This window comes from Bradyrhizobium sp. JR4.1 (genome assembly GCF_040548605.1).
Taxonomy (GTDB): domain Bacteria; phylum Pseudomonadota; class Alphaproteobacteria; order Rhizobiales; family Xanthobacteraceae; genus Bradyrhizobium; species Bradyrhizobium canariense.
The window spans coordinates 1-56,815 of the sequence record NZ_JBEPRY010000032.1; the positions used below are offsets into that span (position 1 = coordinate 1).

A 56,815-nucleotide genomic window follows, 5' to 3' on the forward strand; every position below is an offset into this window, starting at 1 on the left:
CCGGACAGCAGGTCCAGCGCGTAGGACGGCGCACCTTCGGCCGCCGTCGAGGTCAGCGCCGCCGTAACCGTCGGCGCGTCATTGGTGCCGGTGATCGTGATCGTCTCGGTCTGCGCGACCGTCGCACCCTGCGCGTCCTTCACATTGTAGGACACGACGATCGTCGTGTGCTCGCCAACCGCCAGGCTGTTGAACGCAGCGTCCGTCGGATCAACCGTCAGCGTCGAGCCAGACAGGCTCACCCCGGCCGGCGCCGTCGAAGACGCAGTTCCGCCGTCAACCGCATAGCTCACGGCGGCAACGCTCAGCGTCGCTGTTTCGCCATGGTCCGCGTCACTGGCCCCGGACAGCAGGTCCAGCGCGTAGGACGGCGCACCTTCGGCCGCCGTCGAGGTCAGCGCCGCCGTAACCGTCGGCGCGTCATTGGTGCCGGTGATGGTGACGTCGATCTGCTTGGTGATCAGGCCGCCATTGCCGTCGTCGAGGGTGATGGTGAAGCTCTCGACCTTGGTCTGGTCCTTGGCCAGATACTCGACGGCGGAATCCGCCACGGTGTAGGTCCAGGTGAGCTGGCCGCCGGTGCCTGTGCCGGTGGTGTCGCTGTCCTTGACCGCGGTGAGCGAGCCGAGCACGGAGCCGATCGGGGTGCCGGTGGCCGAAACCAGATGCACGTCGGTGAGGTCGACGTCGCTGAAGGAGATGGTGCCGCTGTCGGACAGGTTGCCGGCTGGCGTGACCTGCTCGGTGACCGCGCCGGTCAGATCCTGGGCGGTGATCACGGGCGCATCATTGGTGCCGGTGATGGTGACGTCGATCTGCTTGGTGATCAGGCCGCCATTGCCGTCGTCGAGGGTGATGGTGAAGCTCTCGACCTTGGTCTGGTCCTTGGCCAGATACTCGACGGCGGAATCCGCCACGGTGTAGGTCCAGGTGAGCTGGCCGCCGGTGCCTGTGCCGGTGGTGTCGCTGTCCTTGACCGCGGTGAGCGAGCCGAGCACGGAGCCGATCGGGGTGCCGGTGGCCGAAACCAGATGCACGTCGGTGAGGTCGACGTCGCTGAAGGAGATGGTGCCGCTGTCGGACAGGTTGCCGGCTGGCGTGACCTGCTCGGTGACCGCGCCGGTCAGATCCTGGGCGGTGATCACGGGCGCATCATTGGTGCCGGTGATGGTGACCGTGACGATCTTGTCGACCGTCGAGGTGCCGTCAAACAGATGGACCGTGAAGGTCTCGGTCTTGGTCTGGCCCTGCGCCAGATATTGGATCGCGCTGTCGGCAACCGAGTAGTTCCAGGTGATCACCCCGCCGGTGCCGGTGGTGTGCGAGTCGTCGGTGGTGACCGACGCCGTCAGCATCCCGAGCGCCCCGGCCGACGGAGTCACACTGGTGACGCTGTGGGTGTCGGAAAGGTCGACGTCGCTGAACGACAGCATACCGCTCGCGGTCTCGCTGGTCGGGTGGGCGTCCTCAGTCACCGCGCCGCTGGCGCCAACCGTGATCACCGCATTGTCGTTGGTGCCGGTGATCGTCACCGTGACGATCTTGTCGACCGTCGAGGTGCCGTCAAACAGATGGACCGTGAAGGTCTCGGTCTTGGTCTGGCCCTGCGCCAGATATTGGATCGCGCTGTCGGCAACCGAGTAGTTCCAGGTGATCACCCCGCCGGTGCCGGTGGTGTGCGAGTCGTCGGTGGTGACCGACGCGGTCAGCATCCCGAGCGCCCCGGCCGACGGAGTCACACTGGTGACGCTGTGGGTGTCGGAAAGGTCGACGTCGCTGAACGACAGCATACCGCTCGCGGTCTCGCTGGTCGGGTGGGCGTCCTCAGTCACCGCGCCGCTGGCGCTATTGCCAGCGCCAACCGTGATCACCGCATTGTCGTTGGTGCCGGTGATGGTCACCGTCACCGTCTGGGTAGCCGTCGAGCCGTGGCCGTCGTTAACGGTCACCACAAAGCTCTCGGTGACGCTCTGACCTGCGGCTAGATACTGGGCGGCCGAATTGTTAAGCGCATAGTGCCACTGCACCGAGCCGTTGGCGGCATTGGGCGCCTCGCTGACCGGGTCGAGCGAGAAAGTGCCGAGCGCAGTGGTGTTGGAAGCGACCGCCGCGAACGTGGCCGAATGGGTGTCGCTGAGATCGGCGTCGTTGAAGCTGATGGTGCCGGCCGCGCTCTGCGAATCCGAGGGATCCGGCGTGGTGTTCGCGTCTTCTACCACCGAGCCGCTCTGCGGACTCGATGTGATAGAGACGGAGTCGTTTGCGCCATTGAACTGGAGCGTCACCGTCGCCCAACTGAGCGTGCCGTTGCCCAGCTGGATCGCGTAGGTGAACGTATCCGTCAGCGTTTGCCCGGCCGCCAGCGCCTGAAGCTGCGTGTTGATGTCGCCCTTATCGTAATGAACGGTGCCGTCCGACTCGATCCAGATGCGCGCACCGAGCGCGCTGCGGTCACCGGTACCGACCATTCCGGCAGCGTCACTGCTGTACGCCAGATCTTTGACCAGCAAATCCGCAGGGGCGTAGTTCTTGGTGGACGCAGAGGTGCTCGTTCCGTCGTCCAGGGAGAACAGCGTCTTGGCCGCGCCCCCAAGATCATTTGCCAGCACGTTCAAGATGAGAATGTTGCTGACGTCTTCCGTAAACGAGAAAATGTCCGTGTTGGCTTGCGGAGCATTGCCGAACGAAACCGTGCTCCCGCCGCCCGTTGTCTGCGTCGCCATAGCTTAAATCCTCTGGGTGATGCGCCGTCCGCATTCACGAACCGGCACAAATTGCACAATGGCGCGGGGATGATCGGCCGTTGCCTTGTCTACGCTGCTGAAGAAAAATGCCGAGCTGCTCAGCAGGCCTGCCGTCCTGCTCAGCGCTTCGAAAATGTGCAAAGAGAACACGTGCCGCTCAAGCCAGTTTGGGGCTGGAGCCGCTCCGAGCTCGTGAGCGGATGCCGTGACAGCCGCCATGTTTGCAAACCGTAAACCTGTCTGGATCGAACGATCGCAAGTTGACGAAGAAGAATTCGACATTGCGCGAGCCCGGCCGAACATTGCTACAAAATGCGTGCACGTCATTCGCAACCTCGCCTGCCAATGCAGAGCAGGGAGCGTCGCCGCAAAATCAATTCACGCAAATTGGTAGCGCTCGCTCGAACGGCGATAGGTCCGCCGACCGCAGCTCCATCAACTGCTGCCAAGTTACGCGAAAGATCTAGCGGTATCCCCCCTTGCCCATCGTGGCCGGTGCTTGGCCGCCCACGTTTGGCAATCATTGATTTTGCAATATTCGCCACTTCAGAAGCGACAACAGTGACCAAGAAGCGTCACGATCATCCACTCTCGATTAAACCAAACTTATTTTAAATTAAAATGGCAGTCCATTTATTAGTTTATACGCCGCATTTAATGATTAATGCATCAAAATCAAGAAGAAGGAGGCTCTTGCGCCACTCCTTGCGAGGCGACCCCGGAATTTTACGGCATTTACCCACATGCACTCGGTCCGCGAGATGGTCATTGCTACGCGTAGATCGACAGTCGCATGGAGCCAACTGGAGCAAAACTCAGCCCTATCTGCGAAGACGAGGCATGAAAGCAACAGCCTCGCAATGCGTTGCGCGTGATTATTAACTTGCGCACCCGACGCGATCCAGGCCCGCCCCGCGTGACGCGGCGAACTTGGCTTTCAATGCGATGCTGGTCATCCTCTCATGGGGTCAGTAGCCGTCCTGGTCGCCCGGCGCACGTTCCAGAGTGTGAGACCATTGCGGGACTCCATGGTGGTGCGCTCCAAGAGCGAAGCGGGTCGCCAGACCGCTGACGCAACCCAACTGCGGGTTATGGCTCGGTAGCCGGGGCACGTGCCCTGGAGGGCGGCGGCGAGAAGAGCCCTCGGTTGGGATTTCTGACGTTGCGATGCTCGCGCACGGAGCTTCGCTTCTCGTGTTGCTGCGCCGCACGTTTTCTCGTTCGCTTTACCGCGCAACAGGTCCCCGCGAGCAAGCATTCGAAATCGATGTGAAGCTTAAACCGAAAGCAGTTCCCCGTCGGCTTACAAATGGAACCCAAATTGACCGCCATTAAATGAGAAATTTGATTATCTCATATAATCATGATGACTCCATCGCAAAATTGAAAAATATGTTTGGGGAAAACATGGGAGGTTGAAATGGAAGCTGCCCGCCGCCTGCGTGCAATGGCGCTGCTGTGCCGACAGACCGCCGCACTCCAACCTGAGAGAAGCTGGAAACTGCTTGCAGAGGCAGAGTACTGGGAGCATCTGGCGGCTGCGGCTTCAGCTCATTGAGCTTCGGTCGAGTGTTCTTTCTTTCGCTTTCGTCGACTTCTTACTTCAAATCATTTCTGAGGCATGTGATGTCGAGTACGCGTCAGATTTTTTCTAGTGCTGTTCTGAACGAACGGCACCAGGCGCTTCTGGAGGAGCTTAGAGAGGTGGAGAAGCTTCGAAGTAAGCTCCGACATGTAGAAGCAAGAACAAGAAGACGGCGTACCAAAGCGAGCGGCAGAGCAAGAGCCGTTTAGAGACCGACGGGACCGCAGTAGCGAGCCTCGGTGACGACGTCGCTGCGACATGTCGGCAACCAGCCAGGCCGGGGTGCCTCACAATGCTCAAACTAACTCGGCGGCGAGACCGGCCGTCTATTCAGGATCGCGCGTTAGCTCCGACCTTCATTCGACGTTGCACTTCGGAACACAGCAACGAGTCGATCGCCTTGCCAAAGCTCAACGTCGTGCTCGTCATGCATTTGCTCGGCTCGGCGTCTCGCCGCCTGCTCATCAATGCAGTCGAGCTTTGCAGCGCAGATCACTTGCCGGCTGCCGTCCACCACGAACACCTTGTACCGCATAATGCAGTCCGATCCCAAAGGCGACCGTCATCGTACTCGAATGTCCGTCTAAGGCAGTGCCAAACTAGGTGTGGCGCACGGAATCTTTGTACGTGTGGCAGTTCGGCTATACCAGCTCGTGGAATCCATTGATTGCGCGGCGACTGTACCTCGCATCTAAGCTAACGTAATCTCCACGCATGCCGAAGCGTGCGGCTCGAGCTCAAGAGCGAGAGGCCACCAAGCGTCATCAGCAGCACACCGAACCAGGCCGTCCAGCTGCGCGCTTCGCCGTGCGCCTCTGCAGTGCGCGCGCCCAGCGGCATATCTTGAGGTGCGTCGGCGAGAAGCTGCCCAACGTCGACTTGGCCCGGCACGGAGTGTTCGGAGGTGAGCTGGTTGGGAAGATCGACAATGGGGGCCGCCGACCCCGTGCCGAGATTGGAAGCGGCATCAGCTACCTTCATTTCGGGTACAGGCGGCTGAGATTGCTCCGGCGGTGCGGCGCGTAGCAACTCCGCGCGCGCATCAACGACCGCGCTCCACCTCGTCCCGTTCTCGTCCAAACTGGCGCTGCGGTCTTTGGCCACGCGAGCCCGAATGGGCTTCTTCACCGTCGCGATGCCCTCGGTCAGGAACCAGCATTTGCGGCGACCGTCCATTCGGTAGACCCAATGCTGTCCACCAGTGGTCGAGGTACCGGGACGCGGCACGCATTCGGCTTGCGGCGGAGAGGTTACCGTGGGTTGGGGCGTAGCAGTATTGAAGAAGTCGGCAAGAGGGGTGGAAGACGCAGGCGCCGCCGATAAACCTCCGACAAGCACCAAACTGGCGAAGTACAATCGCAAATGACCGGACATCAAAAACTCCCGGGTGCGCCCCACCCCCGCTCGAACCTTAGCGGCGACAACGGCTCCCATGCGGCTTAAATCGGGCGGCGCAATGAATTAATTGTACTCTTGGCCACCTGATTAATATGCTGGTCCGGAACTCCAGGGGTGCAACACGAGGCAGCGCGATCGATTCATCGGGCCTCCTGAGTTGTGCCGGGCCTCGCTCCCCGCTATCCGCGCCGCCGCCGCACGGCCGATCGCCATCTCGCGCTCGTCCCCGAACACGAAAGCGCCTGGCCGAGGGGGAGTTTGTGGATGTCACGAGACGTGGCGACCCCTTCGCAGCGAATTAAATACTCCGCCACGATATTACCACTGTCGCGCCTTCCTGCTACCTCTCGCATTAAATATGGATTGGACGATCAATATTTAACTGAGGGCTTGTCTGCTCCCGGATTCCCGACTTGTCTGCCTGGGCCTTCTGCCCAAGATTAGGGATGGAGCCATGAACACCGCGCATTTCAATTCGCTCTCCGTTGACGAGCTCTGGATAGTTCACCAAGAGGTCGCCGCCAAACTCACTCAGAAAATGTTGGTGCAAAAAGCACATTTGGAGGAACGGCTCCACAGGATTGGACTAGCCAACGAGGCCACGCGGTTCAATCGCAAGCGCCGTCCATACCCGCCCGTTCGTCCCAAATATCGCAATCCGAAGAACCCAGCGGAGACGTGGTCGGGTCGCGGCAGGCTGCCTAGATGGCTGCGGCCGCAGCTTCGAGGCGGCCGAGATTTGGACGATTTCCTGATCGGCTTCAGCCCAAAGGCGGCAGAACAATTGAGCGCCGACTGAGGCATTTTGGGATGGGAATGCTGGCGCCGGCTGCTACCCTTGGGCTCTGAGCTTTTCACATCATCGTTCAAACGCGGGTCATGACCATGCTTGTAGGCATGGCCATAGCGAGCGCACTTGCAATCTGGCTGATGGTCTCGCTGAATCGCTCGGGGGGGCTCGCGGCGCAGTGAAGACATCGACGAGAATCTCAAGCGCGCGATGGCCCGCGTCTAGTCGTGGTGCCCTCTGAAGTGCCGCCTAACCGCATTCCACGCTCGAAGGACTGGACGGAGGAGGACGACGAATAGAACTCTGATTGCAACCGGCGTCATCCCGCGCTGCAGGAGAGGTGGGTCGTGATCGTCGGAGCGTAAGCGCTGTTTCGGTCCCACCTTCCATTGAAGGCGTCGAACGAGGAATGATCGATCTCTGATTGGAGATCGGCTTGTGTCTAAGCTTGACCATATGCTTGAGCCCAGGACCTCGGTTCGTCGGGTCGAGGTCATCACGGAGAGCGGCCGACGGCGGCAGTTCTCGGCCGACGACAAGGCGCGGTTCGTCGAGGAGACGCTGGCCCCGGGAACCGTGGTATCGGAGGTCGCGCGGCGGCACGGATTGTCGCCGCAACAGCTGTTTACGTGGCGCCGGCAAATGCGACAGCCGGTTGCGATCCCTGTGGGATCCGAGCCGCAGACGTTCGTGCCCGCTGTCGTTAGCCCATCGTGCACGCCGCCGGAGCGCTCACCGCGGCAGCGCCGACGACTTCGGAAGACGCCCGAGGGGGCGGAGAACAGCGGCATCATCGAGATCGAGATCAACGGCGTCGCCGTCCGGGTCGGCCGCGGCGCGGATGCCGCGACGGTTGCGGCCGTGATCCATGCGCTGAAGACCTGCACGTGATCGGTCCGACGGGCGCGGTGCGGGTGATGGTGGCGACCAGGCCGGTCGACTTCCGCAAGGGTGTCGAAGGGCTCGCGGCCCTGGTGCGTGAGAGCATCCAGGCCGATCCGTTCTCCGGCGCCGTGTATGTGTTCCGCGCCAAGCGCGCCGACCGGGTGAAGCTGATCTATTGGGACGGCACGGGTGTGTGCCTGTTCGCCAAGCGGCTTGAGACCGGTTCGTTCTGCTGGCCCAACGTGCAGGACGGCGTCATTCGCCTGACCGCGGCGCAGCTGTCAGCCTTGCTCGAAGGACTGGACTGGAAGCGCGTCCACGCCGCGCGCGAGACACCGTCGCCGATCCAGGCGAGTTGAACTGCGGCACAGTGAATCAGTATGCATGTCGCGCTCGCGGGATGCCGCGACGCATGGTGTAATCGCATCATGGCGACGACGGCCGACACGCTTCCGGACGATCCCGGCACGCTCAAGGCGATGCTGCTGGCCGAACGGGCGCGCGCCGCGCGGCTCGAGCAGATCATCAAGGAGTTGCAGCGTCATCGCTTCGGCCGCCGGGCCGAGACGCTGCCGGAGGACCAGTTGCTGCTCGGCCTGGAGGAGGTCGAGCAGGTCGAGGCGAGCAGTGATGCCGCAACCGATGCAGCCAATGCTGCCGAGCGATCGAGCCGAGCCGCACGGCGCCGCAGGAACAGAGGAGCGCTGCCGGCGCATCTGCCGCGGGTCGAGATGCTGATCGACCTCGACGATCACGCCTGCCCTTGCTGTCAGCAGGCGCTGCACCGGATCGGCGAGGATGTGAGCGAACGATTGGATATCGTCCCGGCCCAGTTCCGGGTCCTGGTCGTAAGGCGGCCGAAGTATGCCTGCCGGGCCTGCGAGACCATGGTGCAGGCACCGGCGCCAGCGCGGCTGATCGAGGGCGGGCTACCGACCGAAGCCACCGTAGCGCAGGTACTCGTCGCCAAATATGCCGACCATCTGCCGCTGTATCGGCAGGCTCAAATTTACGCCCGCCAGGGCCTCGAGCTGGATCGCTCGACCCTGGCCGATTGGGTCGGGCGGGCAGCCTTCCTGTTGCGGCCGGTGCATGAGCGACTGCTCGCGAGGCTGAAGCAGTCGACAAAACTGTTTGCCGACGAGACCACCGCCCCGGTGCTCGATCCCGGACGCGGCCGCACCAAGACCGGCCAGCTCTGGGCCTATCTATGGACGGTCCCCGCTTTGCAAGGCCATTTGCTTTGTTTTGGCTAACGATCGTTTGCAGCTATCTATCCGGCTTTATGGCATGCCACGAGCCTTGATGAGATCCGCGGATCGGCGCCCAATTACGTTGGCGAGCTCTGAAGCTCGATAGGTCCAACGGGCTTAGCCGACCCCGGTCCGACCGGTTGCCATCACTCTGCTTTGCCCTCGCAAACGGAACCTCGCCCGATTTATACTTGCGCGCGGTATTCTTCACCATTGGCCATGATCGCCCAAGCGATCCGTGCAGTTTTGTGAGCGAGCGCCACCGTCACGACATTGAAGGGACGCCTGCCGAGCAGCTCTGTTATCCAGGTATTGGTGACCTGATGGATACGGACGCGATGAACGGCCGCTCGGGCGCCATGTATTAGCAACTTACGAATGTAGCCGTCGCCGCGCTTGCTGATACCGCCCAAACGCTCCCTTCCCCCGGTCGAATGCTGCTTCGGTACTAATCCAAGCCAGGCGGCGAAATGCCTTGCCGAAGCGAACTGTTGTGGATGATCGACAGACGCCGCCAGGGCGGTGGCGGCAAATGGGCCGATGCCCGCCACCTTCATGAGACGCCGACAGACTTCATTGTCTTTGGCAGTTGCAAGGATCATTTTCTCATGGCTTTCAATGTGAAGCTCAAGGTCTTCGATCTGATCGACAAGGATTGAAAGAGCGCTACGCGCGCTCTGTGGGATGCGCTCGTCAACGTCCACGAGTGCCATGAGCTCTCTCGCGTTTGCTTTTCCCTTCCCGGTCACGATTCCCAACTCGCCCAAATGACCACGCAGAGCATTTATCGCGCCTGTGCGCTGTCGAATAAGTAAATCTCGCGTGCGATGTAGCATTAAAATTCCCTGCTGTTCGACGGTTTTTACAGGGACAAAGCGCATGCCAGGCCGTTGGACGGCTTCCCAGCACGCCTCCGCATCAGCAGCATCATGCTTGTTTGTCTTCACGTAGGCTCGGACGTAGCGAGCCGGCATAAGACGTGCTTTGTGTCCAAGCTTTATTAGTTCACGAGCCCAATGATGAGCGCTGCCGCAAGCCTCAAGACCAACGAGACAACTTGGAAGCCGTGAAAAGAAATCGAGAACCTTCCCGCGGGCGAGCTTCTTGCGGATAATTTCTCCATCCGCCGTAATCCAGTGGATTTGAAACCAGCTCTTCGAGATATCAAGCCCGATTGTCACCATAGCTTGTCCTCCTTCTTGGGGTGCCCTTTCGCAGCTTATCAGGGCGGGGACCGTCCATCTCATTATGCCCGCGACGACCGGCCCTGGGGCGGCACGGACCCGCCCGCCGTCGCCTATGTCTACGCTCCCGATCGCAAGGCCGAACGGCCGATCGTCCACCTCGCGGGTTTTGCCGGCATCCTCCAGGTCGACGGCTATGCCGGCTATCGGGTCCTGGCCGAGCGCGGTGACGTAGAACTGGCGTTCTGCTGGTCCCATGTGCGCCGGCGCTTCTACGAACTCGCCGCGGCCGGTCCCGCACCGATCGCCAGCGAGGCGCTCGAACGTATCGCCGGGCTCTACGTCATCGAAGCCCAGATCCGCGGCCGCACCGCCGATGAGCGTCGCGCCGTCCGCCAAGAGAAGAGCCGGCCGATCGCCGACGAGTTCGAACCCTGGCTGCGCGCCAAGCTCAGTCTGATTAGCCAGAAGACCAAACTCGCGGAGGCTATCCGATATGCGCTGTCGCGTTGGGACGGGCTGACGCGCTTCATTGCCGACGGCCGCATCGAGATCGATTCCAACGTCGTCGAGCGCGCTATCCGCCCAATCGCGCTCAACCGCAAGAACGCCCTGTTCGCTGGCTCGGACGGCGGCGGCGAACACTGGGCCGTCATCGCCTCACTGATCGAAACCTGCAAGCTCGTCGGCGTCGAACCCCACGCCTATCTCGCCGACGTCATCACCCGCATCGTCAACGATCACCCGAACAGCCAGATCGACGAATTGCTACCCTGGGCCTATCTCGCTACCCAAAAACGCTGGCGCGTGGCCTGAGAACATCGCTTACGTCGGAGCGACCGGCCGTTGTGTTGATCGTCACCGGAGATGGAGTTCCTGCTCGCCGAGTAGGTGCCGGTCTGCGCGAGGGCAGGACAACTACAACGAACAGAACGTTCACCAGTAGCCATATTCCCACAATGAGAAGGGCAGTACGCACGAGGAACGACCATCGTTGGATCTAGAATCTGCCGAGGTTACTCCTGCCTCATACCCGGCACGCAACCGGCAACACTGCGTTCGCGGACGGAGCCGCTTCAGCGCAGCCGGCACATTTCGCATCCCCCCGGCGCCGTTGGGCCCCGAGCGCTTTGCGAGCGTCCAGATCGATCGCAGCCTAGTCCGGCGCAACACTCGCGTCTGTGCGCTTTCGAACATTCATGGCCCTTCAGGTATGCTAGTTCTATGCATCATCCGGCGAGAGCCGGACAGGGATGGCTCATCGGCCAAGACGGCCGTCCTCAGCCCGCAATCCTGAACAGGGGCTGGGTCATGGAGCATGGCCAAATATCGCAGCACGATGAGCGGCGAATTTGGCGGTCCGCATAGAACCAGTATCGAGTTTCGGCAGTTGACTCCGGGTGGATCCGAACAAGCAAACTGATTTGTTCGGGCCAAGGATAAGTTTAAAAGCTAAGCCGGCACACATGAAGGACCTCCGACGACGTTTGGAAAAGGTCCGCGCTGACGCCAGAGAGCTTATGCTGATGAGTCAGCAGGCGACGGACATAGAAAAGCGCGAGCTGTTTAAGCGCTTGGCGGATGAACTCGCCTTCGAGGCTCTCGAGCTTGAGCTAATCGTCAAGAAAAATGAGCGAGCTAATCCGTGCGACCAGCACGAGGTCGTGGAGTTTAAGCCGCCCTCTCAGCGAACGCGCGGCTGATGCGGAAGAGGTCAAGCCGGCTCGATCGGCGTGCACAACGGAACTTTGCGCATGGCTCCACCAGCGAACGCTGCTCCGCCTTCGCCGCATCGCATTGCGTATTGCGGTTGGGGGGACCCAATCCGGAAGCGGTGACGTCATTGTACGCCGCCAGCAGTTCATCCATATGGTCCTTCCGTCGATTTCGAAGAACAGCGGGGTTTCAGCCTAGGCGCCCAGGCTACGGAAGTGGTCGACTATTTTTCGGTGAACCTCGATCGCAGCCACGGACCCACCCGTAAATTTCCCAAGTGTTCGAAACGAGGCGCGCTGGTTAAGTGGTGCGGGTGAGCACCGCACCATGAAAACACCGAAGCCAAAACAATGGACCGACCGCGAGGTCCAGCAATTGTCGAAGCTGGCACGGACGGGCGCTGGCGTATCGAAGATTGCAGCCGAGCTGGGCCGTCACGCAGGATCAGTGAGGCGAATGGCGCGAACGATAGGGGTATTGTTGAAGAAGTAGCCGTCGAGGAAGCTCGCGCATGCCCCGCCCGAAGGAGCGCACCACAGCTGACCTACAGGCCGAAACCACGACTAATGTCCCGCACAAGCCTGAGCGCGGCGTCAGTATTTCGACCATAAAAGAGCGTCTGATCGAGCTGCGAAAGAATGGTCAGCCCAAAAAGCGTGATGGCAATGCCTCTAAACATCGTCGTGGACCGGGTTGAACGATGCAGTGCAAGTTCAAACGGCCCCGGCCGCAGGTTGGGAGGAACAGCCGGGGCCGGTATTCCCATTCCATGTGCCGCAATCGGCGGTAAATCGGCACGCACCTAGCTAGCCAAATAAAAGCTAACGAATTGTTTCGTAAGTCCGGAATTCGGAGCGAAGCGCCGCTTTGGCGTTGCAACGGCTCGTGCTTCGCAACGCAACATAGCGCGAGCACCGCCCGTACTTGCACGAAGGGTTGAACCAAACTTCTTGCCGTTGCATGTCGTCCATATTCAACGTCTACTTCAGATTGATTTTGTGACAATCCGATTTTTCAGACGAGGCCGGTCCATGAGCGTTCAAGCCATGATGGCGACTATCCTCCAGAACCAACTGACATCGCGCGGAGTGCATTCGCTGACGCATTCGGACTGCGCGGAGATCGTGGAGCACCTGATCGAAAAGCTCACTGAGCTTGAGCTTAGTTTGGCGCGAGAAGTAGCCAACAACCAGAAACTGCAGTAGCGCCAAGCATGATGAGCAATCGAGACTGACAGCGGGGTGTTTGCTGATCCCGTCCCGCTGCCCGATGGCCGCAGTCTGAACACGCTGCACGTCGCCACGATCGACGACGCTCTCGACGCGCGAGCACGATGCGCCGGAATGGTGCCCCTAGCGACGTTGATGCTGGTTGTGGCACTATCGGCGCAGGTCGCGCCCATGGGCGAGAGACCGTCTCGATTAACCCGACCGAGATGTGTAGAGCGCCGACAGCGACCCAACTCACGACACGGTGAGTAGGCCATGTGCTTACAAGGCAGAGGCCCGGAGTGCCTGAGGCGGGCCTCTTCCCTCATCAACTAATCGTCGTCCCGGTCATGATGATGGGGTTCGTGGTGGTGCTCATGGTGATGGTGCTCTGCCCCACCTCCGTTCACACCTTTTGCCCAGACGCAGCGATGGCTTTAGAAGTGAGTGAGGTCGATAGAAGCAAGGTCATGGCGGGCGGCGTTACGCCCGCAAATCTACCGCAGGACCGGCGCGGCGCCATATTATTTCGGCCACTTATCAGAATTTAAATAAGTTAAACAGATTAAATCAGTCGCTCACGACGTATAACGAATGCAGCTAATGTTCCGGGTTGCGTGAATCCGAGCGGGTACCTCCTCAGCGGCGGTGGCGGTCTTGAGTATGTCCAGAGCAGTGATCCGTCGGGAACGGATGGGAGTATCGTCCTAATTAAATGGACAGCTTCTTGATGTTATTGTAACTTTCTCCGGTTTCAGCTTCGGAACTAATGTTTTGGAGCAAACTCATGCCGGAGTATCGAGCCTACATTCTTGGATCGGACGGCCACATACAGCTTCGCCTTGAACTTGATTGCGCCGACGAACCAACAGCGAGCGAACGAGCCAAGCAGCTCGTTAACCGCCAAGACGTCGAGCTTTGGGAAGGCGCGCGCAAAATCGCGACATATAGGCCAGAAGAGTAAGGTCGCCGACACTGGCGCGCTGGACCAACCCACATTTCGATTGCCGCGTCGAGGATCTTGCTCATAGGAGCATAAGCGCACACTGCGCGTCATTCGTGGTCGCCGTTGCTTCGGGGGCAATCGCCTCCCGGCGCGAGTAGTCATTCGCCTCTGTGCATGCTTGAGGCTCTGTTCTTTCATTTGCACAAGCGGCGTTGCATTCTTGGAAATGGGACGACAGCTCAAGCTCAGCCAAGTGTTCCCAGTATTCTGCTTCCGCGAGGAGCTTCCATTTATTCATGCCATTGTACGCGGCTTGTTGACGACACAGCGAACCCATCGCGCGTAAGCGTCGCACCTTCTCCACTGCGGACCCCCTTCGGCTTGTTTTTCACAAACCTGTTATTTCTGAGTGTCAGAGTTAAAGTCGCGCAGATTGAAATGACAAGCCCGGTGTTTGACTGGTTTTATGACAGCGCAATAGTCTGACTTTTGCCGCTAGCTGAGTGCAATGTCGAATGTCAGCGCCAGAGCGTCGTCCGCCTGCGCTCTGCGCAGGCATGCAATAAGGTTCGCACCAGCAGCATTGAACTTTTGAGCGATCCTTCTTCGATTATGGTTTTTCATCGCTCCGACGTTTGGTCCTTACTTTGTCACGCCGCATTGGACTACGAACCTGCTCGACGACCGATGCCAATTGATCAACACGACCGCTATTGCGCGAGCCTCCGAGGGCTGTCAGTTACAGCAACGTGGACACTAAGAGCCCGACACACGCAACGAGCGGTGCCGTACTCAGGGTCAAGAGCTTGCTCGGTGCGGGCTTGCAGATCGCGGTTAACAACAGCTGGTTCAGTTGGTTTCGAAGTCCCTCAGATCGAATTTGCTGGAATGCCAGTTCGCAGTACGCTCACACCGTCTAATGGGACGTAAGCTCTGACAGATTACGACGCGCGCAAGCAGGAGCCAGCGTGCAGCATTAAGCGTTTATGGGCGTGGATCGACCTGGAAGATGATCGACATGGATCGAACCGAGCGCTTCTTTGCCGGAATGACTGTCGTGGGCACGATCTGCCTCTGCGCCGCGTTTACGATGTGGATGCTCGTTTGAGCCGCCACTCATGCCGCCAACGGAGGCGCCCTATGGTGGCTGCCGTCTTGGCAAGGTCAGCCACTCGGTTATCTGAGACGTGATTTCGTTCTGCCGGGCCTTCCTAAGCAGACTGTCTCGTTTGTCCTGGCGGAAATGACCGGGTTTCATCACGTAGCTGTCGAGCTTCTAGGTCAAGCCGAGCCCCACACTTCCGAGATCGCCGCGGCGTTTGCCGCGTCCCGGAAAGCGGAACTCCCTATGGTATTACCCATGCGCATTTCGCAATTGTACAGCGGGGCGCTGGGACCTAACTCCTCAATCATCCTGAGACACAACAATTCGCCTCCGAGGCGCGCGTGGTTGGAGTTTTTTCTTTTGAGATTGAGAGCTTCCGCAGCTGAATTGAACTTCGGGGCGCGAGGCGTAGGCGGATTCAAACAAAGTTCGAGTTGGCCGCCCTATGACGCTCAAAATGCGATGCGGCGGATCGTTCGAGGTAAACTGCAGTGACGCTTCCCGGCGAAATTGGTAACCGACTTCTGGCAACACTACCCGCGGCGGACCTCGATCTGCTGGCGCCCGAGCTAGAGATGGTAGTGCTCGATCGGGATGCGGTCGTCTCGCAGGCGGGTGACCAGACCGAGCACGTCCTCTTTCCTCATAGTGGCGCCATTTCTGTGATGATCGACATGGCCAACGGACAGACGGTCGCCAGCGCCGCAATAGGGCGCGAGGGAGCAGTAGGCACTCTTTCCGTGCTGGGGCCGTCCCCTTCGGCCGTTACCGCCGTCGTTCGTGCCGCGGGCATCGCCTCGCGGATCCCCGCATCGCGATTCCACGCCGCTTTTAGCCGAAGCCCCGCGATCCGCCACGCAGTCCAGATTCATTTCAAAGCGATGCTGATACAGCTACAAATCGGCGGCGCCTGCAATGCTCTGCATCCGGCCCAAGCCCGCATGGCACGCTGGCTGCTCCATCTTCGCGACCGCGCCGACCACGACGTCCTCGCACTCACCCAAGAGGCGCTTTCGCAAATACTGGGTGTGCGACGAACGACAGTGACGCTCCTGATGCGCAACCTGCGCGCTTCCGGAGCGATCAGATCTGAACGGCGAGGAGAAATCGAGATTGACCCATCGCGGCTCGCAGCGGTGGCGTGCGAATGCCACGATACCATGCGTCTCGAAATCGAGGGGATCTTCTCTATGAATGCAGCCCGATCTCGCGCTTTGGTTCTGCCGACGCCGTAACTGAAACGGGGGATGCCGCAAACCATCGCGCCTTTCGGCGTGATAGCCCGTTATCCCGGACATGGACGATGTGGCCAATGTGCAACGGGCGCCTGGCTTCTCCACGGCAATGTCCGCGACCGAACAATCCCGCTCATGAGGTACGCGGTACTATCGGCGCGCCATGTACTGGGGGTCTGTGGATGAACTTTTCAAACGAAAGATCAGACCTTATTGTCTCTTTGGGAAAGCGTGCGGCGACAAGTGTTGGCTGATCGCGCGAATGGCGGATGCTCCCGCGTTGTTGGTGACAATCTGCGCATCTATGCTGAACCGCTACGTTCGGAGATGGATCGACGGGAGCTCAAGTACGCCTCAATCAATTCAACTGAATGAAGCAGAGGGTGCCTCTGGGGCACACAGACGATGAGAGACATGCAGGAGCAGCTCGAGAACCTCCTCAAAGACGCAGCCGACTGCAAATCGATCAGCGATCTGGCCACCGACCTGCAAAAGCGAGAGTTGTTCGCGAGGCTTGCCGATCATCTGAGCGTGTTGGCTTCCGAGGTCGAGCGTGCAATTGCTGCGACGGCCTTTGGCACCGAATCGGAGCGATAAGAGGATATGCCCCGACACCGATGATTGGGAACTAGCATGCGATGAGCGGTGAAGGAGGACATGACTGCGGAGCGGCCTCGCGTGCGAGAGTGCAATCGCGCGCTCGCGTCGCCACTAGTCGGAACGCCTATCTGCCCGTGCAAGGCAATCAGCTAACTTCGATCGTCAGCTGCGACCGCAGCCCTGACCTTGGAGGACATCCCCGGCCAGCGCGCTTTATCACGAAGGCTGCGTCATGCTCATTCGCTATAGGACCGGCGTTGCCCTGTTTCGGCAGCCTCATTCGAGGCCAAGCAACGCCGCGCCCGCTCGATCTGGGCGCCGGTCGCCCCGTGGTTACGGGCATACATCTCAGCCAGGGCCGCCGAATACTTAGCAACGTAGTATTTGACCTCTGAGCAAGAAATCCGCTCTCCCGGTCTGTGCTGGCGCGCAGCATAGGCTTCAGAGCTCAGCGTCATCAGAAACAAGGCAGCAGCGCCAATCGCACGCGTGACAGTCATTGTCATCCCCCACAGCTACTAGGTTCGTTGCAGAGAGCAGGCCTGAATCGTCCCGATCGCGCAAATTAACACTGGGGCGCTAGTGCAACGTGTTGTGGACTGTTGCTTTCATGCCCCAGCTTCGTGAGCACCGGCCCGCCCATGCTGGCGAACCCCGTACAAATCCAGACTCGTCGACACAGATGCGCGGCAATTGACGTCCCCATGTAAGCTGCATTGCGCAACGGGACACGCCGCTCTGGTCATCTCGGGAACCCAAGGGCGCGACACGCCGGCCGGCGCCGCCGCGATCCTAACGGGCACAAACCTCTCCCGCGGCGCCTGGGGAGGACCTCACGATGCCGACCAGCAATTCAATCCTCTGCGCGGATGACTACCGGTACGATCATCCTCTCTCGCTCCAGTCCATCATGGGCCAGTTTGAGCGAACTACAGCAACCGAGGGCCAACCAGATCCAATCATGGCCCCGAAGCGCTTGGATTGATGGATCGGGCGGCGGGATTTGATGTCCTGTTCGTCGACGCGATCATGCCGGTCGGCATCAACGGACGGCTGCTTGCCGTCAGATCGACAATCGCCGGCCCGGTACTTTACACGTGGGGATATTCGGAGAACGCGATCATTCACCATGGCATGCTCGATCCGGGGCTTCCTTGCTCAGCAAGCCGTCCCGGTAGGTCCCTGCTTCCTCCGCTTTGACGCTTCAGTTCGCGCACCGCGCTTCCAATGCGTCGATGAACGAACGATCCCACCGGCCGTCACGCATGGCCTGCATCGTGGCTTCTTCACGGGCACGCTGAGTCTCGGCATTCGCGATCAACGAGCGAGCCGCATCGGGCGCGAAATGCGAGCAGGCCATCCTGATCGCCAACGAGCAGATCACCTGGCCGCACGACCATCCCACCGACCGTGACCGGCACATTGATCGCGCCAGGACCATCTTTGTAGGGGCCGCGGTGATTGACGCCGCGTGCATAGATCGGAAACGTCCGCTCCCGGATTTCCGCCACGTCGCGGATAGCTCCATCGATCACCATCCCAGCAAGACCTATCGTTGCCCCGTAAAAGGATAGAATACCGCCGATCACTGCATTCGTGATGTCGCCACCCGCGTCGATCACCATGACATCGCCCGGCCGGCAAAATTCGAAGGCGCGCAGGATTGCGAGGTTGTCTCCCCCTCGAGTGAGCACTGTGACCGCCGTTCCGGCGAGCGGGGCGGGCTTGTGGTAGGGCGCGAGCCCGACGGAGCCGCTGTTCCGCTGCATATTGTCGCTCAAGAGCGCCACGGGGATGCCGCGAAGCGCAGTAATGATGTCGGCCGATATCTGCGGTGCGGAAGCATTCTTCGTGAGACCGGACGTCTGCATGGCTTCGAATCCTGAGTGGAGTATTAGCGCAAATCGAACACGGCCCGCGCGATGCGCGCGACGCCGTCGGTCAATGTTTCAATATCGGTGGCGATCGAACGCCTGAAGTAGGGCGAAAGTCCATAGGCCGTTCCGGCAACCAACGCGACGCCGGCGCTGTCGAGAAATACAAAACCACGTCGCCGTCGGCGTCGAGCCGTTTGCCGTCGGGCGTGGTCTTGCCGATCAAGCCACCGCAATTGACATAGAGTTAGAACGCACCACTCGGCGCCATGCAACTTAGGCCGGGGATCGCGTTGACGAGCGGCAAGATCGCGTCGCGTCGTTGCCGGTAGATCGCGACACTTTGCTCGACGAAGCTCTGGTCGCCGTCGAGGGCCGCGGCGGCGGCGGCCTGGCTGATCGAACAGCAGTTTCCGGACGATTGGGACAGAAACGTGTTGATCGCCTGAACCAGATCGCTCGGACTTGCGATCCAGCCGATCCGCCAGCCCGTCATGGCATAGGTCTTGGAGACACCGTTGACGGCCAGCGTGCGAGTGCGCAGTTCGGGTGCGACCTTGAGAATATGCGGCCGCGCTGACACCGCCGTAGCGAATGTGCTCATAGATGTCGTCGGCCATCACCATGACATGCGGATGCCTCGCAAGCACGCCGGCAAGCGCGCGATATTCGTCGGCCGTATAGCTTGCGCCGGTCGGATTGCTCGGTGAATTGATCACGAGCCAGCGCGCGCGCCGTGATCGCGCTCTCCAGTTGCGCCGCGGTCAATTTGAAATTCTGCGTATCGTCGCACGGAACAAAGACCGGAATGCCGTCGCAGGCAATCGCCATATCGGGATAGGAAACCCAATAGGGGGCCGGAATGATCACCTCATCGCCGGGCTCCAGCGTGGCCGCGAAAGCGCTGTAGATCGCGCTCTTTGCGCCGTTCGTTGCTATGATCTCGTCGAGCGCATAGGTCAGCCCGTTCTCGCGCTCGAGCTTGGCCGCAATCGCGCGCCTGAGATCCACGGTGCCAGCCATCAGGGTGTATCGCGTCGCACCCTTTTCCATCGCGTTCGCCGCTGCCTGGCGGATGTGCGCAGGCGTGTCGAAATCGGGCTCGCCGACCACCAGACTGACGATCTGTCTGCCTTGCCGGCGCAATTCGTTGGCGCGGTCGGCGGCCGCCGTGCTGGGTGAAGGTTTAATTCGCCGGACGCGCTCTGCGATGCGGGATGAGTTCACCATGAACCTCGATCATACTGTCGGGTCGCGACGCTATCTTTCGGCGCGGGGTAAGGCCAAGACGAGTTCGGTCTTCCTCGATATGAATTTCTTATAGATGATGGCGATTTCGGCTAACGTGGCAGAGTTCTTGCTGGCGCCGAGGCCCGGCCGAGCAACCAGAAGATGGCAACGGCCCGGTGGGAGTAATCCGTGAACCCGAGGCGCTTGCAATATTTCGTGAAAATCGTCGATATCGGCAGTCTCACACAAGCCGCCGACATCCTGCACGTGGCGCAGCCTGCGCTCAGCCAGCAATTGGCGACGCTCGAGGGCGAGGTCAAGCAGCAATTGCTGAACCAAACGCGGGGTAACACCGACGGAAGCTGGCAAGGTGCTCTACCGACACGCCCAGCTCATCCTGCGCCAGTGCGACCAGGCGAAAGTGGACATGAACGCCGCCGGCGAGGGCCTGTTGGGTGCGGTGTCCGTAGGACTGGCGCCCGGCACGGCTGCGGCCAGATTGGCGCTGCTCGTGCTTCCGCGGCAAGTCATGAGATCTGAGCGATAGCTATCTACAGACCGTCGCTAGAGCAGGTGGACAAGGGCAAGCCTGCACGGATGCGAATCCTTGCCTCGTGGCAAGCGCCGGAGCGAGGGGCTTGGACGGCTTAGCCGGTCCGTATTTTTGGTTAGTCTCAGCAGCCGCGATCGAGTGACCCGAGACTGAAATGGTCGGCACCGGGTCAAACAGGAAAGTGACAGGCAATCGGACGTTTTTCCGTCTGCTCGCTAGGAGCGGACATGATGGCGCTGGCCCGGCAGGTTGGCTCCGGCCAAAGCTGCCCCCGCCAAATGCAATTTTTGTCCCTTTCCGGCTCCGGACGGCATCCCCGTATCGGGGTCGAGATCCTGATGCTAGATTTCCTTCGTCATCCCGGACAGGAGGACGACATGCCTGATAGCGTCTACAAGGTCATTGAACTGGTCGGTACCAGCAACGACTCGTGGGAGAAGGCCGCCGCGAATGCGGTCGAGCAAGCTGCAAAATCTCTCCGAGATCTTCGCATTGCAGAGGTCGTCAAGCTGGATATGCAGCTCGATGACAAGGGAAAGGTCGAGGCCTATCGCGCCAAGCTCAACGTATCGTTCAAGTTCGAGGGCTCCTGAGCCTCAGCACCTCGCCCGATGCGCAGGGCGAGGAGGACTCATTGGAAAAGGCGCGTTGCCCGGTTCGCCTAGCCGGACACTGTGGCCCGGCCTCGGAAGTTGGCCCTAGTCCGACCGGGACCGATATGCTTTGATGCGTCGAGGCGTGTGGCGCGTGGTGGCCTCATGTACATGGTCATTCGCAAGTACACCAAGATTCGTTCGGTAGCGGACGCCGCTCGCCGCGCCAAGAGCGGCGTCGGCCAGATCCTAAGGCAATCGCACGGATTCAGGTCTTACCAAGTTCTGGATGCGGGCGACGGCGTTGGTATCGCCGTGATGATATTTGACGATCGCGAAAGCGCCAATGCAGCGAACGCCAAGATACTCGCGTTTGTTCAAGCAAGTCTACATGACCTCGATCTTGGAGTCCCCGAAATCACCACCGGCGAGGTTTTGGTGAACATAGAGCCGAATGAGTTTTCGGGCATAAAGTAGCTAAAAACGCCACCATTTGCGTGGCGGTTGCTCTCCTTTGCTCATGTCGTCGACTTGACGTTCCCATCTCGTTTGCACCGATCGCGCCCTGGACGCGCGTGCCGTCCGCCATGAATATGGGACTACGCGTGTTTTCGAGGAGTAGCAGCCACATGAAGCAACATACCTTCGAAGCATTTTCCACCACCGCGATCTGCTGGACACCGCTTGTGCTTATGGGCACCGCGATGCCGCCAAGAGATCCCGATGAAGACGACGAGGACGACGAAGAGGAAGATGACGCTGACGACCCGCCGGTCGTGCGCGAGCCGGACGAAGACTAGACTGGCGTGTTCGGCAGTCGGCGCTATAATATCTCTCATGGGCTGGGATGCGAAAGACATAGCGCTCCTCAACAGGCTCTGGTCCGCAGGACAGAGCGCGGCGCAGATTGCGCGTCGTCTCGGGTGCAGTCGTAACGCGGTCTGCGGCATGCTGACCCGTCTGGGCTTGAAGCGCGGCCACAAGCCGCCCACAGCAAGGCCCAAGATAAGGCCGCGCCCGAAGCTGAGGCCGACCTCGTCGGCGGCCTGCGCCCGTCCAGTCGCACGGAAGGTGTCGCGGAACACAGTGCAGAGGCAGCCGCCCAAGGAATTCAGCAAGCAGCAGCTCTACTCCATGCTGGCAGAGGCGGTCAGAAACACTGGCTAAGAGCTCACCAAGATGTGGTTGTGCTCCCGCAAGTCCCTGGCCGAGTTCGACGGGTTCGGCAGTCGTATACCCATCCCAAGACTTCATCTGCTTGGAGTCAAAAGCAGCGGTAGATGCTAGGCTGAACTTACTTGTGGTTTGCCGCCGAAAGCCGACATGTCACCGATTCAAGAGATCTTCGGCTAAGCGGTCTGAAGTGGAAGCCGTAATGCCGGATCTGGCCCTTGAATGACCTGCCGTCGATATCGGTGACGCCGCAACGTCGATGGCGATCGTCGTGCGCTCGAAAAGCGATCTTGCAAACGATAAGGCGCTGCTTGCGGCCAACTCACCTGTTCCGCCGCAAGGAACGATTGCATCAGCCGTGCTTTAGCCGTCCGCACCTTTAATTGTTCGATCAACAGTTTGCGAAAGCCGCCGCCGCCGATCGAAGGACCAGTCAATGCGCATCCGTCTCGTTGGTGGCACGGGGCTTATTCGATCGGCAATCCAGGCCAGACTGTCCGCCGAAGGGCCCGAATGCGTATTGGTGTCGCGCCACCCGGCGGCACCTGATACGCACCACATCACCCTCGATATGGTCGGACCACCGACGCTTCGAAATGGAAGGACGCTCTTGCCGACGTTGATGTCGTTGTCAATGCGGCGGGTGCCCTGCAGGGACAGGACATGCAGGCGGTTCATGTTGCTGGCAGCGCGGCGCGGGGGCCATGCAAGGGTGCGAAGTCATTGGATGTCTCAGCAGGCGGTTGCTGGGCCCGGCCCGGGCCTAGCAGAATCCCCGCGCTCGTTTCATTGTATGCGGCGCCCGAACCGTTGGGGCTGACTGACATCAGCGCCGAACTGAACCAAGGCTGGAGCCGAGTGACTTCCGCAGTTTGCCCGAAGCTGCAAATCAGAGTCCTCTGCTCTTGTCGCCGTTTGACCCTGAACGGACATGCTAGGCATAAACAGCTGGACGCGGTGTGGTGTGAGGTCTTGGCTTTGGTTTGCTCGGACGTCCGCATCACGGACTGACGCGCTCGCACCAAACCCCTGCCCTACTGGGCTTGATCGTAGGCCTGCAGGATCCGGACAAAATCAGCCATGCTGGATCGATCTTGGTTTTCAGCCATAGCTGCAACCTGAGTATTGGACACGCGTTGGCTTCCCCGTCTGAACCGCATCAGGAGGTCGGCGATGTTTCTCATGGCGGACTCTCTGCACTAACTACGGCCGTAAGCGTCAGTTGAGCGGCGAAGCACCGCTAGATCGGGAGAAGGGCCGGCGGGCGCTACGCCGCCGGTCTCGTCCCGCAACTGTCGGCTCGCAGGGCCGGTTCCGTTGCTTTTCAGTCTGGATGTATCGGTAACATTAGCGCTTGGTCGGCGCCATCGCGCGCAGGTATGAAGTGACCATACTTAGGTAGACTTGGGTTAGTGAATCGGGATCGGGAGCCATCCCGATCGGCACCGTTCGAATTGGAGGCTGCCGCTGACCAGGCCATCGCTGCCTGCGGTCGAGACACCCGGGAGGCGGTCAAGGCGCTCATTGTCGCAAACGGGCTCCTCGAGGCGCAGGTCGAGGATTGCGAGCCTCGGTTTCCGCCGGCTACTCGCGCGGCCCGTTCGTCGTCCGCGCGACCGTCCCCCCGAATTGACCAAGTAGGCACTTCGAAACCGCCCGTCGAAAAGGCGGCCTCGGTCAAGCTGCAGATCCGAGCTTCATCGAAAGCTCTCAGCGCGGTCGCCTTCAGCCGCAGCGGGGATGCGGCGATGGGCCACTTCGGAGACGCAACCGTGATACGGAAGTTTGGCGAGGTCCTGGACGACCTGAGTACGCGTGAAGCCGCTGGTTCAGCTTTTTCAAGTCGTACTCGGTGCGCAGCCGGCCCACGATCGCTCCGATCACCTCCCCGCATCTTGCTGCCCGTCCGACATGATTGCGACCTTCCAGGTGTCGTGACAGGGCAAGATGAGATGGCGATATAGGTCGGCAACTCGCAGCTGTCTTCCATTGTTGGACCTTCGGCCCTTCTAAGCTCCGGAACACGTGCGCGGTCCATACTTCTTGTTTGGCGGCGCAAACCATCGATGGACTGCCCGACCTTCGTTCAGCCGTCGGAACCGGAAAAAAGGCTCGAAGGATGTGAGGCGGCTCACATCACCGGGACCAATTAGAGCCTACGCCGTCTTGGCGGACACAACACCGGACGGAGATGTCGAATGAAACGCCTTATGCTTTCGCTCGTCACGGCCCTGCTCGTCATCGGTGCGGCGACCAGCGTGCTCAGACCGCATGCACTTCTTCACTCTGCACAGAGCGGCATGCCAAACATTCAAGAGCTGCAGACAGCCCAGGCGAGCACGCTGGCCGAGCAGGAGATCGAGGACCGGTCCGTTCTGTTTGCCAGAGGGCGCACGCAATAGAGCACACCTGACCGGCCCTCTTCAGCCGCTCCCCCTCATTCCGCCGCAGCGGTCACTGGTTGCGGCTTTTGATCGTTCGGCCCGGTTCGCCCACTCTGTTCGTCGAGCCAGAGGCTATGATGTTCGCGTGCCCAGTTGAGGTCGACCTCACCCGAACCCATGGCCTCGAAAGCCCCCTCCATCCCGATCGTGCCGATGTAGATATGCGCTATCATTGCGGCCACGAATAGCACGGCAACCACGGAGTGGATGATCTGGGCCATCTGCATGCCTTCAATGCCGCTGACGTAGAACGGGAACATCAGCTCGTATCCCGTCGCTGCAACGAGGCCGCCCCCGATTACGACGATCCAGTAAATCATCTTCTGGCCGGCGTTGAAGCGATAGGCCGGTGGATGATCATGGCCGACAATGCCCCCTCCCCGCTTGATCCAGGCGACGTCCACCTTGTTCGGGAGATTTCCCGCGATCCACATCAGGAAGATCAGGACGACGCCGACGGTGAACGGGAAACTCAGATAGTTGTGGGCATACTTCGCCCATTGTGACCATTCGGAGAACGCTTCAAAACCGATCAACGGCAATAACAACGGCCGCCCGAAGGTGATGTTCAGACCCGAGATGGCGAGGATGATGAAGCAGGTCGCTGTCATCCAATGCACGAAGCGCTCAAACAGCGTGAAGCGCACAATGGTGCGGCCCGATCGCCCGCTTTCAAGCCGCACCATGCCGCGGGTGAGATAGAAGATCACGAGCAAAGCCAGCATGCCGATAATCGCGACGCCCCCGATCCAGCGCAGCGTGACATTGCGAAACTCCCGCCATTCGCGTCCCTGTGGCTGCTCAAGCACGCCCGATCTCTGATCCGGAATGCTGACACGGCCCTGGATTCGGTTCAGCTCCTGCAGCAACTGCTGCTCCTTGACGGAGCTTGCGGTCGGATTGACCTGCTGGGTGCTCGCTGGAGCCGCCATGATCACCAGAAGCAGCGCGCATGCGCCAAATGCCAGGCGAACGAGTTTTCCAAATGACGCCATCTGCGCCTCCCGGTATCGCGTCCTTGACTGTCGTCCGCGTCAGGACTCGATCGTCTCGCGATACGCGGTCTTCCAGCCCCACGCGCCGGAGCCGTAGCCGCGCTTCATCACGCGTTCCTTGTAGATCTGGGCGATGATCTCCCCGTCGCCGGCGAGCAATGACTTCGTCGAGCACATTTCGGCACACAGCGGCAACTTGCCCTCCGCCAGCCGGTTCGCGCCGTACTTCTCGTATTCCTCCTTGCTGCCATCGGCCTCGGGGCCGCCGGCGCAGTAGGTGCATTTGTCCATCTTGCCGCGTGAGCCGAAGTTCCCGACCTTGGGATATTGCGGCGCGCCGAACGGACAGGCGTAGAAGCAATAGCCGCAGCCGATGCAGAGGTCCTTGGAGTGCAGCACCACGCCATCGGCGGTGGTGTAGAAACAGTTCACGGGGCACACGGCTGCGCAGGGCGCGTCGGTGCAGTGCATACAGGCCATCGAGATCGAACGCTCGCCTGGCTTACCATCATTTATGGTGACCACGCGGCGCCGGTTGATACCCCAGGGCACCTCATGCTCGTTCTTGCAGGCGGTGACGCAGGCATTGCACTCGATGCAACGGTCGGCGTCGCAGAGGAATTTCATACGGGCCATCGTCGTTGCTCCTTATGCCGCCGCGATTTGGCAAAGAGTGACCTTCGGTTCCTGCATGCCCGTCGCGGGATCATATCCGTAGGTCGTGATGGTGTTCGCGCTTTCGCCGAGAACGATCGGATCTGTCCCCTTCGGATAGGCGCTGCGAAGATCCTTCCCTGCCAGCCAGCCGCCGAAATGGAAGGGCATCCAGGCGACGCCCTTGCCGACACGCTCGGTGACGAGCGCTTTCATCCTCGCTCTGGAATTGTTCTCTGCGCCGGTGACCCAGACCCAGCCGCCATCCTTGACGCCGCGATCAGCAGCATCGGCCGGGTTGATTTCGATGAACATCTCCTGCTGTAGTTCGGCAAGCCACGGATTGGTACGCGTCTCCTCCCCACCCCCCTCATACTCGACCAGACGGCCCGACGAGAGGATGAGCGGGAACTGCTTGGCAATCCCCTTCTCCACAGCAGCCTTCTGCACCGAGAAGCCGATGTTGGGCATGCGAAACTGCTTGGCATTGGGCAGCGTCGGATATTTCTCGACAAGATCGACACGTGGCGTGTAGATCGGCTCGCGATGGACCGGAATCGGATCGGGCAGGCCGAAGGCGTTCATGCGTGCCTTGCCGTTGCCGTACGGCACGCAGCCGTGTTTGAGCGCGACCCGCTGGATGCCCCCTGAGAGATCGAGCGACCAGGACACCGAATCCGGATTGGTCGGATTGATCTTCATGATCGTGGCCATCTCCGCTTCGGTGAGATCCGTGTCCCAGCCAAGCTTCTTCAGGCTCGCCAGCGTGAATTCGGGATAGCCGTCCTGAATCTCGGAATCCTTAGAGTACGATTTGTCGGCCAGCAGGCTGACCTTGCGCGTGGACCCGTCTGGCAGCTTCTCCTCGCGTTCGATACCGAAGCGCGGCCGGAACGTGCCGCCGCCATCCATCACCGCGAGATTGGTGTTGTAGAGCAGCGGCGTGCCCGGATGCCGGACGTCCGGTGAGCCCCAGCACGGCCACGGCAGGCCGTAGTAGTCACCGCCGACCTCGGGATCGTCCTTTGGGGCACGCATCGTCAGCATGTCGAACTTCGCCTGGTGCTTCATGTGCGCCTTGAGCCGCTCAGGCGATTGCCCGCAATAGCCGGTCGACCAGCTGCCGCGATTCATTTCGCGCAGCACATCCTCTGCTTCAGGCAGATTGTTCTCGACCTTGATTTTCTTGAACATCTGGTCTGCGAATCCGAGCTTCTTGGCCACAAGATAAATGACCTCGAGATCATCCTTGGATTCGAAGATCGGTTTGACGATCTGCTCGCCCCATTGCAGCGAGCGGTTCGAGGCGACGCGCGATCCCTTGCACTCGAATTGCGTGGCCACGGGAAGAATGTAGACGCCATCCTTGCGGCCGGCCTCGACCGCCAATGACGCCCACGTCGTGGGATGCGGGTCGGCAATGATAAGCAGGTCTAGCGCCTTCAGGCCGTTGAGAGACTCCGGAATGCGCGTGATGCTGTTGCTGGCGTGCCCCTGAACGAACACTGCCCGTACGTTGTCCTTCTGAGCGACCTGATCTTTCGGCAGCGTTACTGCCTCGAACCAGCGGGTCAGAGGAATGCCGGGAGTCTCCATGATCTGCTTGGAATCGAAGCGCGACTTCAGGAATTCGTAGTCAACGTCCCAGACCCGCGACCAGTGCTTCCACGCGCCCTCGGCGAGACCGTAGTAGAACGGCAACGTCACAATATCGAGCCCAACGTCGGTCGCCCCCTGCACGTTGTCGTGGCCGCGGAAGATGTTGGCACCCATGCCCGGTCCGCCCACATTGCCGGTCAAGAGCAGCAGGATGCAGCTCGCCCTCACATTGGCGGTGCCGACGGTCTTCTGGGTCTGGCCCATGGCCCAGATCAAGGTCGACGGCTTCTCGGTGGCGAACAGCTTGGCGACCCGCTTGAGCTGTTCGCCTGGAATGCCGGTGACGCGCTCCACCTCATTCGGATTCCATTTCTCCACTTCCTTGCGGAGATCGTCGAAGCCGTAGACGCGCTGCCTGATGAATTCCTTGTCCTCCCAACCGTTCTGAAGGATGTGCCACATGATGCCGTAGAGCACCGGAATGTCGGTGCCCGGACGCATCCGCACATATTCCGTGGCGTGCGCAGCGGTGCGTGTCATGCGCGGGTCGATGACGATGAAGTTGGCCTTTTGCAGTTCCTTGCCCTCGAGCAGATGCTGCAACGAAACCGGATGCGCTTCGGCCGGATTGCCGCCCATGATCATCTGGGTCTTGGCGTTGCGGATATCGTTGTAGCTATTGGTCATCGCGCCATAGCCCCAAGTATTGGCGACGCCGGTGACAGTGGTCGAATGGCAGATGCGTGCCTGATGGTCGGTGTTGTTGGTGCCCCAGAACGCCCCGAGCTTGCGGAACAGATAAGCGCCTTCATTGGTCATCTTGGCCGAGCCGAGCCAATAAACGGAATCGGGACCCGATTTTTCGCGAACTTCGATGATCTTGTCGCCGATCTCGTTGATCGCAGTCTCCCAGGAGACGCGCGTCCATTGCCCGTTTAAGAGCTTCATCGGATAGCGCAAACGCCGCTCGCTGTGCACCAACTCGCGTACGGAAGCTCCCTTCGCGCAATGAGATCCTCGATTGATGGGGGAATCCCAGCTCGGCTCCTGGCCGATCCAGACCCCGTTCAACACCTCCGCGGTCACGGTGCATCCGACCGAACAATGCGTACAGATGCTTTTCTTGACGGTGGCCCCGGCGGTCAGCGGACCCGCCACGGCCGCTTCCGCCTTGCGCACGCCGGAAATCGGCATGGTCCCGAGTGCCGCGAGCGCGCCACCCGCAAGACCGGACCGGCGCAGGAAGGCGCGGCGATCGAGACCGCCGGTCTGCCTTGCCATGGTGTCCGCGACCGAGCCGCGGCGGTCGGATCCGGAATGCTCTTGTGTTCGCTTGATAAGCACGGGCGGCCTCCCTCAGGCGGGATAGCGGTTGACGCGGTAATAGGCCTTCACGTGATCGGATTCCTTGTAGCGCGACTTGCGCTTCTCATCGTCATTCTCGCTGTCGGCCTGCGCGGAACCGACGAGTGGCGTCGTCAGCATGGCCCCAGCGCCTACCGTGCCGATGCCAACCCTGCGGAGGAAGTCGCGCCGTCCGACGATCGCTTTCTTTTCATCGCTCATCGCACCTCTCCCGGACCAGCCTCGCATGGCCACTTCGCGAACGAAAATCCTTGCCTCTCGATCTCGATAAACAGGCGGCCGAACGTGCCGACCGCGCGGTAGAACCTTGCGCTCGCCGCCTGCTCCATGTCGCCAAACAGACGTCCCATCCAGGACGAAACGTGTTTCTCGAACAGCGCACGCTGCGCAACGAACGGCGCTTCCCAGCGGCCATCAGCCATTCCGGCCATGATCGCGCAGAGAATGGCGGCATGATCCTCAGGCTCGGAATTGCCCTCGGCGCGCGCGATGCCGAGCTCCGCGAGATCCGTCCGCAAACGTGACAACGGCCGCTCGTTGAGGAAGCCGGTCAAATAGTAGGAGGCGTAGGGCAGCAACTCACCGCGGCCGAGACCGACAAAAAGGTCGAAATATTCACGTTCGACCTGAGCTGCGGTCGTGTGCGAAGCGGCTTCCGCCAAGCCGGCGTGAGCCTGACCGAGTGGCGTGCCGTCTCCGCTCAAACCCGTAAGCCGATCGAGCAAGCGCTTGGACGGCGCAGCTGCGAGCAAGGCGGCGAGAAGGACATATTCCTGCGCTCGCGCGACATCGATCGGATCGATGCTGTCTTGCGATGCCGTGTGTTCGTGATGGTGATCGGGATAGAGATCAGGCCGCAGCTCGGCCCGAGGAACACCTGTTGCAGCTTCGACCGCAATCACCCGCTGAGCGGGTACCTTGCTCCAGTTCGAAATCGAGGGCTGGCTGATGTGGATTTTGCGCGCAAGCTGGGCCACGCCGCCTGCGGCGTCAATGGCGCGATAGAGCCCGGCGTCACGCACATGGACCTCCGTTGCCTGAGACCCTCGAGCGACCAATTTTACTTGCGCAACAAAGCGCTAGCAAATCTAGACCTAGTTCCGCAGACGGTCAATCGCCGCTCAATAGGTTGAGGCTATAGCGCCTTTGGTAGCAACACTATTGAGGCAGGGCACTACCATGTACGCGGCGCGGAACAGTATCGGGCTCCATGGCCGATTGCGATGCAACGGGAGTCGCGATCTCTGTGGGACCGGTTTCATCAGGCGTCTCGGTAAGCCCAACGGAGTGCACAATATCGCCATTCGGAACGGCCGAGGACTCCTGCAATTGCGTCGGCGTGTCAGGCTGAGTCTCTGCGGCTTCACGCAGACCCCCGACGATCCGGTCGACCCAGGCTGCCAGCTCCGCCTGCGAGCAATCGAGTGGTCCGAAGCCGGGCATGGCATTCGGATCGTTGAAGTCCCAGGCGTTCTCGGCGAGCCCCACGAAATCGCGGATCGCCGGATCGGCCGTCCAGGCGCGGCGAAGGGCCGCTTGCATCAATTCGGGCGGAATACCTTTGCGCAGGAAGGCGGTGATGTCGGTTCCCGCCGCGATCGCGTCGATCGACGGCAAGCTGCCAAGATCCACGTCCGGTTCGGGCTCGGCCGCGGCGGATGGCACCGCGGCTGCACCGGCCGGCCCGGCTGTTTCCGCTGGCGGAGCATTCGAATTCGACTCGCGCTTGCGACGCGACCAACGTGCGAGAAACTCTTCCTCGGTCATTCTTGCCCGCCTTCATGCTGCCGACGCGCCAAAGCCTCGGGGTCGGCGCGCCGGCGCTCGCGTTTGACGAACTCTCGCTCGACGTGGTGTTCGGCAATGAAGCTTTCAATCAGCTCGCGCACTACCTCGGGCATCGGTACGGCTTCAACCAGATTGTCAGCGGCCCCGGTAAACCCCTCTCCTTCGGCGGGATCAGCGGTCGTGGCGGCGATCGCATAAGGCCAAGCTCCCTCGGATGGGCTCAAGACCACCCAGAGGCTCGGCGTGCCGGAGGCAATATTGTCGCGGTAACGCGCAGTTTCCGACACGTACAGATCAACCGTTGCGCTGCCGGCATAGAACCAGGTGGTGCCGCCCTGTTCGCGCAAGATTGTCCAGGGCTCCGTGTCCGGTATGTCAGGCAACACGGCGGCGCTCCGCCAGATAAAATCGCACCACGGCGAATCCGCCTTGCGCAGTTCGACGACGATACCGACGGGAATACGCTGGAGCGGCAGGGCAACACTCATGAGATCGCCTCCAGGCGCCTGATCGGGAGTCCCCTCAACAGGTTCTGCGGTTTCATGCGGAGCTTCCGATCGGCTGTCATCGCTAGGATCAGATAGACCGGCTCGCCCCGCAAGGTCTCTAGGGCGAGTTGAGGATCCGCAAAGGTGAGGCGAAACAGCGAAAGAACTCGCCCTGCGCTGAGCCCGTCGAGCTCCTCGCCATGCCAAAGCCGATCGCCCATCTTGGTGGCGTCAGCGTCCAACCCGATATACCAGGCCAGCTTTACCTCGCGTAGTTCCGTCAGCGGTTCAATGCGAACATCGATCCCGAGCAGATGGGAGACCCAGCGCGTCATCGCCTGTGCCAGCGCGCGAGGGCCTCGCCCACCCGCGGTGAGATCGAGGGCCATATCGAACTGGTTGCTGCGTTGCCAATAACTCTCGGCATTTTCCTCGCTCAGCACATCGAGCTGGGCGTCAGTCTTGGTGCCCAGCATCGAGATCAGCGACAAGATAGGCGTCGGGCTGCGATCGCCGACAACCTCTTCGTCGCCAAGCAGCAAGGCCTGTTCATGTGGAAGGATCCGCTGCGGCCGGAAGAACAGCTCGGCGGCGCGCAGCACGAACACATCGTCGTTGGCGTCAAGCGCATTGCGCAAGATCACATGCACGAGCTGATTGATGAACAGCGGCGGCAGGACGTTTGACGACGAACTCAGAACTGCGAGATACGCAGCTTCGAGCGTCGGGTGCCGCAACATAAGATCGCGAAACTCCACCACGAAGCGCCAGTTCTCCCGCGCGTCCTCATCGGCGATCGCAGCGACCTCGTCGGCTGCGACCGCCCGGCGCGGATCAGCAAGCATCTCACGATGCAGTCTTCGTTCGACCGGGCACGCGTCCTTCGGCGGCATCAGCTCGGGACGGGCAAAATAAGCCTTCAAGAATTCGTCGGTGACACGAAGCCCGCCGCTCTCGTCGCGATCGAGCAGATGATGGCCGCATGCGATCCAGAAATCACTCATCGGAGGAGCCGCTCCTGGCCCCCATCAGAATAGTTAAGATCGCTGTCGGCTTTGACATCATCCTCGATTTCCATGAACGAGAATGCCTTGCCATGACGCTGCCCTTCCCGCAGTTGCAGCTTACGGAAGCTCTCGTGAACGTCGCCGTCGCCGCCCGAGCGGTGGACCGCAATGAGCGAGCTGACCGGATGCGAGCAGAGCGACTGTGCAAAGGTGACTTCCTCTTCCGCAGCGGCCCTCGCAATTGCCATGTCCGGTGCGCCGAACCGATCGACAAGTTGTCTGGCAAGGAGCTCGATCAGCACCTGGCAATCGTCCTCGGTTGCCGGGACGATCTGCGCGAGCGTCGACCATCCCCAGGATTGCACGCCAAGAAAGCCGCTGCGGAAGGCGGCACGTGCCTTTCGGCTCAGCTCCGCCGGATCCTGACCGCAGAAGCGGAAGGCGCCGGAGACGGCCCATTCGCCTGGCATTGCCGGCACGTCGAACACGAAGGTGTCGGAGGGATCCAGGGCGATCGTGCGTAGAAGTTTGATAGTCTTTTTCACCGCCTCGGCCCTCCAAGCGTCGGATCGAGCCAGGATGGCGAGGCCAGCGCGTCGACGAGAGCTGCCCGCTCGGTCGTATCACGACCCGTGTGGCGCGTGAGCAGATCGCCGCGATCATCGATGCGTCGGAGCGTTTGCCGCTCGCGAGGGATACGGCTGAGATATTCGCGCGCGACGCTGTCAAATCCATCGACCTGCCAACTGTCGATCGCCCGCATCAGGTGCCGTGCAAAGCTCTCTGTCATCTGTACTGCGCCGGCCTCGCCGAACCCTTCCTCATCGAGGGCGGAGGCAAGCGGGCGAACACCGGGATCATGATCGTTGATCATGACTGTTCGAATCATGGCCCCAAATACGAGCCAATCCGGCGGCTCATCCTCGTCCGCGGATGCAGGCCAGCCAAGCCGTCCCCCTCCGACGAGTCCACCGTCGATCCTCACCGCATCGGGCCAACCGATCGCAACTTCCTTGGCCGGCGGCGCATAGGCGCGCAGGGCGTCGGTCAGGGCGACCATGCCGGCGTAAAAGGCGCGGCGTGCGGTGATCAGCGGCTCCGTGGGCTCCAGCACCACCGCGAACTCGGCGACGTCGAACCGCCCTACATAGACCAGCGTGCCGGCACCGCTTTCGGGTGCAATGCAGCATGCATGGGCGAACGCGTCTCCGCTCTCGCGCAACCGGACCAAGGCAAAGGGCGGCGGCAATTGGATCCATTCCGCCGTGGAAGCGAGGCTGGTTGGGATCGACCGCAGGCCTTCCTCCAATTTCTCCTTTTCCCCAATTGACAATATCTATACGAAGCGAAGGATCGGAGCGAGCCCGTCATTCGTCGCCTTCTCGGAGGGATGAACCTGGAGCAGCCAGCGAAGACCATCCTGATTTGTTCGTGTGAAGACACGATGCGGCTTGACGTGGCCGCGATCAAGCGCGGATGCGACAATGACGACATCAGGAGTTTTCGTCACCTGTGCGGCGCCGAGCTCGACCACTTTGGCGCATGCGCAAAGGCAGAGGGCCCTCTGACCGTTGCCTGCACGTATCAGCAATCCTTGTTTGCGGAGCAAGCCGGCGATCGTTCCGCGCCGATTGCTTTCGTGAACATTCGCGAGACGGCAGGCTGGTCGACCGAAGGCACGCATGCGGGCCCCAAAATGGCAGCGCTGCTCGCAGCCAGCGCCGTGCAGGCGCCCGATTATCCACTTGTCACGCTTGCCAGCGACGGCGTCATCCTGATCTATGGCCGGGACGAGGCGGCGATCGAAGCCGGGCTGCTCCTTTCGGATCACCTCGATGTGACCGTGATGCTGAGGGAGCCGGGCGCGATCATCTCGCCTGTGGCAACGCCCTTCCCGGTCGTTAAAGGAACCATCCGTAACGCCAGAGGACATTTTGGCGCTTTCGAGCTCACCGTCAACGACTACGCTCCCCCGCGCCCCTCCTCGCGCGACCACTACGTCTTTGAAACTCCACGCAACGGCGCCACCTCGCGTTGCGACATCGTCATTGACCTATCGGGAGAGAGACCGCTGTTTCAGGCGCATGATCTGCGCGACGGTTACCTGCGGGCCGATCCCAAGGAGCCGGGCGCCATGCTGCGCGCCGTCCTGAGCGCGCGTGAACTTGTCGGGCGTTTCGATAAGCCTAAATATGTCGAGTTCACGCCCGATCTTTGCGCCCATTCGCGCTCGAATCTGACCGGCTGTCATCGCTGTCTTGATCTATGCCCCACGAATGCGATCACGCCAGCCGGCAATCATGTTGCTATCGATGCCGAGATTTGCGCCGGCTGCGGCCAATGTGCCGCCGCCTGTCCGACGGGCGCCGCGTCCTACGCGTTGCCGCCCGCGGACACCCAGCTTCAGACCATCCGCGCCATGCTGCTCGCTTATCATCAGGCGGGCGGATCGAACCCCGTCCTGTTGCTACACGACCGCCAACACGGCACGCCGTTGATCGACGCGCTGGCGCGGCACGGCGATGGCCTGCCTGCCCACGTCATCCCTCTGGCCGTCAACGAGGTGACGCAGATCGGGATTGAGGCTGTCATCGGCGCATTTGCCTACGGAGCGACCGCGTTCCGGCTTTTGCTCCGCGGCAAGCCGCGGCATGACGTGGCTGGACTGACCCAAACGACCAACATGGCAGAGACCATCCTTGCGGGCCTCGGATTTGAAGGGCGCCGGGTCACTGTGATCGAAACTGACGATCCGGAGTCAATGCTGGAGCACCTGAGGGGCATCGAGCGACTTGCCGCGGTGAACACGCCTGCGACCTTCAAGACCGTCGGCAAGCGGCGCGACCTGCTTCGCTTCGCGTTGAGCGAACTGCATCGGCTCGCACCGAAGCAGGTCGACGTCATTGCCTTGCCTCAGGGCGCTCCGATTGGCGCGGTGAGTGTTGATACCGGTGGATGCACGCTGTGCCTGTCCTGCGTTTCCGTTTGCCCGACGGGCGCGCTCCGCGACGATCCCGACCGTCCAGTGCTCAAATTCGTCGAGGATGCCTGCGTGCAATGCGGTCTCTGCCAGAGCACCTGTCCCGAGAAGGTCATAACGCTGAAGCCGCAGATCGATTTCCGCGCAGGCCGCGCGCCCGCGATTGTGATCAAAGAGGAAGAGCCTGCCCTTTGCATCCGCTGCGGCACGGCATTCGGCGTGAAGAGCACGATTGATCGCATCGCGGTCAAGCTCGAGGGCAATCATTGGATGTATCCGGCGGGCGACCAGCGCCTCGACGCCATCAGGATGTGCGCGGATTGCCGCGTGATCGTGATGAGCGAACAGCGGTTCAATCCGTTTGAGGGCGTGCCAGAACGCGCGCCGCCCCGAACCACCGAGGATTATTTGCGCCGGCCGGACAGCAAGACGTAGGCGCGACGTCCCTCGTCCAGGTTAGGGCCTCGCCTATTGCGAGGTCGCCCGGGCCAGGAAGTCGGTCAACGCGCGGCGGTCTTCGGCCGATCCGATGCGCTGCTCCGGCATCTTCGTTCCCGGCGTGTAGGCGTTGGGCCCGACTTCAAACAGCTTTGCGACGGTCTCGGGGCTCCAGACGATATCCATCGTCTTGAGCGCCTCGGAAAACCGATAGCCCGAGAGCGAGGCGATTTTCCGTCCGAACAATCCGGCAAGCGTTGGCCCTGCACGTTGCGGCTCCTTGTCCGACAGCGTGTGGCAGGCAACGCAAGCGCGAAAAATATCGGCACCATGATCGCCCGCATAAGCGGCCAGCGGATCCGCTGATGTCCCGAACAGGTTCGAATCGACGGGCTCACCGGTATACACGTTCCAGCGCCGGATCTTTCCGTCCGCACCTCCGGTCACGAGCGTTGCTGCATCATGCAGAAACACGACCGACCAGATCGGGAAAACGGGGCCCACGAGCGTCCGCAACACTCTCCGCGGCTTGCGCTGCACAATGGCAACCGTGCCGTCGATGCCTGCGGCGGCGATCAGCATCCCATCATCGGAAAGCGCCAAAGCGACGATCGGTGCCAAGCCCGCGGCCACCTGGCCCTCCAGCTCCCCGTCCCTCGTCAACATGCGCAGCTTGCCGTCAGCCCCTGCCGCGACGATCTCGCCATCGGGCGCGATGGCGACGGCGTTCAATGGCGCTGGCAATTCCACCGTCTCAGGCCGGCCCTCGGGCAAGCGCCAGATGCGCAACGCACGATCATAGCCGACGCTAACGAGCGACATGCCGTCTGGAGCGAAGGCCACACCGTTCACATTCTGCGCGTGACCTTCGAACACCCGGGCGGCGCCATCAGCCAACGACCAAAGGCGCACGCTATGGTCCCAAGAGGCCGAGGCGAGGCTCGATCCGTCCGACGCCACGGCGATTGCCACGACGGGAGCGGTATGCCCCTCGAGGACTTGATCAGGCTGTTGGCGGCCGGCTGTCCATACCGCCAGCCGGGCGTCGGACCCCGCGGTGACCATGCGGCCGTCCTGCAGGAAAGCAACGGCGTTAACGGCGTCCGCATGATACCTTAGCACCTCGCCCGCCGCGTTGGTCTTAAGCGACCAGCGGATGACGGAAGTGTCGAAGCTGCCCGACAACAGGCTGTCGCCATCAGCCGAAACGGCGAGCGCACGGACGGGGCCGCCGTGACCCGCAAGCTGCGCGTGCGCCGCTGACGCAGCAACAATCTCCAGGAGGGTTGCGGCAACCCGGGCGCACGAAGCCCATCGCATCAATCACTGCCAGCCATGGTCACTCTATGCCGTCAAGAATGCCCGAAATAAGTGTCCGCGGCACCGCACTTACTTCTTCGGCGCCACGACTTTCTTGGACGAGCCCTCGGGCGCCGCCTGCATCCCGGGCGGGCTCTGGCCCTGCGGACTCTCGGCGGGCGCGCCGCCCGAACCCGTATTAACCGGGCCGGTCCAGCCCTGTGGCTGCGGCTGGCCCCTCTCTTCGGGAACCGTCTGTGGCGCAGGCGCCCCCGTCTGACGGGATTGGGCGAGCGCACTATCGAAGGCCACGACCGCTGCCAGGTATAGTATGGATGTCAGTGCCTTCACGGCCAGATCCTCCTTCTGGGGCGCAAGCTTCAACGAGGAAGGATCGGTATCCGTTCCTCGACGCGCACTGCGTCAGTTCGCCCGCCGCCCGCAATCTTCCCTTGAATCGCGGCAGCGCGAGTCCTAGCCTTGGTTTTTGCTCGTCATGTCAAGGAAGAAGGCATGCTGGGGCAATCGAGGCCATTGCTGCGGATGATCTCATGGCTACGCGCCATGCGCGTGTTCTTGATCGCTCCAGAGCCAGCTACCCGAAAAGCCTCGCCTCTGCTCGCTTTTACGGTTGTCGTGCTCATGCTGCTCCTCCTCATATTGGAAGTGGACTTGCAAAGCGCCAACCTTCAATCGCTGGGGTTGATGAGCGATGCATTTTCGATCGACCCGGTTTTTAAGAGCCCCTAGACCCGGCAGCAACTGCGGGCGAGCTTGAGATCGTTCGCCACAGTTACTCACAGGAAGCGGCATCGTAAGATGAGTACGGTTGTAAATGATGGAGTTCGCGCATGAAGGCTTTTCTGCTCGGTTGCGCTGCTGCCGTTGTGATCGCAATTGCAGCAATGGCGCTCTTGGATCAGGTGCAGAAACCAGTTGCCCAAGCGTTTGCTACAACCGGTGTCCGCCTGTAAGACTGCCCGCCACAAGACGCGCCGGGGTGGCCGCTTGATGCTCGGCTACTAATCTCCACGAGGTGAGGCGCGGGCTTCCATGACATCGCTACAAAGCGATCCCCTTGTCGGAGTATCGACCGCGCCTCAAGGGCATAATGCGATCAGGCACATCAAGAGTGGCACTTCTCCCTTCTCAGTCGAAGTACGACGTTCAGCAACATGGGAACGCTCTTTGTTGGACCGGTGGCTTGCGGCCTGTCACTCTATCGGTGAACCTTCGATAACGAGCAATCAACCTCGTCGCTCGATCGCACCCGGTGCGGCCTTGTTCTTACCTGTCAATGTTGTTGACGGTAGTCCTCCGGAGTTGCTGTTGCGCCAAACGCGGTCTGGGATGCGGCGTTCAGCGCATCCACTCGACGTCAGGACAATTGCCGCTCGCATTCGTATCTACATCAGAATTGGAGATGATCATGCGCAGCATAGCACTGGTGATCGCATTCGTGATTTCGTTGACCGGCCTAGCATCGGCTCAGAAGGCCGAAATTGAAGTGATCAACGCCAAATGGATTGAAATGTTCAACAAGGGCGACTTCTCTGGAATTGGGTCACTCTACAGCACGGATGCGACTGCATTCCCGCCCGGCTCTGCGATGGTGCAGGGCCGAGCAGCCATCGAGACAATGTGGAAAGGCATGGCGGAGCAAGTTGGCGATCCGAAACTTACCACCGTTGACGTTAAGCCGCTTGGCCCTATGGCGGCACGCGAGATCGGCACCTTCGTGCTGAAGACCAAGGGACCGACACCACAGGAAGTGACTGGAAAATATGTCGTGGTTTGGGAAAAGGTCGGAAATGATTGGAAGCTCGCCACCGATATCTGGAACGAAGGCAAGTAGCATCGTTCGCAGGCCTGCTTCGCGTCAAAAGCTTCCGAACGTCAAGGCTGATTCATTGGCATGAAAGGGCGGGCCCTGCAGGCTTGCGCCTAATGGATTTTTCTGGATCTCCCGGTGCACACGTCGTGCACACGAAAGCCGGAGTGCACACGCGTGGCGACCTACACAAATTGCATCCGGAAACCGGCGCGTCCAAGTCCGGCGCAAGACCCGTTATGTGGCCGAGACGTTCCGAAGACGCAAGGATGGCGAAGGAAGAATGGGCGCTCGAAATGGAGCGCAACATTGACCGTAATGGATCGTCGAAGCCACGCGTGGTCCGGAACGTTCGCACGTTTGGCGATCTGATTGACTTGCACGACCAAGACATGCGCGAGGTCGGTAAGCCCCCTCGCCGATCAAAAGCTGCTGTGATGGCCTAGCTCAAGACCGAACTCGGCAGTGTGAAGCTGCCCGCTCTCAACAGAGAGTCGCTGATCGAGTTCGGAAGAAAGCGCGCCAAGCTGGGCGCTGGCCCCCGCGACACTGGCAATCGATTTGTCCTTCTCCGTACAATCATAACGAACGCCGCCGCCGTGCACGGTGTCGAGGTTTCAGCCGAGGAAGCCCGCCTCGCACGCGTCGCGTTAAGTCACCTCAATTTGGTTGGAAAGAGCAAAGAGCGTAACCGACAGCCCACGCAAGACGAACTCGACGAGCTAATCAAATACTTTGAGACGAACCGCCGGCAATTCATACCGATGGGACGGATCGTCAGACTGTTCCAGACGTTGCGCATTCGGTAGATTCGGCCTGTAAATTTGTGTCAGAAGCATACGCGACAGGCAATCATTGGACCACGTCTGACAGGTGAAAGCCTTTGCGACACGGGCCAGGCGCCCAGCTATGTGACGGGTGAAAGCCTGCGAAAACGAGGATGCGGAGTCACAACCAAGAGCGCGGCTGATTTCGTCGTTGATCTGGTTGCTTTCTCGCAAGGCCTTGGCGACGAGATTGACGCGCCAGCGCGTCGCGCGTCTCCAGCAGGCGCTGAAGCGCCGCACCCGAAAGCCGCTGACGTCACCGCTTGGGAGGCAGGATTCAAACTTTGTTGCGATATCACGGACGCTCACGATCTTTCCCGCGGGCGAAATGCCGCTTCGCCGCCTCCCGAAGATATGTTCAAGCACGTGCAGGATCTCACCCTGTGGATGGATTCCCTCCGTGAACGTCACAAGCAATTCGCCTAAAATAGGAAGCCGCACCAAGGGCCGATCTGCTCAATAGCAGGGTCGTTCGAACTTGCGGCACACTCGTTCGGCAAATGGTGACTTAGTGGGGAAGCCGCTCGGCGAGCCGCTTTGTCACCGGCACCGCCGATCACGTTGTCGGGAGCAACCGTCCGGTAGGATCCAAAAAGCACCGTTTGAAAAACCGTTTTAGTTCGGTCTTCTCAAACCGTGGATCGGCCTAAGGCTTTGCGAGGTGCGGTGGGCGGGGCCCAAACCTGGGACCCGCTGATTAAGAGTCAGCCACGAGTTAAGAACGTTCAATGATTAGGCGGTCGCCGCCTGAGCATATTCGGCCGAAAATTGGCATCCGTCGCACAGGCATAGAGCGTCCGCTTCGATGACACTCTTTCCGGTTCCCGAGAAGGCGGACGAGCGATAGGCTTGGCCGACATCAACTGCAATGCCCGCGAGCCTGCCGGTCTCCAGTTGGAGCCAATCGCAGGATCTAGCGGGATCGTGCGTGGCGGTGCCGTCGCACACGCACGACTCCCAATTGGAACCATATCTCCGGTGACCGATTGGAGCGCTGTTGAGTAGTGCAGACCAGCCGGCACCAGCCGGCAGGAGACCTAGCGCCGGACCTCCGTGGGGGACGAATCCCATGATGGACCACGCGACAAGAGTTGGTAATCGATTGTTAGCAGCGTTGCCGGCGGCGGATTTCGCTTTGCTTGCGCCTCACCTGCGGAAAGTCGTACTCAAGCGCGACGCCGTACTGGTCCGATCGGGAGATCGAATCGAGCACCTTCTCTTCCCCTGTGGCGGCGCGATTTCCTACATCGTGGACTTGCCGAACGGGCAGACTGCCGCCATAGCGGTGATCGGTCGTGAAGGTGCGATCGGTCTAACGTTGGCGCTTGGCACATCCCACTCATCCGTGACGGTAGTCGTCCGCGTACCGGGGCCCGTGCTGCAGATTCCGGCGGCGCAATTTTTGTCAGCTCTGGGGCGCAGCGCCGCGATCGCATCCATGGTGCAGATTTTCACGAGATCGCTGCTGACGCAGGTTCAGCACGTCGCGGCTTGCAATGCACTGCATTCCGTCGAAGCCCGGATGGCCTGCTGGCTGCTTCAAATTCACGACCGGGCGAATGGCAGCAATCTCCTCCCCTTGACCCAGGAGACTATGTCGGAGCTACTGGGCGTCCGACGCACCACGGTCACGCATGTTGTGAGGGCGTTGCGCGCGTCAAGAGCGTTGAAATCCAACCGCCGCGGTCAGCTCGAGATTGACCGGCCGCGGCTCGAAGCCGTGGCATGCGAGTGCTACAAGGTGATGAGCCGCAGGATCGATCGGATAATTTCGCGTGGCGGAGCAGGACTTATTCAAGCCGCGCCGGCGCGAGACGCCCGCCAGCCGCCCGGCGACCGACTATCCAGGGCAGGCTCGTAGACCCAGGCCTCTCGCGCGAACCACTCGTGTGTAGCCGCGCAGACCCGACAATAGGTGCGCGAGAAGAATACCGCGCTGCAGCGAAACCTTTCGCGATCAGTCTCGATACCCGTCGAAATAGCGTCGCCCGTTTCCGGGCATTTGATCATTACCACACCCATCTTCGTTTCCTGCAATCTGTTGCGGACCCTGAGCACGCTGGCCCGCCATCGACTGGACCGAGCGTCCCCTCGTCGCGGAAACGCCTGTCCAGTCGATCCGCGCGGCCGGTAGCCTCGGTTCAGACGGTCTTGTGCAGCACTCTGTTGAAGCTGGTCTTGATGGGCTCGGTCGTCTCGATCGCAACTTTCTGCGCGAGCTCCCAAAGCTCCCGATTCTGTGCGGAGACAACTTCGAAAGCCTCGCGGCTTCGGGCGGTCGAAAGATGCACGATATCCAGCAGCGACCTGGTCTCAGCGAGCCGGGATAAAAACTCCAGGGTGGCGCTGGTATTGTCTTTGGAAATCTCGATGACCTTGGCGCCGTAATCAACGGCCCCTCTGGCGTTCATAGAGCAGGCTTCACGGAGAATGTCGCTGATCTCCTCGGAAGTCGCTTTCATGCTCGCGATATTTTTCTTGGTCTGTGCGGCGCCCTGCTCGGCGAAGCCACGGAGGAGTTCCTGGAAATTCAAAAGCGGGAAATCGAACCTTGGTTTTGCACCATTCGCGTTCTCATTCACCGGATCGGCCTGCGTTTCGACTTTCACATTGGCATCATTCACGAGCTTTCATCCTTTCAAGCGAAACTAGTTAGTAGATTGAAGACCCCCCGCTCCCCGCACGTACTGCGCCAGAAAACTAGCGCCCCTGTTCTCGGCGTGACGGGATGCTGCTGCGGATGAACCGCTCGCCCCCCGCCGAGCCAAATATGATCGATTAAATTCGAACCATCCGTTCGCTTTCGGACTCTCGCTGAATAATTTGATGGGTTGCGACCAGGCGGAGCAGGCATAAGCTTTAAATCTGCGACGTTGCAGGGTTGCGCTCTGAGCTCGCGCGCCGTCCGAGATAGCCCGACCGGCGCAGCTCGCGCTGATGGTTCTCTTCTCGATCCACTCGGTCCCTGAGACTCTCAAGTTCCGCGAGTTGGGAGGCAAGCGCTTCAAGACGCTGGCGAAGAACAGCAGCGGGGTTGTCCACTCGAGCGCAGATTTTCATGTGAGGTCTCCTGGCAATATGTCCGCGAGAATTCCGCCAGCTTCGATGGTGGACAAAAAAATATGCAATCAGAGAAAAACGCGACTAACATTCGGATGCTGCGTTGCCGATAACGATGCGGCGGCGCGTTAATAGAGTACTCATGTGCCCAGGCGCGGCACGCTCCATTGGGCCAGGCTGCTCAGCATGCAACAACAGCGGGTCGAACCGTTGTTAATGCTCGGAGCGGGTTGCGCTCGAAAGTCGAGTGGCGGATCGCTCGCACTCGGGCTTGTGCCTCCGCTCGTCGTCTTCTTCATCTGCACAATCGACCCCTCCATATGCGGTCGGATCTCCGGAGTTCCCTCCCGTCGCGAAAGGTCCTTTGCCACCGGCCGCTCCGCCGGATCCGCCGCCACTGCCGGATGGCCCTCCAGTAGCAGATGCCCCACCACGCCGCCCCCCAGGTCCGCCACCGCCTCCAGGTGCCCCGCCGCCAGAGGACCCCGACGCTGCAGAGGACGGGCGGTCGTTGTCGAGGAACGACTGGCCCCTGTCGTCGCCATGCGTTGCTCCGTTCTGTCCGCCTGAACGCGCGATGGCCGTCGAGGTCAGCGATGTCGACAGCAGCAGCGTCATGACGGGGGGTGTCACGGCCGCGAATCTGCCGCAGGTTTTCAGGAACGCCCGCCGGTCGTCATCTTCATTGCCACTTTGGCTCACGATGCGCTCCCCTTGATTTAAATTTGCTTTATTCCTATTATATATTAAATAGACTTTCAACCAGAATTTTGTTTGAAAGATGGAGATTGCGAAGCGTGCGCCGCCAGCAGATTGCCAGCATTTCCATGGCCTCGGGCTTGCTCGCCCCGGCGCCGGGACCCCAATCTGGAGTGTCAAACTGATATTTAATATGCATATATCTGATTAGCTTGATTAAGGGCAGCGCACGACGGATGATTGCCATGCCACTGCAATTTCACCGGCCCATCGAAAACATGGAGATCTGGAGCGCGAGCGGCGATGGCTTCTCGTTTGTGATCAGCCTGGAGAGCCCTACCGGTCCAGGCTTTCACGGACGCTCCGGATACCTGGCGAGTTGGCGACCACTCTACGAGAACAATGGCGCGATCAAGATCAGCGGGTCGCCCTTCCGAACATTGGCTGAGGCCGAAGGAGCCTGCCGCAACATGGCCGAGCATCTGCGCGCCGCAACCGATGCTCACCGCCCAGCATGATGCGGTGTCCAGCTAACGCGTACCTTCCGGAAGGACATTGCTTCGCTTAACGTCCTCGTCGTTTCGAACCGCCGAATCCTGCTGTAGTAGGCCGGAAGAGGCGAGTTCACGTGCGGCCGCATGTTTCCCGTTTTGCGAAATTGCAAATGCCGCGAGAACTGTTCGATTGCTGATATCGAGCTTCTGGAAGATGTGGTGAAGGTGGACTTTGATCGTACCGTCGGTAATGTTCAGGAAACGCCCAATCTCCTTGTTCGACAGCCCCTCCGATACAAGTCTCATGATCTGCCGCTCCCGGTCGGTCAGCTGCGTCGGAGCCTTTTCCTCACCGGTGTGAGACTCCCCACGGACCTCGCCACCTGTGCACGGCGACCGCGATGCCGGTCCCTGGCGTTCCGCGACCTTCCTCAGGGTCGCGACCAGCATCTCCGGCTCAGCATCCCTCGTGAGGACGAGGCAGGCACGGCCCGCGGCCAGCGTCTGCAACCTTTGATCGCCGGCCTTTTCAGCGAAGAAAATGACCCGGGTACCCTGGCCAGCGGTGTTTGCGATCGCCAGAATGTCCGGTCGACTGATACTGGGCATTGCAATATCGACCAGTGCAATATCGGGCACCAGAAGTCGGATGGCCCCAATGCAGCTTGCAGTATCGCCGCAGGCGGCCACGATCGCAAAATCGCGCTGCGCCGCAAGGACGCTGCTGATCCCCTGCAAGACGATCGGATGCCGATCCGCGATGACGACTCTGATGCGGCGCATGCTTCCCCTGCCTATCCCTGATACCCCGCGCGGCAGTTTTTATTCCTGCATTCACCTCAAGACGCGCGGGAAGCACAACCAATCCGTTCTGCCAAAACGCCGCACTGTCGATTCGTCGCGGCGCGTATCGGCAACGCATGATGGCCACACCACTGTAACTCGCTTTGAGAATGCATGCAGCACCGTAGGATTGCGGTCCTCCACGGAAAATCCGAAGCAGCCGATTCATCTACAAAACAGCGCCTTCTCAGCTGGCTATGATCTGCAAAACTCTCCCGCAGATCTGGCGGTCCAGTATGTGGCTGCCTTGTCAGGATTGGTTAACAGCCATCAAGCTCATCACCGACCACTTATTACGAACGATATATAGTCACATTCATGATTCAAATCTAACATTCGACAAACTTGACCGGAGCGAGGCGGCTGAAAAGCCTCGACCCATAACACGGAGGAGGCTCAAAAAGTAAGACTATTCATCCAACATCAATATGAGGAGTGGAAATTTTCTAACCATTAATCAGACGTCTCGAACGATAACGGCTGCTTCGGCAGGGGCACCGATGAAAACCTGGTCAGCAAAGTTCGGGCGACATTTTCGTTAACCCGGCAAACTTCAATCTGCGGTCACGGGTCATCGCTGGTAATGAGTAGGTGGTCACATGTATTCTTCGGCTGTTTTGCGGCAAACGCATGAATCTCTGATCGTTCAATTCACTGAATTGCAGAATTTACGTAGTCGTGTGTCGATGGCCGAGCAGCGCTTGCTCGGCCCGATGCGAAGGGTCCGCCGGCGGAGACCGGCTGGGAGGCGACCGGCCGGTCGAAGGCACAGGCCCGGCTGGTAGCCCCAAGAAGTACCGCACTGCACACTAGAGTTCTGTGGGCAGGCCGATCAGGCTTGCCCGACGGGGCTTCGACCTGATAAGCCCCCCTCCTATTTCAAATCGGAAGTAGTGGGGACGGCTTCCATGGGGAACGACGAGTGGGCATCCGCGGCCACAGCCGAGCTTTGGCGGCTTTACGATGAAGTGACGACTGTTCTTAGTCGGAGAATGATTGCGGAAAAAGCCAAGCTCGAAGAGCGGCTTCGCAGGATCGAGGGAACTTCCGGGGCCCCCAACGGCGAACGTGCGCGCCGCCCCTACCCGCCAGTGCTGCCGAAGTATCAAAATCCGAAAAACCCGTCCGAGACCTGGTCCGGTCGTGGCAAGCAACCCCGCTGGTTGAAGGCGCAGCTCCGAGCCGGCAAGAAGCTGGACGATTTGTTGATCAACCGTTCATCCAGCCGCAAGCGCCGCCGCACCGGTTGAGCCCCGCGACGGGCGCGACGCCGTAGACACCGCTATGGCGCGGCTGTCCACAGCAACATCTAGCGATCGCGATCCTCTTTATTGTTCGGACTGCCGTCACCGCCGCCGTTGCCGTAGCCATTGTTGCCGTGCACAATATGACCGCCTGAACTGGCTATCGCGGCTGAAGTAAGAGAGGTGGACAGCAACAGCGTCATGGCAGGAGGGGTGACGGCGGCAAATTTTCCGCAGCTCTTCAAGAACTCACGACGATCTTCGCCGTCGGTATCAAGATGGGTCATGGGGATCATCCTGCAACACCAGCCCATCTTGCAGAATAGACCAAAATCATCCCGTGGCAACTGATGTATATTAATTTAACGATTTAAATTTGGTCACAGGCGTATTCGACTTCGCGGAGCAACAGATTGAAACGACATCTGCCTCGGAGAAGATCCCCCAATCTCCACCCGTGCGCAGCACACACCCTCCTGTTATTTAATTTGACATTTAATTCGCGCAGTTTTAATCATAGAATTAAATTTGTAGGCAGCATGCCTGGAAGGGGGCAGCTCGAAGCCGCCGCAGCGGGAGTCCGCGAAATTGCATGTCGACGTACAACTTCACTCGCTAAGCGGCCTCTTCGCCCAAGGCGATGCCCTGCGTTCTGAATACGCCAGTGCAAAACCCTGGCCACACATTGTCGTCCACGACGCATTTCCCGAGAAATTACTGGATATGGTTGCGGCCGAATGCGTCGCGCTCGAAGAAACCAACCTGATTGCCACAAACACCGATCGCCTAGTGAAGCAGGAGATTTCTCACGGGCTCGGGCCAGCCACTCAACATCTGCTGAGCCTGGTGGACAGCGCTCGTTTCCGTGAATTCGTGTCGGCCATCACTGGAGTTCGCGATCTTCTCTCCGATCCAACCCACAAATTTGCGGGGGTACATCGAACGCCTCCGGGAGGCTTCACGAAGATTCATCGCGATTTCGAGGTTCATTCGACGACCCGACTGTTCCACCGGGTCAATCTCCTCATCTATCTCAATCGGGATTGGCCCGAAGCCTACGGCGGCAGCCTCGAATTGTGGCCTGCCGACATGTCAGCTCTCGGACGCCGTATCTTCCCGCAGTTCAACACCATGATCCTGTGGAAGACACACGGCGCCACTCTTCACGGCCTCCCTGATCCGGTCACATGTCCGCCTGGTCGAATGCGCATTTCCGTCGCATCGTATTACTACACGACGACGCGCCGCGTCCCGGCGCCGGGCGAACGCCGCGTCCGGTATTGGGCCGCGCGTCCCGGCGAAGACCACTGCATTGAGCGAATGAGTTGGCAGGATCATCTCCGCGCCCTCATACCCGATCCGCTCTATAACGTGCTCCGGGCGGCACGCGATCGGATATCCAGAGCGCGCAGGTCGAGGGCATCATGAATCCAGTATTTGCAGCGGCAATGGCGGGATCCCATTCCACGACCGGAATTGAGGCAGGAACTGCCTTCACCCAACCGCGACCAGCCGATATCGACAAGCGAATTCCTTCCAGGCCGGGCTTCTCGCCTGTTCGGCTGCGAACATTGATGAAGCTTGCCGTCGAGCGAACAGGGCTAGATCTTTCGGAATTGACCGTGCTGACCGAAGCGGCGACTGGCGCCTACGCCGTGACTGCCGTCCTCGCCGCGATGGCCGGAGCCAAGCACGTCTACGCGTTTGCAAAACCTGGCCGCCACGGGACCGTGGCCGATGCCAAACAAGAGACTCTGGAGCTCGCTGCCCCCTTGGGCGTCGCTGATCGCATCGAAATTCTGGAGAAGATCAGCCCCGAGGTGCTTTGCAATGTCGACATCATAACCAACAGTGGCCACCTTCGCCCCCTGATGGCTCCGCTGATTGCACATTTGCGCAACGACGCCGTGATCGCCTTGATGTTCGAGGCGTGGGAATTTCGTCGTGAGGACCTGGATATCGAAGCGTGTGCAATGCGCAAAATCCCGGTGGTCGGTGTCAACGAGCGACACCCCGCCGTGGACGTCTTCTCATTCCTCGGACCGCTTGCCGTGAAACAGCTCCACGACTGCGGTTTGGCGGTGCTCGGCAACAGAATCGGTCTGCTCTGCGACAATGACTTCCTTGTCCCGTTGCGCACTGGACTAGCAAGCTCGGGGGCGAGCGTCACGACGTTCGACAGTGCTGCGGCGGTCCATCCCGAAGGATGGGACGCGTTCGTTGTCGCGTTGCAGCCAGCGGCAGCGCCGCGTATCGGCCAAGCGGAAGCTGCGCATCTGGCTGCATGCGCGCCCGCCGGCGCCGTCGTGGTACAGTTCTGGGGCGACGTCGATCGAGCGGCGCTGGCCCGAAATGGTTTTTCCCTCTGGCCCACGCAGCCGGTCGGGCAGGGCCATATGGGCATCCTGCTGTCGGAGATTGGCCCCGAGCCGATCGTACGATTGCAGACTGGAGGATTGCGGGCAGCCGAATGGGTGTGGCGCGGCGGTGCCGTGACACGGGACGGCTTTGCCCAGCTCGTACCATGGCAGGAATGACATGACCGAGCGGCTGCAGCCCGATGTCCTCCTTCTCGCGGACGGACCGACAGGCTTCACTGCCCTTCGGTCGTTGGCTGCGCAGTGCCGCGTGGCCCAGGTCTTCCGGAAGCCGGACCAACCCGAAGCCAGCGCGCTAAAGGCATTTGCGAAAGCCCAAGGTATCCTGGTCACGGAGTTGCAGGAATTGAACCAGCTTCGGAAAGCGATCGCCGACTTGCGTCCCGCTGCCGTCGTGATCTCTTCCTTCGATCGGATAATCCCGCCGCAAATTCTTGCATTGTGTCGCTTTGTTAACGTGCACTATTCGCTTCTGCCTCATTATCGCGGCCGCGCCAACGTGAACTGGGCAATCATCAATGGCGAGACGACCGCCGGAATCAGCATTCACCTTGTCGTCCCGGAGCTCGATGGCGGCAATCTGCTGTTTCAGCAGGCGATCCCGATCGGCTCGAACGACACGGTCGCGTGCCTGTACAATCGTCTCAATGCCATCCAGGAGCGTGAGCTCGGCGGGGTAGTTCTGCGAGTCGTCGCCGGCTATCAGGGCACCGGCCAGAATACCGATCAGGCCTCCTATGGCTGCACCCGCGTGCCGGACGATGGCGAGATTGATTGGCGACAGCCGACCGACGTCATTGATCGAATGATCCGCGGATTAACTCCGCCTTTTCCTGGTGCCTTCACCCATCTTGACGCTCAGCGGCTTATCATCGCCAACGCTTCGCCGCGGCTTGATGCCCCCTCTTATATCGGCCGCGTGCCGGGCCGGATCGTGGGCCGGTCACCCTCCGAAGGTTGGGTGGATGTGCTGACCGGCGACGGCGTCCTGCGCGTATCCAGCGTCCTCACTGCCAATTCCGAACGGCCATGTGCTGCCGCTTTCGTCATTGGATCGACGCGAGCTACCCTTGGGCTGTCACGCCTTGACCTTCTCCGCCGGATCGTTGCGCTTGAGGACAGGCTCGCTTCGCTCGAGCGGCTCAAATGCACTCAGGAGTAGCTCGCCCGTTCTGGCCAAGCAAGGCTCCGTGCGCCGGCGTTTCACGCCCCATCCCGCCCAACGGCCGCCCACAGCCCATCGCGGCCCGGACTCTGCACGCGAACCCAGCGCACAGCCGTCGCCGGGGCATGCCGCGGAAACTCAGGGTTTCGCACATCCCAAGTGCGCCCGAATTCCCTGCGAACAGGGAATTTTACAGGGAAAAGCGCGCGTTGCAGAGCCGTCATCTGGTCCGCACATTGCGCAATGCCCGTAGAATCGCAACGCAAATCAAACTGTCTCGTCTCGCTCCGGCATTCCGGAACAGCGAATTTTTTGCGGGCGAACAGGGAATCTGGTTGCCTTGAGCACGGAATAACGCAGACGCGCAGGCACCGCGTCGGCAATGGTTTTGCGCCACGCTATTGAGGCGGGCGTCGGTGCGCGCGCGATTCCTTCTGTGGATAACCACTGTTGCAAGATCGGCGTCCGCGCGCTGGGATGAATCGTTAACCGTAGTCCAATTTAGTTGGCTCGGCTCCTCTCTTAGCTTTTGCGAGGCGATCCGATGCAACATTCCGATGTGCGGACCAACGGTTATCCGCTGCGACATGACCTCACCCCCGTTCCTGTGCGGATCGAGGAACTCAAGCCGCTGGGCCAGCAGACGCGCCGACACGCGACGGCCCAGATCGGCAAGCTCGCGGCGAGCCTGCAGGAGTTCGGATTCGTTCTTCCCATCGTCGTTGATGCCAAACGCCGGGTGGGTATCCGGCTGGGCGCTGGTCGTAGCCGCCCGGCAGCTCGGGCTCTGCCGTCCGATGCTCCTTGGCTCGATGAATATCTGTCGGAGCTTCTTGCCTTTCCATATGGAAGGCACGATGACCAGGTCGATAGCACCTCGCAATTCCTCAACTGGGCGGCCACGCGTGCAATGGTCAACGATTCCGATATGGGCTGTAGTTCCGTCAGCAAAGACCCGTTCGGATACTGATACTAGGCCACGGCGCCGAGAGCCAAACCGGCGTCGCGCCATCATGTACCGCGCGCACCGGGACCACTCCGGACCCACGCAGCAGGTCGCCGGTCAAAAACAACAATGTTGCTGGAGAAAGCACTGGCATTGCCGCGCCAACGGAGCGTTACTGGCCAAGTCTGAGCCGCCTTTGTCCCGGAGACAACGATGGAGCCGCCCTTCGAGTTTGCCCATCTTAGTCCCGCCTGCGATCCGCCGGAGCGCTACCAAGCGGCGGCGGAGCTGCTGGCCGAACTCTGGGGCCGCGTGCGCGCCTTTCGCGCCGATTGCAACGACGATCCGTTTCTCACGGCTGTGACCGGTCACCTTGAAGCTCAACTGGTCGCCGCCGGCCTCGTGCTCGGCATCCAGCTCGATCTCATCTGCCGACGCTAGTTTGGTGTTGCCCCATCAAGGCGGCAGCGCGCCGATTCAAAGCCGCAAAGGACCGCCGCACGCCGGCGGCCAAAAGAGCAAGAATCTTGCTGCAGAAAGCGCTGGCCTTCGCGCGCAAACGGAGCGTTACTGAGTCGGACCGGGCCTGGGCCGTTGCCCCGGTTTCTCTCCTCGCAGCTGCGGGGCTTTTGGTGGTGCGGCGCCAAGCCACGTTTGCCAAACCAAGGAGAGACCGGTGATCCCGATTGCAACCGACGGCGCCGAGGCGCCACATCGCATCATCAAGTTCGACCCCAACGACCGGCGCGCTTTTATCGGCGGCTCGGATGCCCGCATCATCATGGGCAATGATCAGGACGACCTCACGCGTCTGTGGCGGGAAAAGCGCGGCGAGATCGCGCCGCAAGATCTTTCGAACAACCTGATCGTGCAGCTCGGCACCGTCACCGAAGACCTCAACCGAAGCTGGTACCAGCGCGCGTCGGGTATGACAATTACGGAAATTCAGAAACGGGTACGGCATCCCGTCCACAGCTGGATGGCGGTCACCCTCGATGGCATCGTCGCAGAAACCGGCGCGGTGTTCGAGGCCAAGTTCATGCTGCCCTGGGCCTTCACCGAGGAGGCCGCGGCCGACAAACACATGGCGCAGCTGCAGCACAACATGTGGGTGATCGCCGCCCGTTCGGCGGTGCTGTCGATCATCACCGGCGGCGGCAAATGGGTCGAGCTCACGGTGCATGCCGATCCGCTCTACCAGCACCTGCTGCTCACGGCCGAAAAGAAGTTCTGGCGCTGCGTGCAGAGGGGCGAGCCGCCGCTCCTGTTCGGGATCGAGACGCCGCGGCCGCGGCTGGCCGCCGTCAAGGTCGTCGACATGACCGCGTCCAATCTCTGGGCCGACTGCGCGGCGACCTTATCTGCGCACCCGCGCCGCCCATGGCGAGCACGAATTGGCCAAGGCCGAGCTGAAGAAGCTGCTGCCCGAGGACGCCAAAGAGGCGATCGGCCACGGCCTTCGCGCCAAGCGCGCCAAATCCGGCGCCATCAGCTTTGATCCGGTGGAGATGGAGGCCGTCCATGCACCAGGCCAGTGAGCATATCGGGGCGATCGCAGCGGCGCTGGCCCGCGCCCAGGCCGAACTGACCAACCCGGAGAAAACCCTAACGGCTCAGATCCGCTCGCCCCTTTCTGCGTGATGACGATCGGACGTTTCGCTACGCCTCGCTGGCTTCGGGCCTCGACATCGTGCGCAAGACCCTCAGCGCGCAGGAGATCGCCACCATCCAGACCACCCGGGTCGAGCCGGCCACCGGCATCATTCACCTCACCACCCTGCTCGCGCATGCCTCCGGCGAATGGATCTCCTCGGACTGGCCGGTCTGCGCACTCAAGGACGTCGAGGCGCCGCACCGCATGGGCGCGGCGCTGACCTACGCAAGGCGCTATGCCCTGTTCGCGCTGGTCGGGATTACCGGCGAGGATGATCTCGACGCCCCCGATGTGGTCGCCGGCCCGCCGGCCGCGGCGCCGCACGCAGCCTCTGGCGCGAAAGCCAAGCTCGCCAAGGACGTTCTCAACCGCGCACCGGTGCTGGGGCCGCCAGAGTCCGCGGAGCTCCGGGAGCGGCTGTTGCGCCAGCTCGCCGCCCTGCACGAGGGTGAGGGCCTGCTTGCCTGGACCAAGGCCAGCCTGCCGCTCAAGAACACCCTGCCGGCGGCAGACGCCCGGATCGTCGAGGCCGCCTACCAGACCCGCCGGGAGGAGGTCGGCCGGCTCGCGGGCAGCAGGGGCGAACACGCGCCCTTAGATCCCGAGCCAAGCCTGTCGGCAGAGCCGCTCGCGGGAGCGGCTGCCGAAGCTCCGCTGCAACCGGCGGTGCAGGACACTGGACTGGCCTATCCCAAGGAGCCGCCGCGCAAGCGCAGCAAGGCGCACCTGCTATTCGTCTGCCGGCAGCCCTGCCTGGTCTGCCAGCAAACCCCGTGCGATGCCCACCATCTGAAGTTTGCCCAGCCCCGCGCGCTCGGGCGCAAGGTCAGCGACGAGTTCACGATCCCGTTGTGCCGCGCGCATCACCAGGAACTGCACCGGCAAGGTAACGAGCGCGCGTGGTGGTCCAACCTGCAGATCGCGCCCTTGCTGGTGGCGCAGGACTTGTGGGCGGCGAGCCCCGTCCACGATACGGCCAACTTGATGCGCGCGGCCTTGCCCGCAAACCTTGGATCGGAGGCCTCACCGCGATGAACGGGCCATTCCAAACGGCGCAGCAGCCGACCGCGACCGCGCTGCCGATCGAGTTCGAGGTGTTGGCACCGCCCCTGCTGCTGCCAGGCGAGAATCTCGACCACTACCAGGCGCTGCGGCAGGCGGTCTTCGCCGACCTCGCGCCAAGATCGGCCATCGAATGGCTGCTCGCGATCGATGTGGCCGAACTCTCTTGGGAGATCCAGCGCTGCCGCGTGTTGCGCCACAAACTTCTCGAGGTCTATCGGCAAAAGGCCGTTGAAGCCGCGCTGCGCCGCATTGACATGATCGGGATCGCACCTGAGTTTGAAGACCAGGCCGAATACCATACGCGGCAAACGCATGGCAAAATTTCAAAGCCCGGTTCGCGCCACGAAACCTTTGTCAAAGCGTACGCAGATAACTGAGTATAGCCCGGCGCTCTGTCGCGCTGGCATCACCTGCAAAATCCATCATAGTCCCGGGACAGAAATTGCTTGGGGCTCTGAGGAACTCCTCCAGGCGCTCTTCCGTCCATATACCCCCCAGCCGACGCAAACTCGGGGAATAATCTGGATAGCTCCCGACGGACGCGACTTGACGACCGATGATACCGAGCAAATCTGGGCCGATCCGATTGCCGTTGGTCAAGCTCGACTGGTGACAGCCACCACACTTCTCCGCAAAAAGTGTCTCACCGGTAACACCCTCTTTCGGGCGAAGCGAAATCATCTCTTGATCGTCCGTCCATAACATCAGGGTGCCATCATGCCCCTCGACGAGGTCGCGAATGCGGCTTCCTATCGCTATGGGCTCGAGGTATTTGACCTGGCCGTCCCGCACGCGCGCACGAAACAACGCCGCAGCCTTGAGGGAAGCGATCAACAGATCACCTCGCCATTCCGGAAGTAATCCGCGCTCCACGACGAGCAAATTGGAAACCCCAATCGACGGGACCCAAGCGAACACAGGAGCTTCATAGCCCTTCTGCTCCGGTTCAGGCTTATTCAGCGGCCACGCGAATGCACCATAGTCCGTTCCATAGGTCGCGTATGGCCAACCGTAATTTGCGCCCGGGAGCAGTCGATTCAGCTCATCGCCGCCTTGGGGGCCATGCTCGGTCAACCATACTGTCCCAGACGGATCGATGTAGAGGCCTTGGGGATTCCTGTGACCGATGGTGAAAGTCCTGGCTCGCCCATCAGCAATATTGATCGCCACCGTTTGACCATAAGAGGCAGACGAATCCTGCGCATAGGCGTGAACCGAGGCGAGCCCGTCAAAACCGAAGTCACCAACGGTCAACAGCAACGTATCTGCATTGAGGAGAGCCATCCGCCCTCCCCCAAAATAACCGACGAACGGAATGCCGCGGCGACGGTATTCGCCGCGCACCGGTAGACACGGTGTCGTTTCGTAGAGGGCTCTCCACTCGAGCCCCACTTCGCCGCGAAGAATTGCCGCGCGGTTCGACTCCAGGACGGAGATCCGCTCCGTCCAACATTCCTCAGCGACATGCCAGAAAGCGTGCGAAACAAAGATGCGCGTGCTCGCCCCGACCTCCTGAACCAGTAAGCCATACGTCCGGAACCACTCCGGATTAAGAATCTCGTGTCCGGCCTGCCTCCTCTGCGCCTCTTCCGGCCCCCAACCGACTCCTGCGCTCCAGGGGCGCCCGGCAGCCGCAGAAAATGCATCGCCGTTAATCGGCACGCGATACGGAAGCGTCTTGATGGTCAGGCTGTCACCTGCTTCCCGAGAGAAGAGGTGGAGATGACCATCTCCACTCAACAGAAGATAACGATCCTCGATCCGTGCCAGCGAGCCGCCGGCTACCGCAGATTTTGGGAAAGCTCTCGAGTAAGTGTGGACATCGAGGTTGTAGAACTCAGTCTTTATCACGCCCGACGTGCTAGCCGGCACCTCGGGCGTAAAGCGCACCACCGCCAAACCCGCCAGCGCTGAAGCTATCAGGCCGACAAGTGCCAGGGCCTGACGCAGCCCCGACGCGCCTACGAGGTACGGGGCCGGGACAAAGACCAACGCGGACGTGAAAACGCCAAACGTGATGGCGCGGGAATAGGTGGTTTTGGCGAGCACAAATCCAAGGAAGACCGCGCCAAAAATCGCCATGGTGGACACCACTGTCCGCCTCACGTATGACTCTCGCGGGGGCCGCATGGAAAGCGCGCAGCCGGCGCTTAGGACGAAAGCCGCCACAAGGCAACCCGGGGGAAGCAATTTGGCAGCGGGGACCTGCCACGGAGGGACGCCGAAATTGAAGGCTGGCGACAGGAAAAGCAACGCAACACAAGTGGCGTACCACAAAACCGCATACCGCGACGACGGCCGTTCGCGCCTACCCGGTTCTACTTTAGCCTCGACGCGGTGAACGAACTCAACCGGTGAAGCACGACTCTTTTTTGAGAACGGAGCGGCCTCAGTATTGTGAGGCTCCTGATTTCTCAGCTCGACCGAGCGAAAGAAAGCCATTGAATGTCCCTTGCTTCACCCTTTTTGCCGCGCCAATTGGCCATCTCGCTAGACGTCGTCACCGACCAGGTTCGAGCCGTTAGCGGTGTATGTTGGCGCCCTCCCCCTGTGACTTGGCCTGTTCCTCTCTGGATCCCCTCGGCTAGATCATGTGCTCGCAGACCGGCTCGCTTCGATCGAGCAGCTATCGAGCAGCTTAAGTGCGCCGAGGCGTAGCTCGCGCCTTGCGGCGGCGGGAGGCTCAGGGCACCGGCGCTCATGTCCCTTCCCGCCCAACCGCCGCCCACAGCCCATCGCGACCCGGGCTCTGCACGCGAACCCAGCGATAGGGCGTCCGCGACCATGGCATGATCTGCGGCGTGAGATTATCGAGGACGACATCGCCGTTCCTGGTACGCACGAGAAGCACCAAGTGATGCTCTCCGGAACCGACGACGACTTCGCTCAGTAACAGGACTCGCGCCGGCCACCCGCGCCGAAGCAGCTCGTGGCGCTTGCTTACCGCGTAGCCGCTGCAATCGCCCTGAGCGGGGTTGATGATCCACGCCTCGCCGGCAAGACCGAGCTCGTTGCGAACTGGCGCGATCGCCAGGTTGACCACGCGATTGATCTCCCGCAGGTCCGTCCATCGCTTCTCCGTCAGCCGGACCGGTCCGCCGCGGAAGAAGCGCCGCAGGCGACATTCGGCCTCATAACGCAGGCAAAACACCGTGTAAGTGAGCGGCGGAAGCGTCGGGCGTCCCAGCTCGATGTGCGCAAGAGCCGCTTGCGGGGCCGTCGGCATGGTCAACAATGCCGCACGCGCCCACTGAACGCCTCCTATGATCACAGCTATGGCTGCTGCGACGACTGGCCCAGAGGTTCGTTGCATCTGCCGATTCCCCTGCGAACGCCAAATTGAGGGCCCCGGATTCACCGCCCAGCGCCGCCGCCGCGGCCGCGGGAACGATCGTCTCTCCTATTAATATTTAATCCTATTTATATTTAATTCGGTCCGCAACAATAAAATAAACAATTAAATAGATGCGGAACTCGCCT

At 60.8% G+C, this 56,815-nt stretch carries 53 protein-coding genes and 6 pseudogenes; 32 read left to right on the top strand and 27 right to left on the bottom strand.

The window, feature by feature from the left end; all coding sequences use genetic code 11:
- Window positions 1-2,723: beta strand repeat-containing protein (locus ABIB90_RS36665; protein WP_354202496.1), on the bottom strand; the 2,723-nt coding region annotated here is incomplete at its 3' end.
- 2,302 nt (window positions 2,724-5,025) lie between these two features.
- On the bottom strand, window positions 5,026-5,505 hold the full coding sequence (locus tag ABIB90_RS36670) for a hypothetical protein (RefSeq protein WP_245285872.1): 480 nt from the start codon (window positions 5,503-5,505) through the stop codon (window positions 5,026-5,028).
- 676 nt (window positions 5,506-6,181) lie between these two features.
- Here ABIB90_RS36670 and ABIB90_RS36675 point away from each other — a divergent pair.
- From ABIB90_RS36675 to tnpC (ABIB90_RS36690), 4 genes and pseudogenes are all read left to right on the top strand, one after another.
- Entirely contained in the window at window positions 6,182-6,526 is a 345-nt protein-coding gene (locus tag ABIB90_RS36675) for an H-NS histone family protein (protein ID WP_354171133.1), read from the top strand.
- Between the two features lie 429 nt (window positions 6,527-6,955).
- A complete protein-coding gene (tnpA, locus tag ABIB90_RS36680; protein ID WP_354128772.1) occupies window positions 6,956-7,408 on the top strand; it encodes an IS66-like element accessory protein TnpA in 453 nt (150 codons plus the stop codon).
- The gene (gene tnpB, locus ABIB90_RS36685) at window positions 7,405-7,761 is read left to right on the top strand and encodes an IS66 family insertion sequence element accessory protein TnpB (protein ID WP_354171131.1); all 357 of its coding nucleotides are present in this window, start codon (window positions 7,405-7,407) and stop codon (window positions 7,759-7,761) included. The genes tnpA and tnpB overlap by 4 nt, the downstream gene beginning before the upstream one ends.
- 69 nt (window positions 7,762-7,830) lie before the next feature.
- Window positions 7,831-8,610, top strand: a pseudogene (tnpC, locus tag ABIB90_RS36690) (IS66 family transposase); the annotation flags it as partial.
- A gap of 230 nt (window positions 8,611-8,840) precedes the next feature.
- Here tnpC (ABIB90_RS36690) and ABIB90_RS36695 read toward each other — a convergent pair.
- Entirely contained in the window at window positions 8,841-9,839 is a 999-nt protein-coding gene (locus ABIB90_RS36695; protein ID WP_028146080.1) for an IS110 family RNA-guided transposase, read from the bottom strand.
- A 63-nt stretch (window positions 9,840-9,902) separates the two neighbouring features.
- Between ABIB90_RS36695 and tnpC (ABIB90_RS36700) the strand changes: the two are divergent.
- The 6 genes and pseudogenes from tnpC (ABIB90_RS36700) to ABIB90_RS36730 all read left to right on the top strand — a co-directional run.
- Window positions 9,903-10,655 (top strand): annotated as a pseudogene (gene tnpC, locus ABIB90_RS36700) (IS66 family transposase); the annotation flags it as partial.
- A 650-nt stretch (window positions 10,656-11,305) separates the two neighbouring features.
- Window positions 11,306-11,542, top strand: coding sequence for a hypothetical protein (locus ABIB90_RS36705; protein ID WP_007592719.1), 237 nt, complete (start codon window positions 11,306-11,308; stop codon window positions 11,540-11,542).
- Between the two features lie 524 nt (window positions 11,543-12,066).
- Complete coding sequence (locus ABIB90_RS36710; RefSeq protein WP_007592726.1) at window positions 12,067-12,252, top strand: hypothetical protein; 186 nt, start codon at window positions 12,067-12,069, stop codon at window positions 12,250-12,252.
- A gap of 334 nt (window positions 12,253-12,586) precedes the next feature.
- Window positions 12,587-12,760 carry a hypothetical protein gene (locus ABIB90_RS36715; protein WP_007592727.1) on the top strand — a complete coding sequence of 58 codons (174 nt, stop codon included), beginning with the start codon at window positions 12,587-12,589 and terminating at the stop codon, window positions 12,758-12,760.
- Window positions 12,761-15,305: 2,545 nt separating this feature from the next.
- Window positions 15,306-16,049, top strand: a complete 744-nt coding sequence (locus ABIB90_RS36725; protein ID WP_007592733.1) for a Crp/Fnr family transcriptional regulator — start codon at window positions 15,306-15,308, stop codon at window positions 16,047-16,049.
- 414 nt (window positions 16,050-16,463) lie between these two features.
- Entirely contained in the window at window positions 16,464-16,646 is a 183-nt protein-coding gene (locus ABIB90_RS36730; RefSeq protein ID WP_007592735.1) for a hypothetical protein, read from the top strand.
- Between the two features lie 239 nt (window positions 16,647-16,885).
- On the opposite strand, the gene ABIB90_RS36735 is transcribed toward ABIB90_RS36730, so the two are convergent.
- The 4 genes and pseudogenes from ABIB90_RS36735 to ABIB90_RS36750 all read right to left on the bottom strand — a co-directional run bounded on the left by ABIB90_RS36735 (window position 16,886) and on the right by ABIB90_RS36750 (window position 20,122).
- Window positions 16,886-17,149 (bottom strand): hypothetical protein, encoded by a 264-nt coding sequence (locus ABIB90_RS36735; RefSeq protein ID WP_007592736.1) that lies wholly within the window; start codon window positions 17,147-17,149, stop codon window positions 16,886-16,888.
- Window positions 17,150-17,935: 786 nt separating this feature from the next.
- Window positions 17,936-18,520: an RraA family protein gene (locus ABIB90_RS36740; protein WP_354171126.1), complete on the bottom strand. Its 585-nt coding sequence runs from the start codon at window positions 18,518-18,520 to the stop codon at window positions 17,936-17,938.
- A gap of 23 nt (window positions 18,521-18,543) precedes the next feature.
- Window positions 18,544-19,753, bottom strand: a pseudogene (locus tag ABIB90_RS36745) (aspartate transaminase).
- 30 nt (window positions 19,754-19,783) lie between these two features.
- Complete coding sequence (locus ABIB90_RS36750) at window positions 19,784-20,122, bottom strand: hypothetical protein (RefSeq protein WP_354171142.1); 339 nt, start codon at window positions 20,120-20,122, stop codon at window positions 19,784-19,786.
- Here ABIB90_RS36750 and ABIB90_RS36755 point away from each other — a divergent pair.
- The 5 genes from ABIB90_RS36755 (at window position 20,012) to ABIB90_RS36775 (ending at window position 22,066) form a co-directional block, all read left to right on the top strand.
- Complete coding sequence (locus tag ABIB90_RS36755; protein WP_354171140.1) at window positions 20,012-20,293, top strand: hypothetical protein; 282 nt, start codon at window positions 20,012-20,014, stop codon at window positions 20,291-20,293. The genes ABIB90_RS36750 and ABIB90_RS36755 overlap by 111 nt on opposite strands.
- A gap of 240 nt (window positions 20,294-20,533) precedes the next feature.
- Window positions 20,534-20,899 carry a dodecin family protein gene (locus ABIB90_RS36760; RefSeq protein ID WP_354171124.1) on the top strand — a complete coding sequence of 122 codons (366 nt, stop codon included), beginning with the start codon at window positions 20,534-20,536 and terminating at the stop codon, window positions 20,897-20,899.
- Between the two features lie 165 nt (window positions 20,900-21,064).
- Window positions 21,065-21,376, top strand: coding sequence for a hypothetical protein (locus ABIB90_RS36765; protein WP_035992959.1), 312 nt, complete (start codon window positions 21,065-21,067; stop codon window positions 21,374-21,376).
- Window positions 21,377-21,528: 152 nt separating this feature from the next.
- Window positions 21,529-21,699, top strand: a complete 171-nt coding sequence (locus ABIB90_RS36770; RefSeq protein WP_354171122.1) for a hypothetical protein — start codon at window positions 21,529-21,531, stop codon at window positions 21,697-21,699.
- A 37-nt stretch (window positions 21,700-21,736) separates the two neighbouring features.
- A complete protein-coding gene (locus ABIB90_RS36775; protein WP_007592751.1) occupies window positions 21,737-22,066 on the top strand; it encodes a GcrA family cell cycle regulator in 330 nt (109 codons plus the stop codon).
- A 1,040-nt stretch (window positions 22,067-23,106) separates the two neighbouring features.
- Here ABIB90_RS36775 and ABIB90_RS36780 read toward each other — a convergent pair.
- Window positions 23,107-23,256, bottom strand: coding sequence for a hypothetical protein (locus tag ABIB90_RS36780; protein WP_198288232.1), 150 nt, complete (start codon window positions 23,254-23,256; stop codon window positions 23,107-23,109).
- A 1,014-nt stretch (window positions 23,257-24,270) separates the two neighbouring features.
- On the opposite strand from ABIB90_RS36780, the gene ABIB90_RS36785 reads away from it, so the two are divergent.
- Window positions 24,271-24,474, top strand: coding sequence for a hypothetical protein (locus tag ABIB90_RS36785; protein ID WP_007592755.1), 204 nt, complete (start codon window positions 24,271-24,273; stop codon window positions 24,472-24,474).
- 35 nt (window positions 24,475-24,509) lie between these two features.
- On the opposite strand, the gene ABIB90_RS36790 is transcribed toward ABIB90_RS36785, so the two are convergent.
- From ABIB90_RS36790 to ABIB90_RS36835, 10 genes are all read right to left on the bottom strand, one after another.
- On the bottom strand, window positions 24,510-25,511 hold the full coding sequence (locus tag ABIB90_RS36790) for a formate dehydrogenase subunit gamma (protein ID WP_007592756.1): 1,002 nt from the start codon (window positions 25,509-25,511) through the stop codon (window positions 24,510-24,512).
- A 39-nt stretch (window positions 25,512-25,550) separates the two neighbouring features.
- Window positions 25,551-26,147 (bottom strand): formate dehydrogenase FDH3 subunit beta, encoded by a 597-nt coding sequence (gene fdh3B / locus ABIB90_RS36795; RefSeq protein WP_007592757.1) that lies wholly within the window; start codon window positions 26,145-26,147, stop codon window positions 25,551-25,553.
- Window positions 26,148-26,159: 12 nt separating this feature from the next.
- Window positions 26,160-29,108, bottom strand: coding sequence for a formate dehydrogenase subunit alpha (locus ABIB90_RS36800; protein ID WP_354202498.1), 2,949 nt, complete (start codon window positions 29,106-29,108; stop codon window positions 26,160-26,162).
- Window positions 29,109-29,120: 12 nt separating this feature from the next.
- Window positions 29,121-29,330, bottom strand: a complete 210-nt coding sequence (locus ABIB90_RS36805; protein WP_007592759.1) for a twin-arginine translocation signal domain-containing protein — start codon at window positions 29,328-29,330, stop codon at window positions 29,121-29,123.
- Window positions 29,327-30,151, bottom strand: a complete 825-nt coding sequence (locus ABIB90_RS36810) for a molecular chaperone TorD family protein (protein ID WP_354171119.1) — start codon at window positions 30,149-30,151, stop codon at window positions 29,327-29,329. Before ABIB90_RS36810 ends, ABIB90_RS36805 begins: the two co-directional genes overlap by 4 nt.
- Window positions 30,152-30,287: 136 nt before the next feature.
- Entirely contained in the window at window positions 30,288-30,896 is a 609-nt protein-coding gene (locus tag ABIB90_RS36815; RefSeq protein ID WP_354171117.1) for a DUF3306 domain-containing protein, read from the bottom strand.
- Complete coding sequence (locus ABIB90_RS36820) at window positions 30,893-31,405, bottom strand: DUF3305 domain-containing protein (RefSeq protein ID WP_354171115.1); 513 nt, start codon at window positions 31,403-31,405, stop codon at window positions 30,893-30,895. Before ABIB90_RS36820 ends, ABIB90_RS36815 begins: the two co-directional genes overlap by 4 nt.
- Window positions 31,402-32,409: a DUF6352 family protein gene (locus tag ABIB90_RS36825; protein ID WP_354128783.1), complete on the bottom strand. Its 1,008-nt coding sequence runs from the start codon at window positions 32,407-32,409 to the stop codon at window positions 31,402-31,404. The genes ABIB90_RS36820 and ABIB90_RS36825 overlap by 4 nt, the downstream gene beginning before the upstream one ends.
- A complete protein-coding gene (locus tag ABIB90_RS36830; RefSeq protein WP_354128839.1) occupies window positions 32,406-32,945 on the bottom strand; it encodes a DUF6505 family protein in 540 nt (179 codons plus the stop codon). The genes ABIB90_RS36825 and ABIB90_RS36830 overlap by 4 nt, the downstream gene beginning before the upstream one ends.
- Before the next feature lie 8 nt (window positions 32,946-32,953).
- Window positions 32,954-33,721 (bottom strand): biotin/lipoate--protein ligase family protein, encoded by a 768-nt coding sequence (locus ABIB90_RS36835; protein WP_007592767.1) that lies wholly within the window; start codon window positions 33,719-33,721, stop codon window positions 32,954-32,956.
- Between the two features lie 135 nt (window positions 33,722-33,856).
- On the opposite strand from ABIB90_RS36835, the gene ABIB90_RS36840 reads away from it, so the two are divergent.
- Window positions 33,857-35,827 (top strand): 4Fe-4S binding protein, encoded by a 1,971-nt coding sequence (locus tag ABIB90_RS36840; protein ID WP_354171112.1) that lies wholly within the window; start codon window positions 33,857-33,859, stop codon window positions 35,825-35,827.
- A 33-nt stretch (window positions 35,828-35,860) separates the two neighbouring features.
- On the opposite strand, the gene ABIB90_RS36845 is transcribed toward ABIB90_RS36840, so the two are convergent.
- Together ABIB90_RS36845 and ABIB90_RS36850 are read right to left on the bottom strand one after the other, a co-directional pair.
- On the bottom strand, window positions 35,861-37,150 hold the full coding sequence (locus ABIB90_RS36845) for a c-type cytochrome (protein ID WP_007592772.1): 1,290 nt from the start codon (window positions 37,148-37,150) through the stop codon (window positions 35,861-35,863).
- A 69-nt stretch (window positions 37,151-37,219) separates the two neighbouring features.
- Complete coding sequence (locus tag ABIB90_RS36850; protein ID WP_354128785.1) at window positions 37,220-37,441, bottom strand: hypothetical protein; 222 nt, start codon at window positions 37,439-37,441, stop codon at window positions 37,220-37,222.
- Between the two features lie 168 nt (window positions 37,442-37,609).
- Between ABIB90_RS36850 and ABIB90_RS36855 the strand changes: the two genes are divergently transcribed.
- From ABIB90_RS36855 to ABIB90_RS36870, 4 genes are all read left to right on the top strand, one after another.
- Window positions 37,610-37,879, top strand: coding sequence for a hypothetical protein (locus ABIB90_RS36855; protein WP_354171109.1), 270 nt, complete (start codon window positions 37,610-37,612; stop codon window positions 37,877-37,879).
- 101 nt (window positions 37,880-37,980) lie between these two features.
- The gene (locus ABIB90_RS36860) at window positions 37,981-38,103 is read left to right on the top strand and encodes a hypothetical protein (RefSeq protein WP_007592777.1); all 123 of its coding nucleotides are present in this window, start codon (window positions 37,981-37,983) and stop codon (window positions 38,101-38,103) included.
- Window positions 38,104-38,558: 455 nt separating this feature from the next.
- Window positions 38,559-38,984 (top strand): YybH family protein, encoded by a 426-nt coding sequence (locus tag ABIB90_RS36865; protein WP_007592779.1) that lies wholly within the window; start codon window positions 38,559-38,561, stop codon window positions 38,982-38,984.
- A 245-nt stretch (window positions 38,985-39,229) separates the two neighbouring features.
- On the top strand, window positions 39,230-39,406 hold the full coding sequence (locus tag ABIB90_RS36870) for a hypothetical protein (RefSeq protein ID WP_245285875.1): 177 nt from the start codon (window positions 39,230-39,232) through the stop codon (window positions 39,404-39,406).
- A gap of 276 nt (window positions 39,407-39,682) precedes the next feature.
- Here ABIB90_RS36870 and ABIB90_RS36875 read toward each other — a convergent pair whose 3' ends face one another.
- Window positions 39,683-40,231, bottom strand: coding sequence for a helix-turn-helix transcriptional regulator (locus ABIB90_RS36875; protein WP_198288336.1), 549 nt, complete (start codon window positions 40,229-40,231; stop codon window positions 39,683-39,685).
- A 625-nt stretch (window positions 40,232-40,856) separates the two neighbouring features.
- On the opposite strand from ABIB90_RS36875, the gene ABIB90_RS36880 reads away from it, so the two are divergent.
- Complete coding sequence (locus ABIB90_RS36880) at window positions 40,857-41,648, top strand: Crp/Fnr family transcriptional regulator (RefSeq protein ID WP_035992968.1); 792 nt, start codon at window positions 40,857-40,859, stop codon at window positions 41,646-41,648.
- Between the two features lie 280 nt (window positions 41,649-41,928).
- Here the strand turns inward: ABIB90_RS36880 and ABIB90_RS36885 are convergent, their stop codons facing one another.
- Together ABIB90_RS36885 and ABIB90_RS36890 are read right to left on the bottom strand one after the other, a co-directional pair.
- Window positions 41,929-42,411: a phasin family protein gene (locus tag ABIB90_RS36885; RefSeq protein WP_354171106.1), complete on the bottom strand. Its 483-nt coding sequence runs from the start codon at window positions 42,409-42,411 to the stop codon at window positions 41,929-41,931.
- Between the two features lie 844 nt (window positions 42,412-43,255).
- Window positions 43,256-43,552, bottom strand: a pseudogene (locus tag ABIB90_RS36890) (hypothetical protein); the annotation flags it as partial.
- A 239-nt stretch (window positions 43,553-43,791) separates the two neighbouring features.
- Between ABIB90_RS36890 and ABIB90_RS36895 the strand changes: the two are divergent.
- Window positions 43,792-44,064 (top strand): hypothetical protein, encoded by a 273-nt coding sequence (locus tag ABIB90_RS36895; RefSeq protein ID WP_166517484.1) that lies wholly within the window; start codon window positions 43,792-43,794, stop codon window positions 44,062-44,064.
- Between the two features lie 12 nt (window positions 44,065-44,076).
- On the opposite strand, the gene ABIB90_RS36900 is transcribed toward ABIB90_RS36895, so the two are convergent.
- Window positions 44,077-44,823 carry a LuxR C-terminal-related transcriptional regulator gene (locus ABIB90_RS36900; RefSeq protein WP_354128789.1) on the bottom strand — a complete coding sequence of 249 codons (747 nt, stop codon included), beginning with the start codon at window positions 44,821-44,823 and terminating at the stop codon, window positions 44,077-44,079.
- A 968-nt stretch (window positions 44,824-45,791) separates the two neighbouring features.
- Between ABIB90_RS36900 and ABIB90_RS36905 the strand changes: the two genes are divergently transcribed.
- Window positions 45,792-46,133 carry an H-NS histone family protein gene (locus ABIB90_RS36905; protein WP_007592797.1) on the top strand — a complete coding sequence of 114 codons (342 nt, stop codon included), beginning with the start codon at window positions 45,792-45,794 and terminating at the stop codon, window positions 46,131-46,133.
- Between the two features lie 59 nt (window positions 46,134-46,192).
- Here the strand turns inward: ABIB90_RS36905 and ABIB90_RS36910 are convergent, their stop codons facing one another.
- Window positions 46,193-46,423, bottom strand: a complete 231-nt coding sequence (locus ABIB90_RS36910) for a hypothetical protein (RefSeq protein ID WP_051058403.1) — start codon at window positions 46,421-46,423, stop codon at window positions 46,193-46,195.
- Between the two features lie 292 nt (window positions 46,424-46,715).
- Here ABIB90_RS36910 and ABIB90_RS36915 point away from each other — a divergent pair, with 292 nt between their 5' ends.
- From ABIB90_RS36915 to ABIB90_RS36950, 8 genes and pseudogenes are all read left to right on the top strand, one after another.
- A complete protein-coding gene (locus ABIB90_RS36915; protein WP_354171102.1) occupies window positions 46,716-47,555 on the top strand; it encodes a 2OG-Fe(II) oxygenase in 840 nt (279 codons plus the stop codon).
- On the top strand, window positions 47,552-48,664 hold the full coding sequence (locus ABIB90_RS36920) for a hypothetical protein (protein ID WP_354171100.1): 1,113 nt from the start codon (window positions 47,552-47,554) through the stop codon (window positions 48,662-48,664). The genes ABIB90_RS36915 and ABIB90_RS36920 overlap by 4 nt, the downstream gene beginning before the upstream one ends.
- Window position 48,665: 1 nt before the next feature.
- Window positions 48,666-49,667: a methionyl-tRNA formyltransferase gene (locus ABIB90_RS36925; RefSeq protein WP_354171098.1), complete on the top strand. Its 1,002-nt coding sequence runs from the start codon at window positions 48,666-48,668 to the stop codon at window positions 49,665-49,667.
- A 547-nt stretch (window positions 49,668-50,214) separates the two neighbouring features.
- Window positions 50,215-50,640: a ParB N-terminal domain-containing protein gene (locus ABIB90_RS36930; protein WP_354171096.1), complete on the top strand. Its 426-nt coding sequence runs from the start codon at window positions 50,215-50,217 to the stop codon at window positions 50,638-50,640.
- A gap of 189 nt (window positions 50,641-50,829) precedes the next feature.
- Window positions 50,830-51,057, top strand: coding sequence for a hypothetical protein (locus tag ABIB90_RS36935; RefSeq protein WP_354171094.1), 228 nt, complete (start codon window positions 50,830-50,832; stop codon window positions 51,055-51,057).
- A gap of 340 nt (window positions 51,058-51,397) precedes the next feature.
- A pseudogene (locus ABIB90_RS36940) lies at window positions 51,398-52,154 on the top strand (YqaJ viral recombinase family protein).
- Window positions 52,138-53,305 (top strand): annotated as a pseudogene (locus ABIB90_RS36945) (ERF family protein). The pseudogenes ABIB90_RS36940 and ABIB90_RS36945 overlap by 17 nt, the downstream one beginning before the upstream one ends.
- On the top strand, window positions 53,302-53,712 hold the full coding sequence (locus ABIB90_RS36950; RefSeq protein WP_354171090.1) for a hypothetical protein: 411 nt from the start codon (window positions 53,302-53,304) through the stop codon (window positions 53,710-53,712). The pseudogene ABIB90_RS36945 and the gene ABIB90_RS36950 overlap by 4 nt, the downstream one beginning before the upstream one ends.
- Here the strand turns inward: ABIB90_RS36950 and ABIB90_RS36955 are convergent.
- On the bottom strand, window positions 53,690-55,417 hold the full coding sequence (locus ABIB90_RS36955; protein ID WP_354171088.1) for a PQQ-dependent sugar dehydrogenase: 1,728 nt from the start codon (window positions 55,415-55,417) through the stop codon (window positions 53,690-53,692). The genes ABIB90_RS36950 and ABIB90_RS36955 overlap by 23 nt on opposite strands.
- A gap of 616 nt (window positions 55,418-56,033) precedes the next feature.
- Window positions 56,034-56,648: a transglutaminase-like cysteine peptidase gene (locus tag ABIB90_RS36960; RefSeq protein ID WP_247475343.1), complete on the bottom strand. Its 615-nt coding sequence runs from the start codon at window positions 56,646-56,648 to the stop codon at window positions 56,034-56,036.
- Between the last annotated feature and the right edge of the window lie 167 nt (window positions 56,649-56,815).

What these genes read in the sequence shown, in the direction of transcription:
- ABIB90_RS36670 (WP_245285872.1), bottom strand. Translation starts at nt 5,505, where the DNA reads ATGGACGGTCGCCGCAAATGCTGGTTCCTGACCGAGGGCATCGCGACG.
- ABIB90_RS36675 (WP_354171133.1), top strand. Translation starts at nt 6,182, where the DNA reads ATGAACACCGCGCATTTCAATTCGCTCTCCGTTGACGAGCTCTGGATA.
- ABIB90_RS36695 (WP_028146080.1), bottom strand. Translation starts at nt 9,839, where the DNA reads ATGGTGACAATCGGGCTTGATATCTCGAAGAGCTGGTTTCAAATCCAC.
- ABIB90_RS36705 (WP_007592719.1), top strand. Translation starts at nt 11,306, where the DNA reads ATGAAGGACCTCCGACGACGTTTGGAAAAGGTCCGCGCTGACGCCAGA.
- ABIB90_RS36710 (WP_007592726.1), top strand. Translation starts at nt 12,067, where the DNA reads ATGCCCCGCCCGAAGGAGCGCACCACAGCTGACCTACAGGCCGAAACC.
- ABIB90_RS36715 (WP_007592727.1), top strand. Translation starts at nt 12,587, where the DNA reads ATGAGCGTTCAAGCCATGATGGCGACTATCCTCCAGAACCAACTGACA.
- ABIB90_RS36730 (WP_007592735.1), top strand. Translation starts at nt 16,464, where the DNA reads ATGCAGGAGCAGCTCGAGAACCTCCTCAAAGACGCAGCCGACTGCAAA.
- ABIB90_RS36735 (WP_007592736.1), bottom strand. Translation starts at nt 17,149, where the DNA reads ATGACTGTCACGCGTGCGATTGGCGCTGCTGCCTTGTTTCTGATGACG.
- ABIB90_RS36740 (WP_354171126.1), bottom strand. Translation starts at nt 18,520, where the DNA reads ATGCAGACGTCCGGTCTCACGAAGAATGCTTCCGCACCGCAGATATCG.
- ABIB90_RS36760 (WP_354171124.1), top strand. Translation starts at nt 20,534, where the DNA reads ATGATGGCGCTGGCCCGGCAGGTTGGCTCCGGCCAAAGCTGCCCCCGC.
- ABIB90_RS36765 (WP_035992959.1), top strand. Translation starts at nt 21,065, where the DNA reads ATGTACATGGTCATTCGCAAGTACACCAAGATTCGTTCGGTAGCGGAC.
- ABIB90_RS36770 (WP_354171122.1), top strand. Translation starts at nt 21,529, where the DNA reads ATGAAGCAACATACCTTCGAAGCATTTTCCACCACCGCGATCTGCTGG.
- ABIB90_RS36775 (WP_007592751.1), top strand. Translation starts at nt 21,737, where the DNA reads ATGGGCTGGGATGCGAAAGACATAGCGCTCCTCAACAGGCTCTGGTCC.
- ABIB90_RS36780 (WP_198288232.1), bottom strand. Translation starts at nt 23,256, where the DNA reads ATGAGAAACATCGCCGACCTCCTGATGCGGTTCAGACGGGGAAGCCAA.
- ABIB90_RS36785 (WP_007592755.1), top strand. Translation starts at nt 24,271, where the DNA reads ATGAAACGCCTTATGCTTTCGCTCGTCACGGCCCTGCTCGTCATCGGT.
- ABIB90_RS36790 (WP_007592756.1), bottom strand. Translation starts at nt 25,511, where the DNA reads ATGGCGTCATTTGGAAAACTCGTTCGCCTGGCATTTGGCGCATGCGCG.
- fdh3B (WP_007592757.1), bottom strand. Translation starts at nt 26,147, where the DNA reads ATGGCCCGTATGAAATTCCTCTGCGACGCCGACCGTTGCATCGAGTGC.
- ABIB90_RS36805 (WP_007592759.1), bottom strand. Translation starts at nt 29,330, where the DNA reads ATGAGCGATGAAAAGAAAGCGATCGTCGGACGGCGCGACTTCCTCCGC.
- ABIB90_RS36815 (WP_354171117.1), bottom strand. Translation starts at nt 30,896, where the DNA reads ATGACCGAGGAAGAGTTTCTCGCACGTTGGTCGCGTCGCAAGCGCGAG.
- ABIB90_RS36820 (WP_354171115.1), bottom strand. Translation starts at nt 31,405, where the DNA reads ATGAGTGTTGCCCTGCCGCTCCAGCGTATTCCCGTCGGTATCGTCGTC.
- ABIB90_RS36825 (WP_354128783.1), bottom strand. Translation starts at nt 32,409, where the DNA reads ATGAGTGATTTCTGGATCGCATGCGGCCATCATCTGCTCGATCGCGAC.
- ABIB90_RS36840 (WP_354171112.1), top strand. Translation starts at nt 33,857, where the DNA reads ATGCGGCTTGACGTGGCCGCGATCAAGCGCGGATGCGACAATGACGAC.
- ABIB90_RS36845 (WP_007592772.1), bottom strand. Translation starts at nt 37,150, where the DNA reads ATGCGATGGGCTTCGTGCGCCCGGGTTGCCGCAACCCTCCTGGAGATT.
- ABIB90_RS36860 (WP_007592777.1), top strand. Translation starts at nt 37,981, where the DNA reads ATGAAGGCTTTTCTGCTCGGTTGCGCTGCTGCCGTTGTGATCGCAATT.
- ABIB90_RS36865 (WP_007592779.1), top strand. Translation starts at nt 38,559, where the DNA reads ATGCGCAGCATAGCACTGGTGATCGCATTCGTGATTTCGTTGACCGGC.
- ABIB90_RS36870 (WP_245285875.1), top strand. Translation starts at nt 39,230, where the DNA reads ATGGCGAAGGAAGAATGGGCGCTCGAAATGGAGCGCAACATTGACCGT.
- ABIB90_RS36880 (WP_035992968.1), top strand. Translation starts at nt 40,857, where the DNA reads ATGATGGACCACGCGACAAGAGTTGGTAATCGATTGTTAGCAGCGTTG.
- ABIB90_RS36895 (WP_166517484.1), top strand. Translation starts at nt 43,792, where the DNA reads ATGCCACTGCAATTTCACCGGCCCATCGAAAACATGGAGATCTGGAGC.
- ABIB90_RS36900 (WP_354128789.1), bottom strand. Translation starts at nt 44,823, where the DNA reads ATGCGCCGCATCAGAGTCGTCATCGCGGATCGGCATCCGATCGTCTTG.
- ABIB90_RS36905 (WP_007592797.1), top strand. Translation starts at nt 45,792, where the DNA reads ATGGGGAACGACGAGTGGGCATCCGCGGCCACAGCCGAGCTTTGGCGG.
- ABIB90_RS36910 (WP_051058403.1), bottom strand. Translation starts at nt 46,423, where the DNA reads ATGATCCCCATGACCCATCTTGATACCGACGGCGAAGATCGTCGTGAG.
- ABIB90_RS36920 (WP_354171100.1), top strand. Translation starts at nt 47,552, where the DNA reads ATGAATCCAGTATTTGCAGCGGCAATGGCGGGATCCCATTCCACGACC.
- ABIB90_RS36925 (WP_354171098.1), top strand. Translation starts at nt 48,666, where the DNA reads ATGACCGAGCGGCTGCAGCCCGATGTCCTCCTTCTCGCGGACGGACCG.
- ABIB90_RS36930 (WP_354171096.1), top strand. Translation starts at nt 50,215, where the DNA reads ATGCAACATTCCGATGTGCGGACCAACGGTTATCCGCTGCGACATGAC.
- ABIB90_RS36935 (WP_354171094.1), top strand. Translation starts at nt 50,830, where the DNA reads ATGGAGCCGCCCTTCGAGTTTGCCCATCTTAGTCCCGCCTGCGATCCG.
- ABIB90_RS36950 (WP_354171090.1), top strand. Translation starts at nt 53,302, where the DNA reads ATGAACGGGCCATTCCAAACGGCGCAGCAGCCGACCGCGACCGCGCTG.
- ABIB90_RS36955 (WP_354171088.1), bottom strand. Translation starts at nt 55,417, where the DNA reads ATGGCGATTTTTGGCGCGGTCTTCCTTGGATTTGTGCTCGCCAAAACC.
- ABIB90_RS36960 (WP_247475343.1), bottom strand. Translation starts at nt 56,648, where the DNA reads ATGCAACGAACCTCTGGGCCAGTCGTCGCAGCAGCCATAGCTGTGATC.